This is a genomic window from Flavobacterium sp. (assembly GCF_040379285.1).
Classification (GTDB): Bacteria; Bacteroidota; Bacteroidia; order Flavobacteriales; family Flavobacteriaceae; genus Flavobacterium.
Genome location: NZ_JBEILJ010000009.1, coordinates 1 through 57,671, shown reverse-complemented (window position 1 = coordinate 57,671; position 57,671 = coordinate 1). Strand labels below are relative to the sequence as shown.

57 protein-coding genes (1 of these 57 running past the window's edge) are annotated in these 57,671 nt (G+C 38.1%); 49 read left to right on the top strand and 8 right to left on the bottom strand.

Annotated elements, in window-relative coordinates; translation table 11 throughout:
- The 5 genes from ABWO12_RS03550 to ABWO12_RS03530 all read left to right on the top strand — a co-directional run.
- Positions 1-1,219, top strand: the 3' portion of a protein-coding gene (locus ABWO12_RS03550; protein WP_353087279.1) for a peptidylprolyl isomerase. The gene continues 758 nt to the left of window position 1, outside the view; only the last 1,219 of its 1,977 coding nucleotides appear in the window; its start codon lies beyond the left edge, outside the window; it ends in the stop codon at positions 1,217-1,219.
- A gap of 6 nt (positions 1,220-1,225) precedes the next feature.
- Positions 1,226-2,629, top strand: coding sequence for a peptidylprolyl isomerase (locus ABWO12_RS03545; RefSeq protein WP_353087277.1), 1,404 nt, complete (start codon positions 1,226-1,228; stop codon positions 2,627-2,629).
- Positions 2,630-2,644: 15 nt separating this feature from the next.
- Positions 2,645-3,598, top strand: a complete 954-nt coding sequence (locus ABWO12_RS03540; protein ID WP_353087275.1) for an AAA family ATPase — start codon at positions 2,645-2,647, stop codon at positions 3,596-3,598.
- Positions 3,598-3,942 carry a hypothetical protein gene (locus tag ABWO12_RS03535; RefSeq protein ID WP_353087274.1) on the top strand — a complete coding sequence of 115 codons (345 nt, stop codon included), beginning with the start codon at positions 3,598-3,600 and terminating at the stop codon, positions 3,940-3,942. The genes ABWO12_RS03540 and ABWO12_RS03535 overlap by 1 nt, the downstream gene beginning before the upstream one ends.
- A gap of 215 nt (positions 3,943-4,157) precedes the next feature.
- Entirely contained in the window at positions 4,158-6,425 is a 2,268-nt protein-coding gene (locus ABWO12_RS03530; protein WP_353087272.1) for an aconitate hydratase, read from the top strand.
- An 87-nt stretch (positions 6,426-6,512) separates the two neighbouring features.
- Here the strand turns inward: ABWO12_RS03530 and ABWO12_RS03525 are convergent, their stop codons facing one another.
- The 4 genes from ABWO12_RS03525 to ABWO12_RS03510 form a co-directional block, all read right to left on the bottom strand.
- Positions 6,513-6,746: a hypothetical protein gene (locus ABWO12_RS03525; protein ID WP_353087270.1), complete on the bottom strand. Its 234-nt coding sequence runs from the start codon at positions 6,744-6,746 to the stop codon at positions 6,513-6,515.
- A gap of 562 nt (positions 6,747-7,308) precedes the next feature.
- A complete protein-coding gene (locus ABWO12_RS03520) occupies positions 7,309-7,527 on the bottom strand; it encodes a hypothetical protein (RefSeq protein ID WP_353087269.1) in 219 nt (72 codons plus the stop codon).
- 174 nt (positions 7,528-7,701) lie between these two features.
- Entirely contained in the window at positions 7,702-9,150 is a 1,449-nt protein-coding gene (locus tag ABWO12_RS03515) for a glyceraldehyde-3-phosphate dehydrogenase (RefSeq protein WP_073363347.1), read from the bottom strand.
- A gap of 148 nt (positions 9,151-9,298) precedes the next feature.
- Positions 9,299-10,687, bottom strand: a complete 1,389-nt coding sequence (locus ABWO12_RS03510) for a trypsin-like peptidase domain-containing protein (protein WP_353087267.1) — start codon at positions 10,685-10,687, stop codon at positions 9,299-9,301.
- A 134-nt stretch (positions 10,688-10,821) separates the two neighbouring features.
- Here ABWO12_RS03510 and dapF point away from each other — a divergent pair, with 134 nt between their 5' ends.
- From dapF to ABWO12_RS03485, 5 genes are all read left to right on the top strand, one after another.
- Positions 10,822-11,625 carry a diaminopimelate epimerase gene (dapF, locus tag ABWO12_RS03505; RefSeq protein WP_353087265.1) on the top strand — a complete coding sequence of 268 codons (804 nt, stop codon included), beginning with the start codon at positions 10,822-10,824 and terminating at the stop codon, positions 11,623-11,625.
- A complete protein-coding gene (locus tag ABWO12_RS03500; protein ID WP_353087264.1) occupies positions 11,622-12,176 on the top strand; it encodes a GNAT family N-acetyltransferase in 555 nt (184 codons plus the stop codon). The genes dapF and ABWO12_RS03500 overlap by 4 nt, the downstream gene beginning before the upstream one ends.
- Positions 12,163-13,197 (top strand): endolytic transglycosylase MltG, encoded by a 1,035-nt coding sequence (gene mltG / locus ABWO12_RS03495; RefSeq protein WP_353087263.1) that lies wholly within the window; start codon positions 12,163-12,165, stop codon positions 13,195-13,197. Before ABWO12_RS03500 ends, mltG begins: the two co-directional genes overlap by 14 nt.
- 2 nt (positions 13,198-13,199) lie before the next feature.
- Positions 13,200-14,108: a DUF2279 domain-containing protein gene (locus tag ABWO12_RS03490; protein ID WP_353087261.1), complete on the top strand. Its 909-nt coding sequence runs from the start codon at positions 13,200-13,202 to the stop codon at positions 14,106-14,108.
- A gap of 98 nt (positions 14,109-14,206) precedes the next feature.
- On the top strand, positions 14,207-14,842 hold the full coding sequence (locus ABWO12_RS03485) for a peptidoglycan-binding protein LysM (protein WP_353087259.1): 636 nt from the start codon (positions 14,207-14,209) through the stop codon (positions 14,840-14,842).
- 27 nt (positions 14,843-14,869) lie between these two features.
- Here the strand turns inward: ABWO12_RS03485 and ABWO12_RS03480 are convergent, their stop codons facing one another.
- From ABWO12_RS03480 to dnaA, 3 genes are read right to left on the bottom strand one after another with little or no spacing between them, the layout of a single operon-like run.
- The gene (locus ABWO12_RS03480) at positions 14,870-15,592 is read right to left on the bottom strand and encodes an SAM-dependent methyltransferase (RefSeq protein WP_353087258.1); all 723 of its coding nucleotides are present in this window, start codon (positions 15,590-15,592) and stop codon (positions 14,870-14,872) included.
- Entirely contained in the window at positions 15,592-16,059 is a 468-nt protein-coding gene (locus ABWO12_RS03475) for a low molecular weight protein-tyrosine-phosphatase (protein ID WP_353087256.1), read from the bottom strand. The genes ABWO12_RS03480 and ABWO12_RS03475 overlap by 1 nt, the downstream gene beginning before the upstream one ends.
- Positions 16,060-16,108: 49 nt before the next feature.
- On the bottom strand, positions 16,109-17,536 hold the full coding sequence (gene dnaA / locus ABWO12_RS03470) for a chromosomal replication initiator protein DnaA (RefSeq protein ID WP_353087254.1): 1,428 nt from the start codon (positions 17,534-17,536) through the stop codon (positions 16,109-16,111).
- Positions 17,537-17,724: 188 nt separating this feature from the next.
- On the opposite strand from dnaA, the gene ABWO12_RS03465 reads away from it, so the two are divergent.
- Entirely contained in the window at positions 17,725-18,129 is a 405-nt protein-coding gene (locus tag ABWO12_RS03465) for an acyl-CoA thioesterase (RefSeq protein ID WP_353087253.1), read from the top strand.
- Here the strand turns inward: ABWO12_RS03465 and ABWO12_RS03460 are convergent.
- Positions 18,126-18,731 (bottom strand): IMPACT family protein, encoded by a 606-nt coding sequence (locus tag ABWO12_RS03460; protein ID WP_353087251.1) that lies wholly within the window; start codon positions 18,729-18,731, stop codon positions 18,126-18,128. The genes ABWO12_RS03465 and ABWO12_RS03460 overlap by 4 nt on opposite strands.
- A 712-nt stretch (positions 18,732-19,443) precedes the next feature.
- Between ABWO12_RS03460 and ABWO12_RS03455 the strand changes: the two genes are divergently transcribed.
- From ABWO12_RS03455 to ABWO12_RS03270, 38 genes are all read left to right on the top strand, one after another.
- Positions 19,444-19,740: an EamA family transporter gene (locus ABWO12_RS03455; RefSeq protein ID WP_353087250.1), complete on the top strand. Its 297-nt coding sequence runs from the start codon at positions 19,444-19,446 to the stop codon at positions 19,738-19,740.
- Between the two features lie 2 nt (positions 19,741-19,742).
- Positions 19,743-20,678, top strand: coding sequence for a glycosyltransferase family 2 protein (locus ABWO12_RS03450; RefSeq protein WP_353087248.1), 936 nt, complete (start codon positions 19,743-19,745; stop codon positions 20,676-20,678).
- The gene (locus ABWO12_RS03445) at positions 20,659-21,354 is read left to right on the top strand and encodes a GNAT family N-acetyltransferase (RefSeq protein WP_353087246.1); all 696 of its coding nucleotides are present in this window, start codon (positions 20,659-20,661) and stop codon (positions 21,352-21,354) included. The genes ABWO12_RS03450 and ABWO12_RS03445 overlap by 20 nt, the downstream gene beginning before the upstream one ends.
- A gap of 95 nt (positions 21,355-21,449) precedes the next feature.
- A complete protein-coding gene (gene rffA / locus ABWO12_RS03440; RefSeq protein ID WP_353087245.1) occupies positions 21,450-22,583 on the top strand; it encodes a dTDP-4-amino-4,6-dideoxygalactose transaminase in 1,134 nt (377 codons plus the stop codon).
- 1,264 nt (positions 22,584-23,847) lie between these two features.
- A complete protein-coding gene (locus tag ABWO12_RS03435; RefSeq protein WP_353087243.1) occupies positions 23,848-24,318 on the top strand; it encodes an ArsR family transcriptional regulator in 471 nt (156 codons plus the stop codon).
- A 99-nt stretch (positions 24,319-24,417) separates the two neighbouring features.
- The gene (locus ABWO12_RS03430; protein ID WP_353087241.1) at positions 24,418-25,167 is read left to right on the top strand and encodes an ABC transporter permease; all 750 of its coding nucleotides are present in this window, start codon (positions 24,418-24,420) and stop codon (positions 25,165-25,167) included.
- A gap of 3 nt (positions 25,168-25,170) precedes the next feature.
- Complete coding sequence (locus ABWO12_RS03425; RefSeq protein ID WP_353087240.1) at positions 25,171-26,367, top strand: ABC transporter ATP-binding protein; 1,197 nt, start codon at positions 25,171-25,173, stop codon at positions 26,365-26,367.
- Positions 26,364-27,437, top strand: a complete 1,074-nt coding sequence (locus ABWO12_RS03420) for a DegT/DnrJ/EryC1/StrS family aminotransferase (protein ID WP_353087238.1) — start codon at positions 26,364-26,366, stop codon at positions 27,435-27,437. Before ABWO12_RS03425 ends, ABWO12_RS03420 begins: the two co-directional genes overlap by 4 nt.
- A gap of 7 nt (positions 27,438-27,444) precedes the next feature.
- Positions 27,445-28,293, top strand: a complete 849-nt coding sequence (locus ABWO12_RS03415; protein WP_353087237.1) for an HpcH/HpaI aldolase/citrate lyase family protein — start codon at positions 27,445-27,447, stop codon at positions 28,291-28,293.
- Positions 28,280-28,747: a MaoC family dehydratase gene (locus ABWO12_RS03410; protein ID WP_353087235.1), complete on the top strand. Its 468-nt coding sequence runs from the start codon at positions 28,280-28,282 to the stop codon at positions 28,745-28,747. Before ABWO12_RS03415 ends, ABWO12_RS03410 begins: the two co-directional genes overlap by 14 nt.
- Positions 28,737-29,645, top strand: coding sequence for an HpcH/HpaI aldolase/citrate lyase family protein (locus tag ABWO12_RS03405; RefSeq protein WP_353087233.1), 909 nt, complete (start codon positions 28,737-28,739; stop codon positions 29,643-29,645). Before ABWO12_RS03410 ends, ABWO12_RS03405 begins: the two co-directional genes overlap by 11 nt.
- A gap of 3 nt (positions 29,646-29,648) precedes the next feature.
- A complete protein-coding gene (locus tag ABWO12_RS03400; protein ID WP_353087232.1) occupies positions 29,649-30,317 on the top strand; it encodes an LbetaH domain-containing protein in 669 nt (222 codons plus the stop codon).
- Between the two features lie 14 nt (positions 30,318-30,331).
- Entirely contained in the window at positions 30,332-31,249 is a 918-nt protein-coding gene (locus ABWO12_RS03395) for a glycosyltransferase family 2 protein (RefSeq protein WP_353087231.1), read from the top strand.
- Positions 31,250-31,259: 10 nt separating this feature from the next.
- Positions 31,260-32,177 (top strand): glycosyltransferase family 2 protein, encoded by a 918-nt coding sequence (locus tag ABWO12_RS03390; protein WP_353087229.1) that lies wholly within the window; start codon positions 31,260-31,262, stop codon positions 32,175-32,177.
- On the top strand, positions 32,177-33,040 hold the full coding sequence (locus ABWO12_RS03385; protein ID WP_353087227.1) for a glycosyltransferase family 2 protein: 864 nt from the start codon (positions 32,177-32,179) through the stop codon (positions 33,038-33,040). Before ABWO12_RS03390 ends, ABWO12_RS03385 begins: the two co-directional genes overlap by 1 nt.
- A gap of 17 nt (positions 33,041-33,057) precedes the next feature.
- Positions 33,058-34,206: a glycosyltransferase WbsX family protein gene (locus tag ABWO12_RS03380; protein WP_353087225.1), complete on the top strand. Its 1,149-nt coding sequence runs from the start codon at positions 33,058-33,060 to the stop codon at positions 34,204-34,206.
- 12 nt (positions 34,207-34,218) lie between these two features.
- A complete protein-coding gene (locus tag ABWO12_RS03375; protein ID WP_353087223.1) occupies positions 34,219-35,352 on the top strand; it encodes a glycosyltransferase WbsX family protein in 1,134 nt (377 codons plus the stop codon).
- A gap of 314 nt (positions 35,353-35,666) precedes the next feature.
- Positions 35,667-35,900 (top strand): hypothetical protein, encoded by a 234-nt coding sequence (locus ABWO12_RS03370; protein ID WP_353087221.1) that lies wholly within the window; start codon positions 35,667-35,669, stop codon positions 35,898-35,900.
- Complete coding sequence (locus ABWO12_RS03365) at positions 35,897-36,904, top strand: glycosyltransferase (protein ID WP_353087219.1); 1,008 nt, start codon at positions 35,897-35,899, stop codon at positions 36,902-36,904. Before ABWO12_RS03370 ends, ABWO12_RS03365 begins: the two co-directional genes overlap by 4 nt.
- Positions 36,905-36,962: 58 nt before the next feature.
- Positions 36,963-37,475 (top strand): glycosyltransferase family 2 protein, encoded by a 513-nt coding sequence (locus tag ABWO12_RS03360; protein ID WP_353087217.1) that lies wholly within the window; start codon positions 36,963-36,965, stop codon positions 37,473-37,475.
- A gap of 235 nt (positions 37,476-37,710) precedes the next feature.
- Positions 37,711-38,766, top strand: a complete 1,056-nt coding sequence (locus ABWO12_RS03355) for a glycosyltransferase family 2 protein (protein ID WP_353087215.1) — start codon at positions 37,711-37,713, stop codon at positions 38,764-38,766.
- On the top strand, positions 38,766-39,929 hold the full coding sequence (locus tag ABWO12_RS03350; protein ID WP_353087213.1) for a polysaccharide pyruvyl transferase family protein: 1,164 nt from the start codon (positions 38,766-38,768) through the stop codon (positions 39,927-39,929). Before ABWO12_RS03355 ends, ABWO12_RS03350 begins: the two co-directional genes overlap by 1 nt.
- Positions 39,929-41,128, top strand: a complete 1,200-nt coding sequence (locus ABWO12_RS03345) for a glycosyltransferase (protein WP_353087211.1) — start codon at positions 39,929-39,931, stop codon at positions 41,126-41,128. The genes ABWO12_RS03350 and ABWO12_RS03345 overlap by 1 nt, the downstream gene beginning before the upstream one ends.
- Positions 41,121-42,323 carry a glycosyltransferase gene (locus ABWO12_RS03340; RefSeq protein ID WP_353087209.1) on the top strand — a complete coding sequence of 401 codons (1,203 nt, stop codon included), beginning with the start codon at positions 41,121-41,123 and terminating at the stop codon, positions 42,321-42,323. Before ABWO12_RS03345 ends, ABWO12_RS03340 begins: the two co-directional genes overlap by 8 nt.
- 139 nt (positions 42,324-42,462) lie before the next feature.
- Complete coding sequence (locus ABWO12_RS03335; protein ID WP_353087207.1) at positions 42,463-43,899, top strand: MBOAT family O-acyltransferase; 1,437 nt, start codon at positions 42,463-42,465, stop codon at positions 43,897-43,899.
- 5 nt (positions 43,900-43,904) lie between these two features.
- Positions 43,905-44,795 (top strand): LB_356 family protein, encoded by an 891-nt coding sequence (locus ABWO12_RS03330; protein ID WP_353087205.1) that lies wholly within the window; start codon positions 43,905-43,907, stop codon positions 44,793-44,795.
- A 36-nt stretch (positions 44,796-44,831) separates the two neighbouring features.
- Positions 44,832-45,983, top strand: coding sequence for a glycoside hydrolase family 88 protein (locus ABWO12_RS03325; RefSeq protein WP_353087203.1), 1,152 nt, complete (start codon positions 44,832-44,834; stop codon positions 45,981-45,983).
- A 5-nt stretch (positions 45,984-45,988) separates the two neighbouring features.
- Positions 45,989-47,110: a glycosyltransferase family 4 protein gene (locus ABWO12_RS03320; protein WP_353087202.1), complete on the top strand. Its 1,122-nt coding sequence runs from the start codon at positions 45,989-45,991 to the stop codon at positions 47,108-47,110.
- 1 nt (position 47,111) lies between these two features.
- Positions 47,112-48,227, top strand: a complete 1,116-nt coding sequence (locus ABWO12_RS03315) for a glycosyltransferase (RefSeq protein WP_353087200.1) — start codon at positions 47,112-47,114, stop codon at positions 48,225-48,227.
- A gap of 4 nt (positions 48,228-48,231) precedes the next feature.
- Entirely contained in the window at positions 48,232-49,329 is a 1,098-nt protein-coding gene (locus ABWO12_RS03310; RefSeq protein ID WP_353087198.1) for an EpsG family protein, read from the top strand.
- Positions 49,326-50,222 (top strand): glycosyltransferase family 2 protein, encoded by an 897-nt coding sequence (locus ABWO12_RS03305; RefSeq protein ID WP_353087196.1) that lies wholly within the window; start codon positions 49,326-49,328, stop codon positions 50,220-50,222. Before ABWO12_RS03310 ends, ABWO12_RS03305 begins: the two co-directional genes overlap by 4 nt.
- Positions 50,200-51,282 (top strand): glycosyltransferase, encoded by a 1,083-nt coding sequence (locus ABWO12_RS03300; RefSeq protein ID WP_353087194.1) that lies wholly within the window; start codon positions 50,200-50,202, stop codon positions 51,280-51,282. The genes ABWO12_RS03305 and ABWO12_RS03300 overlap by 23 nt, the downstream gene beginning before the upstream one ends.
- A 3-nt stretch (positions 51,283-51,285) precedes the next feature.
- Positions 51,286-53,181: an asparagine synthase (glutamine-hydrolyzing) gene (asnB, locus tag ABWO12_RS03295; RefSeq protein WP_353087192.1), complete on the top strand. Its 1,896-nt coding sequence runs from the start codon at positions 51,286-51,288 to the stop codon at positions 53,179-53,181.
- Positions 53,174-54,331, top strand: coding sequence for a glycosyltransferase family 4 protein (locus tag ABWO12_RS03290; protein WP_353087190.1), 1,158 nt, complete (start codon positions 53,174-53,176; stop codon positions 54,329-54,331). The genes asnB and ABWO12_RS03290 overlap by 8 nt, the downstream gene beginning before the upstream one ends.
- On the top strand, positions 54,324-54,935 hold the full coding sequence (locus ABWO12_RS03285; protein ID WP_353087188.1) for a sugar transferase: 612 nt from the start codon (positions 54,324-54,326) through the stop codon (positions 54,933-54,935). The genes ABWO12_RS03290 and ABWO12_RS03285 overlap by 8 nt, the downstream gene beginning before the upstream one ends.
- Entirely contained in the window at positions 54,925-55,545 is a 621-nt protein-coding gene (locus tag ABWO12_RS03280; RefSeq protein WP_353087187.1) for an acetyltransferase, read from the top strand. The genes ABWO12_RS03285 and ABWO12_RS03280 overlap by 11 nt, the downstream gene beginning before the upstream one ends.
- Positions 55,538-56,671 carry a DegT/DnrJ/EryC1/StrS family aminotransferase gene (locus ABWO12_RS03275; RefSeq protein ID WP_353087185.1) on the top strand — a complete coding sequence of 378 codons (1,134 nt, stop codon included), beginning with the start codon at positions 55,538-55,540 and terminating at the stop codon, positions 56,669-56,671. The genes ABWO12_RS03280 and ABWO12_RS03275 overlap by 8 nt, the downstream gene beginning before the upstream one ends.
- 51 nt (positions 56,672-56,722) lie before the next feature.
- On the top strand, positions 56,723-57,671 hold a 949-nt coding region (locus tag ABWO12_RS03270; protein ID WP_502902904.1), incomplete at its 3' end, for a nucleoside-diphosphate sugar epimerase/dehydratase.

The following is a 57,671-nucleotide window of genomic DNA, read 5'->3' as shown; positions in this document are numbered from 1 at the left end:
AAAAGCCAAAACCAAAATCGATGAGATTTACCAAAAAATACAACAAGGTGAAAGTTTTGAGGAGTTGGCCAAACAATTATCCGAAGACAAATCATCTTCTACCAAAGGCGGTCTGTTGAATAAATTTGCTTCGGGTCAGTTGAGTTCCGAAGTTTTTGAAAATGAAGCATTTGCTTTGAGTAAGGAAAAGCCGTTGTCCAAGCCATTTGAAACGGCATATGGTTGGCATATCGTTAAATTTAACGAAAAGTATCCGTTGCGCAGTAAGGATGAAATGAAAGCCGAGTTGGAAACAAAAATAGCGCGTGATGATCGCTCGCGTAAAATTAGCGACGCCTTGGCGGTAAAATTACGTCAAAAGTACCCGATGAAGCGGGATGATAAATTGTATAAAGAATTGGTCAAAACCCTTGATGATACTTTTTATAAAGGGGAGTGGAAAATGCCTGCCGATTTGACCAAATATCAAGGTGCGCTTTTTACTGTGGGGACAAAAGCAATTACTGGGGGCAACTTTTTGGACTACCTCTACACACAACAAAAAAATGCCGCTGGGTTGAAACCTGTGGCCAAGTTGGCGGACTTTTATTTCGATCGTTTTGCCGATGAACAAAGGGCTACATACAACAATGAGAATTTGGAAAACGACCATCCCGAATTTGCAGCTATCATGAACGAATACCGTGAAGGATTGCTTTTGTTTGATTTGATGGAAAAAGAAATTTGGCAACGGTCAAAAACAGATACGGTGGGACTAACCGCTTTTTATGAAAATAGTAAGCAGAAATACGTTTGGAAAATGCGTTACGATGCGGAAGTATTTTCTTCAACACAACCCGATTTAATGAAAAAAGTCATGGGAATGTTGAAAAAAGGAGCCACTGCACAAGCTATTAAGGATAAGTTTAATACGGCCGACAAGTTAAATGTAATGATGTATGATGGGATTTATGAAGAAGGAGTGGATGCGCTTCCTAAAAACGTGAGTCCCGACTTAAAAGTAACCGATGTCTCTCAAAAAGGGGAGTATTATTATGTGGTCCGCATACGAAAAGTCATTCCCGCAGGGATCAAGTCGTTGGAAGAATGTAAAGGCCGTGTGACCAATGAATATCAACAATACCTCGAACAAAATTGGATTAATGAACTGAAGAAAGAGTTTACCATCAAGGTGAATAATGACGTTTTTGAACGGATAAAACAACAAATTAAGAAATAAACATCCATGAATAGTACTTTTTCCTTCTTTCGAATCCTCAGTATTTACCTTTTTTCAGTAGTGGCTGTGTCTGCTCAGGAAATTATACCCGAAAAACAGCCTGAAAAACCCGTTGAAAATCAGTTTCGAAAAAAACGTATCGATGGTATTGTAGCCACAGTGGGTGATTATAATATTTTGGATTCTGAAATTGATAAAACGTATCTTGAAATTGAAAGCCAAGGGCAATCCACCAAAGACATTACCCGCTGTCAGATTCTCGGGAAATTGATGGAGGAAAAATTGTATGCCCATCAAGCAATTCAAGATTCTATTCAGGTCAAAGATGAGGATGTCAAAGAACGCATGAACCAACAGATAGATTACATGGTTGAACAGTTAAAATCCATGGATGCGGTGGTCAAATATTTTAAGAAAGATAACGAAGATGAATTCCGTACCGAGCTGTTTGACATTCTCAAGCAGCAACAGTTGGCTTCTGAAATGACCAAAAAAATTGTAAGTGCTGTTGAAATTACGCCAGAAGAAACCCGCACTTTTTTCAAAAGTCTTTCCAAAGATGATCTGCCTCTCATTGGTGCTGAAGTTGAAGTTGCTCGAATCGTTATCAATCCCAAAGTGAGTGATGAAGAAAAGAAAGTGGTTATTGATCGCTTGAAGGAAATTAAAAAAGAAGTCCTCAACGGAGCAAGTTTTACTACCAAAGCTGTTTTGTATACCGAAGACCCTGGCTCACGTTCGACAGGTGGCTATTACAAGATGAATAAAAAGACCCCTTTTGTCAAAGAGTTTAAAGATGTAGCCTTCTCGCTTCAGGAAGGAGAAATTTCAGAGCCTTTCGAAACCGAATTTGGATACCATATCATTTATTTGGAAAAAATTCGCGGTCAAGATTTAGAGATTCGTCATATTTTATTAAAACCCAAAGTAACGGGTGCTTCACTCAAAGAAGCGCGTGAAAAGGCGGAGTTAGTGCGCAAGCGTATCGCCGACAAAGAACTGACTTTTGAGGAAGCGGCCCGTAAGTTTTCGGATGAAAAAGAAACGCGCGCCAACGGAGGTGTTTTAATCAACCCGAAAACGCAGGATACCCATTTTGAATTGACCAAAATGGATCCCGAAATGTACGGACAAGTGTCCAATTTGAAGGGGGGCGAAATGACACAAGTATTATTTGACGATGACGGACGCAACGGAAAGCGTTACATCATCATGTCAGTTACTTCCAAAATGGAGGAGCATTTGGCTGATTTTAGTAAGGATTACACAAAAATTCGTGAGCTTGCGCTGAAAGAAAAGCAATTAAAAGCAATCGCCAAGTGGTTTGATGAAAAAATCAAAGAAACATATATCAAAATCAATGCGGAATACCGCGACTGTAAATTCACCAACAACTGGTTAAAACAATAATTTAAACGCATTCCTATGTCAGACGTAACGGCTATTCAAAATCTTGTCGAAAAACGGAATCAGTTAAAAACCGAAATTGGAAAAGCGATTGTCGGCCAAGATGCTGTGGTGGATCAAATTTTACTTAGTATCTTTTCAGGGGGACATGCATTACTCGTTGGGGTTCCAGGTTTGGCCAAAACATTAATGGTGAATACTATCGCTCAGGCTTTAGGCTTGCATTTCAAGCGGATACAGTTTACCCCCGATTTGATGCCTTCTGATATTTTGGGAAGTGAAATTTTGGATGAAAACCGACAATTTAAGTTTATCAAAGGCCCTGTTTTTTCCAATATTATTTTGGCGGATGAAATTAACCGAACGCCACCCAAAACACAAGCGGCACTTTTAGAAGCGATGCAAGAACGCGCAGTAACGATTGCGGGTCATAACTATAAATTGGATTTACCTTATTTTGTCTTGGCTACCCAAAATCCTATTGAGCAAGAAGGAACCTATCCTTTGCCAGAGGCGCAATTGGACCGATTTATGTTTGCGATTAAACTTGAATATCCCACTTTTGAGGAAGAAGTTCAAGTCGTAAAGTCCACCACCAACGACCAAAAGCCCGAAATCAATGCCTTATTTACCGCTCAAGAGATTATTGATTTTCAGCAATTAATTCGCCGTATTCCTGTGGCGGATAATGTGATTGAATATGCTGTGAGCTTGGTCAATAAAACCCGTCCCGGTGGCGCTATGGCCGACGCCTATGTGAAGAATTATTTGGATTGGGGGGCAGGTCCTCGGGCGTCACAAAATTTAATCTTAGCAGCCAAAGCCCATGCCGCGTTTCAAGGAAAATTTTCGCCCGATCGTGAAAATGTTCAAGCGGTAGCTGAAGGTATTTTACGTCACCGTATTATCAAGAATTATAAAGCCGATGCGGAGGGAATCACTGAAGAAATGATTATTCAAAAGCTTTTGTAATGGGACGTAAGTTCGTTGCATGGCTTCCAGAATTGCTCCTTTTTGGAGTGGCTCTTTTTTGGTTTCTAGAGCATTACTTGGGTTCTGGAACCATCCATTACCCCGCCTTGCTTTTCGGACTTTTTATATGCATCAGTATTTTTTGGAAACAACGTATTCTGCAATTGCTTCTAGCGGGTAGCGCTCTTATATTCTCGGGGTATTATGGGTATGTTTTCTTTCAAATTTGGACCCAACGTTCCGAGGGACAAGGCATGAATTCAATGCTTTATTTTATACTTATTCTTGTATTAACCACCTTATTTTCGGGTCTTTTCTTAGTGTTTAAAGCCCTAAAAAAGTAAATGGATTTCTAGGGTTTCTTCTATAGTTTGTTATTTTTAGTTAAAAAAATCAACTTATTTTAATTTTTCTTTCAATTATTTCCTTTTTAATAAAAATCATATAGCAATACTATGGTTTTTACAAATTATTTCTTCTGATAAAGATATTTGATTAAAAATTTTTTAAAGAATATCGATTTCGTAAATTTGCGTTGCAAACAAATAAACCTTTATCTATGGCTTTTGATATTGAAATGATTAAAAAGGTGTACGCCAATATGCCACAACGTGTCGATAAAGCACGTGAATTGGTGGGTCGTCCGCTGACACTTTCAGAAAAGATTTTATATGCTCACTTATGGGAAGGCACACCCTCACAATCTTTTTCAAGAGGAAAAGATTATGTTGATTTCGCACCAGACCGTGTCGCATGTCAAGATGCAACGGCACAAATGGCCTTGTTGCAATTCATGCACGCTGGGAAATCAAAAGTAGCCGTTCCTACAACCGTTCACTGTGACCACTTGATTCAAGCCAAAGTAGGTGCAAAAACCGATTTAGCGGTGGCCAATTCACAGTCGAAAGAAGTTTTTGATTTTTTATCCTCAGTTTCAAATAAATACGGTATCGGATTCTGGAAGCCCGGTTCGGGAATTATTCATCAAATCGTTTTAGAAAATTATGCTTTTCCAGGCGGTATGATGATTGGTACGGATTCGCATACGGTAAATGCTGGAGGTCTAGGCATGCTAGCTATTGGTGTTGGAGGTGCAGATGCCGTTGACGTAATGTCTGGTATGTCTTGGGAATTGAAGTTCCCCAAACTGATTGGGGTGAAACTAACCGGTAAATTAAACAGTTGGACAGCTCCGAAAGATGTAATTTTAAAGGTAGCTGATATTCTGACTGTAAAAGGAGGAACAGGCGCTATTGTGGAATACTTCGGGGAAGGAGCTATAGCCATGTCTTGTACAGGTAAAGGAACCATTTGTAACATGGGTGCCGAAATCGGAGCAACTACTTCAACGTTTGGGTATGATGATTCAATGCGTCGTTACTTAATTGCTACAGGGCGTCAAGATGTTGTTGATGCAGCCGATCAAGTGGCCTCGTATTTGACAGCCGATCCAGAAGTATATGCAAATCCTGAAACGTATTTCGACCAATTGATTGAAATCAATCTTTCAGAATTGGAGCCACATATCAACGGACCCTTTACACCCGATCGCGGAACACCTGTTTCTAAAATGAAAGATGAGGCGGCTAAAAATGGCTGGCCATTGAAAGTAGAGTGGGGGTTAATTGGATCTTGTACGAACTCTTCTTACGAAGATATGTCACGTGCCGTTTCTATTGTTGAACAAGCTGTGGCGAATAATATTACCCCAAAAGCCGAGTTTGGTATTAATCCAGGTTCTGAGCAGATTCGTTACACCATCGAGCGTGATGGTATTTTGGCTGCTTTTGAAAAAATGGGAACCAAAGTATTTACCAATGCCTGTGGACCTTGTATTGGTCAGTGGGATCGTGAAGGTGCTGATAAAGGCGAGAAAAATACAATTGTGCATTCGTTCAACCGTAACTTTTCGAAACGCGCCGATGGAAATCCCAACACCCATGCTTTCGTAACCTCTCCTGAGATGGTTGCGGCTTTGGCGATTTCAGGGCGTTTGGACTTTAATCCGATTACCGATACGCTATTGAATGATAATGGAGAAGCGATTAAATTAAATCCACCAGTTGGTGATGAATTACCCAATCGTGGTTTTGATGTAGGGGATGCAGGATACCAAGCGCCTGCTGCTGATGGGAGTGTTGTTGAAGTGGTGGTTTCGCCCACATCAGAGCGTTTACAATTGTTGGATCCCTTTAGTCCTTGGAACGGACAAAACATTACAGGCGCTAAGTTGTTGATCAAAGCCTTTGGAAAATGTACCACCGACCACATTTCGATGGCAGGTCCATGGTTGCGTTTCCGTGGTCACTTGGATAATATCTCCAATAATATGTTGATTGGTGCTGAAAATGCTTTCAATGGTAAAGCAAATTCAGTGAAAAATCAGTTGACAGGAGCCTTCGATGAAGTGCCAAAAGTACAACGTGCTTACAAAGCTGCGGGTGTTCCATCGATTGTAGTAGGAGACCAAAACTATGGAGAGGGATCATCGCGTGAACATGCAGCTATGGAACCAAGACACTTAGGCGTTTCTGCTGTTTTGGTAAAATCATTTGCGCGTATTCACGAAACCAATCTTAAAAAGCAAGGAATGTTGGCACTAACGTTTGCTAATGAAGCCGATTACGATAAAATCCAAGAAGACGATACGTTCAACTTTGTGGACTTGACAGCATTCGCGCCAGGGAAACCCTTAACAATTGAAGTGGTTCACACCGATGGCTCTAAAGAGACTATTTTGGCGAATCACAGTTACAATGAGGGTCAAATCGAATGGTTTAAAGCGGGCTCTGCCTTGAATCTTATTGCTGCCGCTGGGAGAGTCTAAAGGTTAGTAATATATTTGCAATAAAAAAACGCCCCTTGCACAAGGGGCGTTTTTCGTAATAACCTAAAACAAAATATAATATGAGCATTATTCTTCAATGGCAATAGCACTTTGTGCTGTACTCGTGGGGAGTTCGGGACGAACGGGTCTGTAAACCTCGGTGATTCCGTTGCTCCGCACTACGGTATCATAATAAAACTCTACAGCGGTCAACCGATCGATTTCTTTGATGATACAACTCCCCGATACTTTAGCACCCTCTACCTCTAGTGTAATCCAAGCGCCAGAAATGGGTTTGTTTTGGGTAAAGTATTGAAACATCGCTTTGGAAATGGATTACATCAAATCTGCTCAAGCATGAAATATACGTACAATTATAGTATGACAACTTTGGTAACAAACGATATATTCCATACCATTTTTGCCATAAGCATAAGGTTTAATTCTATTCCATTGTGCAAAACTTTGTCTCATACTCATCATCTCCATCAGAAGAATGATAATGTATCGCATAGATTCGTAGGTTAAGTTACAATTCGATTTGGGGCTGAATTGTTTGAACTTGTTTACTTTCTTGAAACAAGTGTACGAACAAAATCGATAAAATACAAATAAAATCGATAAAATGCAATTAATAAGCATTATTGTAATAAAAAACTTACTATATAATGTATGGTAATAAAAAAAACTTCTCACTTTGAGTTTAAAATTATACTTAGGCTATTTTTAAACTTTGATACAATCAGTACAATTCAATGATGTAATTTGGCCATTCGATTTTCTCAAAGTGAAACTCGACAGCTGTTAGTTTTCCTTTTTTGGTTACAATACATTTACCTGTAACTTTTGCAAAATCTCCATCGATAGTCACCGTTACGGGACCCTAATCATTATTTCGTAATTCATCCCAATAGTATTGGTATACTTTATTGGCGATATCTTCTTTAATACTTAGTTTGTAATTATACGTGCTTACAATTATGGTCTCTTTGGGAGAGGTGGCAATGAGTTCCATGCCATTGTAACCGAAGCGATACGTTTTGACACATTGTTCTGCAAAAGTGCTTTGTGCTGATACAAAGGAAGCAAACAATAACAGCATTAGAGTGGTGCATTGTTTGATAGTTAAGTAGTTTGGGATATAGCTTGGGGCGAATCTTAAAAATTATTTAAATAAAAAACAATAACACGATGAATAATTGCATTTTCGGATGATTTTATGAAAAAAGTCCGATACTTCTTAAGCACCGGACTTTTTTTCTTGAATTAATAACTATTAATAGTACGTATAGCGTCGTACCTTTGAAATGTATTTTGCCAAGCGTATCACCTGATGACTGTATCCATATTCGTTGTCATACCACACATACAATACTATATTTTTTCCGTCTCCAGAAACAATAGTAGCATTGCTGTCATAAATGGATGGCGCTGAAGTACCTACAATGTCTGAAGAAACCAATTCGTTATTGAGTGAGTATTTTATTTGCTCCACCAATTCACCTTCTAAGGCATATTTTCGCATTATGTTATTGACTTCTTCAACGGTAGTGGTTTTTCCTACTTCCAAATTCAAAACGACCAACGAACCGTTGGGCACGGGAACACGAATTGCATTAGAAGTTAATTTTCCAGCCAAACTTGGTAAGGCTTTAGCTACAGCACTTCCAGCTCCCGTTTCGGTAATTACCATATTGAGAGCCGCTGCTCTACCACGACGGTATTTTTTGTGCATGTTGTCAACCAAATTTTGGTCGTTGGTATAAGCGTGAATCGTTTCCAAATGTCCTTTTACTACACCAAGGGTATCTTCAATAGCTTTTAAAACTGGAGTAATCGCATTGGTAGTACACGAGGCGGCGGAGTAAATTTTAACTTCATCCGGATTGTAATCGTTGTGATTTACACCGTGAACAATATTGGGAACCCCTTTGCCGGGCGCTGTAAGCAATACTTTTTCAACCCCTTTGGAAGTCAAATGCCTTTTTAATGCTTCCTCGGTAGTAAACGCCCCAGTATTATCAATGACTAAAGCCTCTTCAATTCCGTATTGGGTATAGTCAATTTCTTCAGGACCTGCAGCGGTAATGATATGCACCGTTGTTCCATTGATGATAAGAGCATTATTATCGACATCGGCCGAAACAGATCCTTCAAAATCGCCATGTACCGAGTCATAACGCAATAAGGAAGCTCTTTTTTCCAAGGATTGTGCATCGTTGCGGTCACGGGTTACAATGGCGCGTAAACGCAATTGCTCGCCTTTTCCGATTTTACTCATCATTTCACGAGCGAGCAAACGACCAATACGTCCAAAACCATATAATACCACGTCTTTGGGTTTAATTTCCTGTGATTTTTTGGAATCCTTCAAACGATCAATCACAAAAGCACGCGGATCGTGCACCGCATTGGTGTCCATGTGGAATTCGTAAGTAAGTTTTCCAATATCAATGCGAGAGGGCGGTAAATCAAGATTCGACAAGGCTTTGGCTATTTCAACAGTATCAAAAACATTAATCGGCTTTTGAATGAATTCCCCCGCATACTCATGCAAGTTCATTACATCGCTAACATTTCGATTCAACAATGGATTGCGGAAAAAGATCAACTCTATGGATTTATCATACCATAAATCACTCACAATTTTGATGATGTCGATGGCTGCTTTTCTTCGGTCAACTTGAAAAGCAAGTTCCTTTTCGTACTGTTGGTTTGTTGTCATGATTAAAAATTAAGGTGGAGTTGTGTTTTTAAATTTGGTGCAAAAGTAATCAACTATAACGTTTTCGTAAAATTATTTGAAACATTTTTTTCAAAAAAAATAGCCACCCGTAAAGTCGAGTGGCTAGTATTCATTTGTATATTTTGTATTAGATAATGAAGCGCAAAATCTGACCGTTTTTGGTAAGTAAACGAACACTTGCAACCTCTCGGTCATCTTTGTTTCCAAGCATTTTGGAAACCGCTTCCACATCCGCCGCATTGGTGTTGTCAATGCTTAGTATGATGCTCCCCACTAATTCCTCTTTGTAGGGGAGTAATCGCTCATTGGTCACATTTTTAATCCGTACTCCCGATTCAATATTGTATCGTTTTTTGTCGGCTGCCGATAGATTTTCCAATTCTAAGCCTCTAAATTCTGTATTGATTACATCGTTCTTGACTAAGGTCACCGGAATTACTTTCGTTTGCCCTTCACGAATCACCGTCACATTAATTCGGTCGTTGGGACGTTTGGTATTCAAATACCCCGTTAACTCAGGATAGGTAGTTATCTTTTGGTTGTCCAATTTTACAATAACATCTCCTTTTTTGATGCCTGCTTTGGCCGCCCCCGAATTTTCAATCACATTCGTAATGTAATAACCCTCCGTTTGCTTGATGCCCAGTTCTTTAGCACGAACCCCGTTAAGTTCATTTCCTACAGCGCCCAAAACACCGCGTTGTACATTCCCAAATTCCATGATGTCTTCAATGATTTTTCGGGTAATATTGGAAGGTACGGCAAAGGAATATCCCGCATAACTTCCCGTAGGAGACGAAATCATGGTGTTAATGCCTATCAACTCGCCACGCGTATTAACCAACGCACCGCCACTATTTCCCGGATTGACCGCCGCATCCGTTTGGATAAAAGATTGAATGCCATTGGTATCCAAATTACGCGCCTTTGCCGATACAATACCCGCAGTTACCGTTGAGGTTAGATTGTACGGATTACCTACCGCCAACACCCATTCTCCAACACGAACTTGATCAGAATCGGCGAAGGTAGCATAGGGGAGTTTTTCATCGGCGTCAATTTTTAACAAAGCAATATCCATTTTGGAATCGGTTCCAATCAACTTTGCCTTATACACTTTTTTGTTGTTTAAGGTTACTTCAAGTTGATTGGCATCTTTTATCACGTGGTTATTGGTCACAATATAGCCGTCTTGCGAAATAATCACGCCCGAACCAGTTCCGATTTGCTCTTGTTGAATCCCACCGCGCGCGCCATAGAAAAATTCACGAATCGGGTCGTAAACCGAACGAACCGAAACATTTTTCACGTGAACTACAGTGTGTACGGCTTGATCGGCAGCCGCAGTGAAATCAATATTTTCTGCACCCAAGGCCACATTGCGTGCGCTATACTGGGGTGCCATGGTCACAATCGAATTCCCATTACGATTGGATTCAAAAAACAGTTTATACCCTACCAATGTGGTGGCTCCACTAATAAAGGCTATAAATAATAATGCACTATATCGTTTCATGTCTCTAATTTTTATCTACTATTTAACCTCAAAATTATAAAATTATTACCCGGTCGTTTTTCCTTTAACGCTCGTTTAACATTGTTTGGCGTGCCTTTAATATTTGTAACTTTGTACTTTAGGTTCGTTTAAAAATGACTATACCATTCTACAAATACCACGGCACAGGAAACGACTTTGTGATGATCGACAACCGTCAACTCACTTTTCCCAAAAATGATACCAAAACCATCCAGTTTTTATGCGACCGCCGCTTTGGCATTGGTGCTGATGGGTTGATTTTGTTAGAAAATGACAATTTGACCGACTTGTCTGCCGAAAAGGTCGATTTTAAAATGGTGTATTACAATGCCGACGGTCAAGAGAGCAGTATGTGTGGAAATGGTGGACGTTGTTTGACAGCTTTTGCCAAAAAGTTGGGCATTATACAAAATAAAGCTACTTTTTCGGCAGTTGACGGCTTGCATCATGCAACGATTTCCGATTCGGATTTGGTCTCGCTACAAATGATAGATGTAAACGAAATTTCTTTTCAACCGGATTATGTTTTCCTCAACACGGGTTCGCCGCATCATGTAACCTTGGTCGACAATTTGAATCAGCTCGATGTCAAAAAAGAAGGGGCAGCCATTCGGTATTCAAATTTGTACGGACACGCGGGCAGTAATGTCAATTTTGTGCAACCTTTGGGCGATAATCATTTTCGATTGCGAACCTATGAACGGGGAGTAGAAGATGAAACGCTGTCGTGCGGAACGGGCGCTACAGCCGTTGCCATTGCCATGCAGGCGCTAGGGAAAACCGATGCCACTATGATTGATTTAGAGGTAGAAGGAGGGAAGCTACACGTTTCCTTTTCAGTGGTGGATGGAAAATATACCCAGGTGCATTTAATCGGACCTGCAACATTTGTTTTTGAAGGAAAAATAGAACTATGAGGCAAACATTACGTGGTCATTCGGTTTATCTTCGTGCCTTAGAACCTGAGGACTTAGAATTTTTATATGCTATTGAAAATGACGAATCCATTTGGGAAGTAAGTCATACCCTCACGCCTTACAGTCGGTTTTTGATTCGGCAATACCTCGAAAACGCGCATCAAGATATATTTGAAGCCAAACAACTTCGCTTAGCCATTTGTTTACAGGAATCCACCACGGCAATTGGCTTGATTGATCTTTTCGATTTTGACCCAGTTCACCGGCGTGCAGGAATTGGCATCCTCATCAAAAATGAAAATGATCGCGGCAAGGGGATAGGAAAAGAAGCACTTGAGTTGCTTGTCAAGTATGCTTTTCATCACTTACAACTGCATCAAGTCTATGCAAATATTGGCCTAGAAAATGCGGCGAGCATAGCTCTTTTTACTACATTTGGCTTTCAAAAAATTGGCCTAAAAAAAGATTGGATTTATCGAAACGGGCAGTATTTTGACGAAGCACTTTTTCAATTGATTCAAAACAAAAACAACGAACATGTTCGCGAATAAGAAAAAACTACTTTATATCCTTGGGGGGTTGGCTTTGCTTTTTGGAATTGCGGGTTACCTGCGTTTTTTTGCGTCCAACACTACCTTTAATGAAAATGAAAAATGGGTTACTATTCCCACGGGGTCAACCTTTGAAGATGTCAAAAAAATAATGGCGCCCTACATCAACGGTGTGGGCGGTTTTGAAAATATGGCGGCGCTTCGTCGTTACGATAAAAATGTGAAACCAGGTCGTTTTTTATTGGAGAAAGGAATGGGGAACTTCGGGTTGGTAGCAGCCTTACGTCACAACAGACCTGTAAAGCTAACCTTCAACAACCAAGAGCGTTTAGAGGATTTGTGTGTGCGCTTTAGCCAACAGATTGAACCCGATACGACCCAACTCATGAAAGTGTTTCGGGATAGTCTATTTTTAAAAGAAAATGGTTTTACAAAAGAAAATGTGATTGCGATGTTCATTCCCAATTCGTATGAATTTTATTGGAATGTTTCAGCGGAGAAATTTCGCAATAAAATGCTCCAAGAATACAAGCGTTTTTGGAATGCTGATCGATTGGTTAAGGCTGAAAAACTGGGAATGTCACCCGTAGAAGTGATTACGTTGGCTTCTATTGTACATAAAGAAACCGTCAAAAAAGACGAACGCCCTCGCGTAGCTGGTGCTTATTTAAATCGTTTGGCCCAAGGAGTCTCCCTTCAAGCTGACCCCACGGTGATTTATGCCTTGAAGCTACAGTCGAATGATTTTAATCAAGTGATCAAAAGGGTATTGTATGCCGATTTATCCATAAACTCACCCTACAATACTTATGTTTATGCAGGGTTGCCTCCAGGACCCATTGCCATGCCCGATATCTCTGCCATTGATGCGGTCTTAAATCCAGAAAAACATAATTTTATATTTTTCTGTGCTAGCGTTGATCGTTTTGGGTACCATGAGTTTGCGTCTTCTTATGCCGAACATCAAGTCAATGCAAAACGCTACGCCGACTGGATTAATTCAACGGGTACAACGCGATAACCATGTTTCGGTGGTTGCTTTTATTAGTAGGTATCTTCTATGGGAGTCTGTTTGCACAACAGCAACCGTATTCGTTTCTAAAACCATCAGACACCTTACATATTCCCCGAAGAAATGCCGTTGTACTCTCCACCGCTGGATTGGCGACGACGGCATTGGGCGGTCTTCATCAATTATGGTATAAAGACTATCCCCAATCGCAATTTCATTTTATAAATGACAATAATGAATGGTTGCAAATGGACAAAGCGGGACATGTATTTTCCTGTTACCATTTAAGCAGGTTGGGAGCCGAATCGTTTCGCTGGGCAGGTATGTCGACCAAAAGTCAGTTGCTCTATGGTTCAGCCTCTGCTTTAGCCTTTATGACTGCCGTCGAAGTTTTTGATGGATTTTCGGCCGAATGGGGTGCCTCTTGGGGCGATATCATTGCCAATACTTCTGGGACAGCTTTGTATGTGGGACAAGAATTGCTGTGGAAAGAGCAACGAATTGTGCCCAAATTTTCCTTCCAACAAACCCGTTTTGCACCGCAACGCTCCAATCTTTTAGGGGCAAGTCTTCAAGAACAACTGCTCAAAGATTACAATGGACAAACGTATTGGTTATCGTTTACCTTAGCCGATTTTTTTAAATCCTTAAAAATCCCACCTTGGTTGTGCGTTGCCTTCGGATATGGTGCCGACGGTATGCTTGCAGGACGAAGTGAGTCAGCAGCACTCTTAGGAGGGGAAAATTACACGCGTCAACGACAGTTTTATCTTAGTTTGGATATAAACCTAACGAAAATACGTACAAATAACAGGCTTTTAAAAACCCTTTTTTCTGTTTTTAATGTGGTGAAAATTCCAGCGCCAACCCTTGAATATCAAGCCTCCGGAAAGTGGATTGGACATTGGATTTACTTTTAAGAATTAATTAACTGCCTGATATTCAAGTTTTATATTAAAAAAGGTCGTATATTTGCCCCCGCTAATCAAGTGGTGACAGGACTTGGAAAACACACTTTATGATCAAAAAATGGACGTATTACCTTACCATTTTACTTGTTATCGGATTTATTAGTTCCGCTTTCAAACCACTCGATGTCGAAGCACACGATTGGTTTCACATTAGTGAAGATGAGGAGTTGTTGTATCAATATCCCTCTTTAAACCCCTCAGATTACACCCACAATGCCATTCCTTTTACCGGAAAATATTTTATCGGTTTCCGCGAAGCACTTGCTTTTAAGGAATCGCAAGGCAATTACCGAAAAGTGAACACCAAAGGATTTATGGGGAAGTACCAATTTGGCACACAAACCTTAGCTTCTGTAGGCGTTCATAATCCTTCTGCTTTTATGCGTAGTCCTGAAATGCAGGAAAAAGCTTTTATGGCTTTGTTGAAAAAACACAAATGGATATTACAGTACGATATTAAGCGTTACCGTGGGAAAACTATTGATGGAGTGTATGTTACCGAGTCGGGTATTTTGGCAGCGGCGCATTTGGGAGGACCAGGATCGGTACGCCGTTTCCTAGAGTCGCAAGGAAAACGCAAATGCCATGATGGCTATGGTACTTCGGTGAAGACCTATATGAAACGGTTTGGGGGCTACGAAACCCACCAGATTAAAGCCGAGAAAAATCCGAAAGTAAACTAAAAAGTAAACCTCCTAAGTGAGGTTTTTTTATGCGTTTTTGTGAAGAATAAATAGGGTAGGGCGCTTGTCTAGGTCTACTTTATTCTGTTTCCAATCGGCAATACGGAAGGTTTTGATGTATTCAGTTGGAAGCGTAATATCGGTTGCTACACAGAGTAAGGTGTTGGGATGCAAGGTTTGCATCAAATCTTCCATGAGTTTGTTGTTTCGATACGGCGTTTCGATAAACAATTGCGACTGATTGCGTTCTAATGAAAGACGTTCCCAGTATTTTAGGGTGCCCTTCTTTTCACTTTTATCAATCGGCAAATATCCGTTGAAGGCAAAACTTTGGCCATTCATCCCGCTGGCCATTAACGCCAATAATATCGAGGAGGGCCCCACCAAAGGAATCACTTTAATGCCCAATTGGTGTGCTAATTTCACAATAACCGCTCCCGGATCAGCAACGCCAGGACAGCCGGCTTCACTCATTAAACCTACTGATATTCCCTCCAAACAAGGTTGAATCATACTGCGGTGTTCCTGCACTTCGGTATGTTTGTTTAACGTGCGAAGGTGTAAAGAGGGTTGCGGTTTTTCAGGGGCAATCTTTTTGATAAATCGACGGGCAGTTTTCTCATTTTCAACCACATAATGATCTAAGGTTTCAATAGCCCGTTGTACCGTGAAGGGTAAAACTTCCATGGGGTCGTTATCGCCCAGTGGAATAGGGATGAGGTAAAGCTTGCCTTTAGGATTTGATTCCATCAACTCGATTTTTCCAGTAAACGTTGTGCAATAATATCGGTGGCTTCATCGAGCATTTCATAAACCATATCGAAACCATTTTGCAAACCGTAGTAGGGATCGGGAACATCAACATTATCCCCGGGGAATATGGCGTTAAGAATTAAATCGACTTTTTGTTTGTGGGATTCGTTTTTTGCCAAAGCGATCACATCGTCATAATTGGAATTGTCCATGACGTAGATATAATCAAAGGTGTCGAAGTCACGAGGGGTAAATTGTCGGGCGCGTTGTTGCGCAATGGAAAGGCCGTTTTTCTCTGCTGTTGCGATAGAACGCGCATCCGGTTGACGACCCACATGGTAATTTCCAGTACCGGCCGAGTCTACGAGAAATTTGTCTTGCGGTAATTTAGATGCTAAAAGACCCTCTGCCAATGGAGAACGACAGATGTTTCCTAAGCAAACCATCAAAATTTTTACGGACATGATACTATGATACTAGGCTAAGATTCTCGCACAAAAGTACGAAACCCAACTACAATGACAACTTTTTGTTGATATCTTCCACAAATTTTTTAAACTGTTTATCAGTAGCTACAAGGTTGTCAACTGTTTTGCAGGCATGTAAAACTGTAGCGTGATCGCGATCTCCAATTTGAGCCCCAATATTGGCTAAAGAAGCCTTTGTGAATTTTTTAGCAAAAAACATAGCCAATTGACGCGCTTGTACCACATGACGTTTACGCGTTTTGGATTGTAAAGTGTCTATGTCAAGTTGGAAATAATCGGAAACCACTTTTTGGATGTAGTCGATAGAAATCTCACGTTTCACATTTTTCACGAACTTTTCTACAATGCTCTTCGTCAAATCGAGGGTAACCTCTTTTTTGTTGAAAGACGATTGAGCAATGAGTGAAATGATAGCTCCTTCCAATTCACGCACGTTGGATTTAATATTTTGGGCAACATATTCCACGATTTCATTAGGCATTTCTACGCCGTCTCGGAACAAAATGTTGCGTAAAATCGATACGCGTGTTTCATAATCGGGTTGGTGTAGCTCTGCGGAGAGTCCCCACTTGAAGCGCGACAACAAACGTTGCTCAATGTCTTGCATGTCTACAGGCGCTTTGTCCGAGGTCAAAATTACTTGCTTGCCATTTTGGTGCAAGTAGTTGAAAATATGGAAGAACACATCTTGCGTTCCTGATTTACCCGATAAAAACTGAACATCATCAATGATCAAAACATCAATCAATTGATAAAAATGGATAAAATCGTTGCGGTTGTTCTTTTTTACTGAATCAATATATTGTTGGGTGAACACTTCGGCAGAAATGTATAACACTGTTTTTTCAGGATATTTATCTTTAATTTCTACCCCAATCGCATGTGCCAAGTGGGTTTTTCCCAAACCAACACCTCCAAAAATCAATAAGGGATTAAACGAGGTTCCCCCGGGTTTGTTAGCAACTGCCAAACCAGCCGAGCGCGCCAAACGGTTGGAATCGCCCTCCAAAAAGTTGTCAAAACTGTAATTCGGATTTAATTGCGACTCGATTTTGACGTTGCGAATTCCTGGAATGATAAATGGATTTTTGAGTTCGGGATTCAAGTTCTTATAGGGAGCGTCCACATTCTGCGATTTGATCGGGCTGCGGTGAGCGCTGGGCAACTGTTCCGTAAATGGCTGTTTGTTGCCGTACGTGTTTTCCATCTTAATTTTATACAGTAACTTTGCGTTTTTCCCAAGCTCGCGAGTAAGGGCAACTTTTAACAGTTTTACATAGTGTTCCTCAAGCCATTCGTAAAAGAATTTACTGGGAACTTGAATGTACAACGCATTATCAGTAAGTTCAACGGATTTAATCGGTTCAAACCAAGTTTTGTAAGCTTGATCTTGAATATTGTCCTTGATAAAAGAAAGACAATTTTCCCATACTGTTTGCGCAGTTTTACTCATAAATCTGTTAAAATTAATACTTTAATGTAAGGGTTCTATTGCTGAGGAAAAGTAGGGGAATACCCCCTGATTTTGGGTTAACAAATATGTGAACAATTTTGGTTAAAAAAAAATTAAAGACTATTGATTTTTTGAAAAAATTGTTGTAATGAAAACGAAAATCATAGATTAACAGCACAAATGTATAGATGAAATTAAACGAAATACAAATTCGCGTTCGCTACAGCGAAACCGATCAAATGGGCGTGGTATATCATGGGAGTTATGTCCCTTATTTTGAAATTGGACGCGTGGAATGGCTTAGAAATCAAGGGATTTCTTATAAAGCACTGGAAGAGAGCGGTGTGGCGCTGCCCATTGTTTCCATGCATATCAATTATAAAAAACCTGCCCGCTACGACGATCTTCTCACAGTCAGTACGCGATTACGGCAATATAAAGGGGTAAAGATTGAATTTGACTGCGAAATCCGCAGTGAATCTGATGAGTTATTAACAACTGCTCACTTTATCCTTGTTTTCGTTGATGTAAAAACAGGGCGTCCCATCGTTCCACCCGCCGAGGTCTTAGCCATTATTGATACCGATTCTTAATCAATCGATTCCCATGTAATTTCGTGCCAAGCGGCAAGAGCTCCCTGCAACTTTTCAGCATTCTTTTTGCGGACAGCCAAGATCATCTCACATCGCATTGTTTGCGACTGATGGAGAACAATTAAATGGTGTTCTTTTACCAAACGCATCACTTTGTTGAGCATGGGGTAATCGAAGCATATTTTATACGAAACATCTATTGTTCGCTCTTCAATTTTTGCCGTTTCCAAGGTGAGTTGCGCTGTCGTGCGATACGCCGCAATGAGTCCCCCAACCCCCAATTTAATACCCCCGTAATATCGAACCACCACTACTAATACGTTGGTGAGATTAAACGACAACAATTGTCCATAAATAGGCATTCCGGCGGAGTTAGAAGGCTCCCCATCGTCGTTGGTGCGATACTGCTTTTTCTCCGCGCCCAATTGATATGCGTAACAAAAATGAACCGCCCCTACATGTTCCTTTCGCAACTGTTCCAAATGTGTTTTAACGACCGCTTCCATAGCCACAGGAAAGGCAAAGCCCAAAAACTTACTCTGTTTTTCTTTAAAAAGAACTGGTGCCGTCGGTGCAGCAATAGTACGATACGTATCCTTCAAGGCACAACTAGTTTAGACTGTAAAAATAAAAAGTTTATTTAAAATATGGGCGTTACCTTCGGCCCGGGCTTTCGGGAGTCGCTGCCCTCGTTCCTCGGGCGAGCTCCAACAATCCCTCAATCCCTAACGCAGGCGATGTGCTAATGTGTCAAGATGTGTCAATGATTGTGTGTAAAAAGTGTAAATTGGGTAAAAAGGCGAATGTAAGTAAAGAGGAAAAGGTGTAGAGGATTAAATATATTTCTCGAGTAAGCACTCGCAGTGTGCATTGGCTCAGAATCTTAGAAGCTCATGAACTTCCCTGATTAGAGTTGACCGTTTTTAAACATTAATTTCATTATTAAAAATAGTAATAGATTTTTAAGTTATCCGATTATAATGTTAAAATTAAAAAAGACAATCATGTTAGCATAAATTAGAAATTTGAGTTCTGTAATACTAATTAAAGATCAGAAGGGTTTACATACACTTTAAGATTTATAGTTTATTTGCTAGAGAAACGACTTTCTTTGTTAAAGAAATGAGGATCTATGGATTAATTTTACAAATCTGGTTTTATAGAGTTTTAATTCTTTATTTTTCATTTCTTTTGGTATTGAAATCTCTCTTTTTATTGAAATTGCTTTAGATTTTTACAGCTATGAATCCTTACTGGTATATTGCAGGAACCCTTTTTTTTACCGTTTATGGGCAAGTTATTTTGAAATGGCGTTTGCAGTCCCAAGCGCTTGAATTACCTCAGTCATTCCAAGAAAAGTTTCTTTTTCTGATCCGTTTATTGTTCGATCCCTTTGTTTTTTCGGGTTTTTTATCGGCGTTTATTGCCTCTCTATTTTGGATGGCAGCTATGACTAAGTTTGAAATCACCAAAGCGTATCCCTTTATGAGTTTGGCTCCGGCAATGGTTTTTATCATGGGCGTTTTATTTTTGGGAGAAACATTTACGATGGGTAAAGTTGTGGGTCTGATTTTAATTATAATTGGTATTTTTGTTACTGTAAAATTTTGATTATGACTAATAACAATCCTCAAATTTCAATAGTTAGTCCTGTTTATAAAGCTGAAAAAATTCTCGAAAAGTTAGTAGAGGAAATCCAGAAAGTGATGGCTCAGATGAATTTAACTTACGAAATCATATTAGTTGATGACAGGAGCCCAGATAATTCTTGGGAAGTAATGATGAAACTTTCTACTCAATTTTCTGAAGTTAAAAGTATTCGATTGAGTCGTAACTTTGGACAGCATCCAGCAATAATGGCTGGACTTTCGTTGGTTAGAGGAGAGTGGGTTGTAGTCATGGATTGTGATTTACAAGACCAGCCTGTAGAAATCAAAAATCTATATTCAAAGGCAATGGAAGGATATGATATTGTTTTGGCTAGAAGAGAAATTAGACGGGATAATTTTTTTAAAAGATTATCTTCAAAGTGTTTTTATATAGTATTCAACTATCTTTCTGGTATAGAGGTAAATAATGAAGTTGCAAATTTTGGGATTTACAATTATAAAGTGATAAAATCGGCGGAAAAGATTAATGACTATATCAAATTTTTCCCTTTGTTTATTAGCTGGGTAGGCTTTAAATCAACTTCAATTGTTGTTTTACATAGTGAAAGGGATAATGGTAAATCTTCATATAGTTTACTTAAGTTAATTTCTTTAGCATTCAACACAATTATCTCTTTTTCTGACAAGCCTTTGAAAATTTTCACAATTTTAGGGTTGTCTATTTCTTCAATTTCTTTTCTATTTGGATGTTATTATTTGGTAAAGGCTATAACGGGACAAATTAGTGCTCCTGGATTTAGTTCTATAATTATTTCTATTTGGCTATTATCGGGAATAATCATTTCAACCATTGGAATTGTAGGAATCTATTTAGGGAAAACTTTCAATCAGGTAAAAAATAGACCAATTTACATTATAGATGAACAAATTGAAAATTAAAAGATTAGATTGGGATAGTGCTTTTTTTGGTTTTGAAGTTGGGGAAGGAGATCATTATTCTGATTATTCTGAAGCCTCAAAATTTGATTTGTTGGTGATCAAACAAAAAAAGGACGAAGACATTTGTCTATTCGATTTTGAAAAAAAATTTCAAGAAACAAAGGTTATTTATGACAAGAAATTAATCTCTCTTGACTTAGATTCTTTTAATGATTCAATCAAAGATTTTGATGAAGAAGTTATTGATAAATCGGAATTCTATTCTTTAGCTTTTGAAAGTGGTCGTTACAGTCGATTTAAGTTAGATCCCAAAATTCCTGATAACAAGTTTAAGCTGTTATACACTAAATGGGTTGATAATAGTGTAGATAAAAAAATTGCAGATAAACTATTTTATACAAGAAACTCTCAAGAAGTTACTGGATTTGTAACTCTAAAAAACAATGATTTTTTTTCTACAATTGGTTTAATTGCTGTGTCTAAAAACTATCAAGGGAAAGGATTGGGAAAGAGACTTTTGTTAAAAGCAGAGCACTATTGCATGACCCAAAATGTATTTAATTTAAAAATCCCTACTCAAAAAGAGAATGTTTTAGCATGTCACTTTTATAAAAAAATGGGATATGAAATTAATCAAGAGGTTATCATTAAACACTATTGGAAAAAGAATTTGTAAGTTTACAAATTGTTATAAATTAAATAAAGTGTATCTATAATGTATACTTTTTTAAACTTTTTTTTACAAAATTTGAAAAGCAATAGTTTTTAATTATGATTCCATTTAACAAACCCTATTTAACGGGAAAAGAAACCCAATATATTCAGGATGCTGTTCAATCTGGAAAAATTTCAGGAAATGGGATTTTTACTCAAAAATGCCATGAATTTTTTGAGCGTACGTATGGGTTTAAAAAGGTATTATTGACAACTTCTTGTACCGATGCCTTGGAAATGTGCGCGCTCTTGGCCGACATTCAACCCGGGGATGAAGTTATTGTACCTAGTTTTACCTTTGTTTCAACGGCTATCGCTTTCGTACGACAAGGAGCGACTATCGTTTTTGCCGATTCGTATTTGGACAATCCCAACATGGATGCGTCGCAATTGGAAGCTTTAATTACGCCAAAAACAAAGGCAATTGTCCCTGTCCATTATACGGGATTAGCATGTGATATGGACGCTATCATGGAATTAGCGAATCGTTATAATTTACTTGTTATTGAGGATGCTGCGCAAGCAATCGACAGTTTTTATACAGGAAAATCGGGTGTAAAACGCGCATTGGGAAGTATAGGGCATTTGGCTGCTTTTTCTTTTCATGAAACCAAAAATATCATCTCGGGAGAAGGCGGAATGCTCACCATTAACGATGAGCGTTTTATCCATCGAGCAGAGATTATTTGGGAAAAAGGAACGAATCGCGCTGAGTTTTTTCGTGGTGAAGTTAACAAATACGGTTGGGTAGATACGGGTTCGTCTTTTTTACCTTCTGAAGTTATTGCCGCTTTTTTGTGGGCGCAAATTGAGAATTTAGCTTTGATTCAACAAAAACGAAAAACATTGTGGGATGCCTATTACCGTGGATTACAATCGGTGCCTTCTGTTACTCTACCCCAATTGCCCGACTACGCAACCAATAATGGCCATATGTTTTATATCGTATTGCCTTCCTTGTCGGCTCGGACACAACTGATTCGTTACCTTCATGAAGCAGGTTATCATGCTGTTTTTCACTATATCTCCCTTCATTCCAGTCCTTTTTACCAGTCCAAACACGACGGGCGTTCCTTGCCGCATTCCGATCATTTTACGGATTGTCTTTTACGCCTCCCCTTGTTTTTTGAGCTTGAAATAGCACAAGTAGAAACTATCGTTCAATTGATTAAAGAATTTGATTCTCTATAAGTTATGAAAAAAAAAGATTGGCTTTGGACTAGTGTGGGTTGGTATTGCAGTTTATTTTGCCAATGCTTTTGTTTTTCCTTTGCTTGGCCCCGATTCGGGCTATTACTTGGCCATGATGCGGGATTTCTATTCAGGAAAATCCTATTTTACAGAAATTGCCACCATTTATAATCCTTTGTCTCAGCTATGGTTTGGCCTTCCATTTACAGTGTCTACTCATCCCGATCTACGCCTTCCCTTTCTTATTTTTTTTTACATCTCTATAAGCATGGTACTTCTATCACGCAAGGGGTTTACTATATGTTGGGAAAGGGGTTCCCATTGATGTAGGGAATGGAAAAGGGAATTCGTATGATTTTTTTAGTTACTCTATTGGGATTGTTATTTTCCTGTTTGTCTCCAATTACGGGTTGACGATATTGCGTTATTCTCGATTTACATTGAGTGTGATTCGTGCCAAGCCGTTCTTTGCATTGCTTTTTATTTTCTCGGTGAGTGTTTTAATCAACGCCAGTTATTTACATTATTTACAATATATTATTCCATTTTAGCTTCTTTTTTATGCGCAGGTACAAAATGAAGTAGAAAAGCAACAGCTTCCCCATACAAAAAGCTATTCTTTTCTTATTTCCCTTGTATTTCTCACGGGTTCTGGTATTTATTCTTTGACCAAAAAACCTCTTAATTTTCAAAATCAAGAAGCTGAACGGCAAGCTATTCTTACCGACATTCCAAAAGTTTCTACGGTTTTCCTAGAAGGCGTTTCGCCCGCTCATTACTACTTATGCGATTTTAATTCGATCAATCTTTCTACTATTGGATATACCTTTTCGGGTTACTTTTTACCAACCTCTATCTTGAAATATGCAAAAGGTGGTAGTTTTATCCTAGCCAGCCAAGAGCAATTCCAAAAGTATAAGCTGATCCTTGACTCGAGATACTCCTGTAAAACTATTGTGTTACAAAATCAAACCTATTATGTAATTCGCAAGTCGTTATAGGATTGTTACAAGTTATAAAACATTATTTTTGGGAAACAATAATTTAGATAACTCAACAATTTAATATTTTCCCTTTTTTCCAGGTTATTTCTCTTTACAGATAGCAACCCGTTTAATTTTTTTCAGTTGCTAATTCAAAACAATGTTTTTAACATTTTTTTGGCAAAAGCTTGTATGTTAAAAATATAACGAGTACTTTTGTTACTCGATTTGAAGCACCGATGTTAGAAACACTTATTACATCTAAAACACGGTTGCGGATTTTGGTAAAGTTATTTATCAATGCCGCCAATAACGGATACCTTCGCGGGTTGGCTGATGAGCTCAACGAGTCGACCAATGCCATTCGCAAAGAACTCAATAATCTTACCGAAGCCGGGTATCTGGAAAAAGAAGCGGTACGCAATACCATTTTGTACAAAGCCAACACCCGACACCCCTTATTTAGTACCTTACAAAAAATTGTCCGCCAACATTTAGGGCTGGATGCCATCATTGAGATGATTTTATCGCGAATGGGCACCGTTTACCAGATTGCTTTGGTGGGGGATTATGCCAATGGGATCGATTCGGGATATATTCAGGTACACGTATATGGGGCCGATTTGAATGCAGCGTATATTGAACAATTGCAACCCAAAATCGAAGCACAAATCAAACGGAAAGTCTTTTTTGAACTGCGGGATGAGCCGCTCAAAGAGGGCTTGATTATTTATGAAATAGATGATAATTAAAATAAAATGTTAGAGACAAGAATTTATTCAAATAGCAATACGTATAGTATCCTCCACATTTTACTTTCTAGTATTAAAGGGTATAAAAGTTCTTTCTATTTGGCTAAGCAATTGGCTAAGCGGGATATAAAAGCACAATATCGCCAATCATTGTTGGGCATTTTATGGGCGCTTATTCCAGTATTTATAAATGCTTTGGTTTGGATACTATTACAACGTTCTGGAGCTGTAAAACTCACCGATACACTTATTCCATATCCTGTTTATGTATTAATAGGAACAACGATTTGGTCAATTTTTGGGGAATGTTTGGCTATGCCGATAACGACTGTAAATGCCAATATCGGTATTATTACAAAAATTAATTTTGAAAAAGAAGCCCTAATCTCACTAGGATTTATAAAGTTGCTTTTCAATCTTTTGATTAAGCTGGGGCTAATTATACTTGTACTATCGGTGTATCAAATATTACCTTCGAGTTCTATTTTCTTCTTTATGCCGCTGCTTTTATTAACGATGTTGTTTTTTGTGGCAATTGGAACTTTATTAGCGCCTATAGGGGTTTTATATGCCGACATAAGTCGTATGATCCCTATTGCGATGCAACTTCTAATGTATACATGTCCCGTATTGTATGTTCTTCCTAAAGAAGGTTTTTTACGACAGATTATGATGTATAACCCGCTTAGTTATTTTATTATTGATGTTAGAAATACATTAACTGGTTTTTATGTCGAACATTGGTTTTATTGGTTGGGAGCTTTTGTTTTTACGGGGATAATTGCCTTGTTAGCAATGTTAGTTTATCGAGTTTCCATGCCAATTATTACTGAACGAATGAGTGCTTAAATTATGGGAGAAGTATTGATTAAAGCGGAAGGAGTTTCAAAAAAGTTTGCCAAGGACTTAAAACGTAGTTTGTATTACGGACTTGTTGATATGGCCAATGGTGTAATGGGGAAGTCAAAAACTCGAAATTTACGAAAAGATGAGTTTTGGGCAGTGAGAGATTTAAATTTTGAAGTACGTCGTGGTGAATGTTTAGGATTGATAGGGCACAATGGTGCGGGTAAAAGTACGTTGCTTAAAATGTTGAACGGTCTTATTTCTCCCGATGAAGGAACAATCACCATGAAAGGACGTATTGGTGCATTGATTGAATTAGGTGCAGGGTTCAATACGGTATTGACAGGACGTGAAAATATCTATAACAATGCAGCTGTCATTGGGTTTAGTAGAGAAGAAATTGATGCCAATTTGAAAGATATCATTACGTTTTCAGAATTAGAAGAATTCATTGATATGCCTGTCAAAAACTATAGTTCTGGGATGAAAGTTCGTTTAGGATTTGCTATTGCGGCTCAATTGAAGCCAGATATATTATTGATTGATGAAGTTCTTGCTGTTGGTGATTTAGGTTTTGTACTCAAATGTTTTAAAAAAATTGACCAGCTATTACCCCAAACGGCTTTAATATTTGTTTCCCATTCTATGCCTATGGTAGCGCGTATTTGTAACCAGATTGTTTTGATGGATCATGGAAAAACAGAGTACCAAGGTTTTGATATTCCCACAGGTATTGGATTGTATTACAATAAATTTTCAACGAGTGAGAATAGTGTTTTGTTTGATGATGGTTCATTAGAAGTCGCTTCGTTTACCTTAAATGTTGATGAAAACAATACATTGAAAAGAGGTGAAGATTTGATGGTCGTATTAGATTTTACTATTAAAAACTCTAATTTACAACACGTACCTTCGGTTTATTTGGAATTTAGAGATAAAGAGCAACGCCCTATCGCTGGAGCCATTGTAAAAGATAAAAAAGTCGAAATTATTAACAATGCTTTGCGTTACACCATTACAATCAAAAATATACCTTTTTCGTTGGGCTTATATTCAATTGACTTAACGGTGGGTAATTTTGAAACTAAAGAACCAATACTGAGAATCAATAATTTCTGTTCATTTCAAGTCGCAAGTACTACACAGATGTGGGTGCCTATTGAGTTGGATGCCAATTTCACTATAGAAAATCATACGGTATGATAAATGTAACCAAGACTTTCTTTCCTCCCCTAGCTGATTATCAACAGCAAGTGCAACGCATTTGGGATAACCAATGGCTTACTAATCGCGGTGCTTTGGTTAAAGAATTAGAAGAGAAACTAAAAGAGTATCTTTCTGTTTCTAACATCTTGGTAATGAATAACGGAACTATTCCGATACAAATTGCCTTGAAAATTTTGGGTAATGGAGGAGAAATCATAACAACACCTTTTAGTTATGTAGCTACAACTGCGGCAATTGTTTGGGAACATTGTACTCCGGTTTTTGTTGATATTGACCCTGAACATTTGACAATAGATGAGACAAAAATCGAAGCCGCAATTACACCTCGAACTACCTGTATTTTAGCCACTCATGTTTTTGGCAATCCTTGTCATGTGGAAGCTATTGAAGCAATCGCTCAAAAGCATAATCTCCATGTTATTTACGATGCAGCCCATGCCTTTGGAGTTACATATAAAGGAAAATCAATTTTTACTTACGGTAATGTAAGTACCTGTAGCTTTCATGCTACTAAGTTATTTCATACAGGTGAAGGTGGCGCATTGTTTTGTGAGGATGACACATTGCGACATACCCTAACCTACAGTCATAATTTCGGGCATAATGGTCCTCTTGATTTTCATGGATTAGGGATTAATGGAAAAATATCGGAGTTGCAAGGTGCCATGGGATTATCCGTTTTACCCTATATGCGAACCATACTTGAAGGACGAAAACGAGTAGTAGAGGGTTATGAAAAGTATTTGGATTTTTCAAATTTACAAACGTTAAAGGTGCGAGAAAATACTAATTGGAATTACAGTTATTATCCTGTGATTTTTGAAACAGAGGCACAACTTCTCAATGTACAAGCGGCTCTAAATGCAGTACAAATTTATCCGAGAAGGTATTTTTACCCCTCTCTAAATACAATCGAATATACCAAAGGCACCTCAATGCCTATTTCGGAAAGCATAGCAAGTCGGATTTTGTGTTTGCCATTATATGCTGAATTGAGTGATGATGTAGTTTATCGTATTTCAAATCTAATTTCAACCTCTAAATAATCTGGATATGTTAGATAGCTATTTTTTTATTCCTGGCGATAAGACCAAATATCTAGAAAAAATAGATTCGCTTACTGCAGATTATATTGTCATTGATTTGGAGGATTCAGTTGCCCAAAACAATAAACAAGTAGGTTTTGAAATGGTACGTTCTCTTACTTTTAAAAAGAATTTTTTTCTAAGAATTCCCTTTTTTGACTCTTGCTACTCAAAGGTTCAAATTCAGGAGCTCATCACTCAATTTGAAGGGCAAATAGTATTGCCTAAAATAAATTCCTCGAAAGACGTTCGTAAAGTGGTTGAATGGGCAGAAGGAAAACCTCTACATATGATTGTTTTGATTGAAAATCCTAGAAGTTTTATTGCAACCAAAAAGATTCTCAAAAAATACAGTACACAAATTCATGCGATTGGTTTTGGAACTCATGATTTTTGTTCACTAACAGGGATAAAACATTCTTTGGATTATTTGGCACATTATAAACGTGAATTAATTGTTTTATGCAAAGCATACCAAGTGGACTATTTGGATGGAGTGGATTTAAATTTACAGGATTTGAGTACATTCAAAACGGAATGTCTATTTGCTTTTGAAGCCGGGGCGACAGGGAAATTTTTAATTCATCCCAAACAGCTGGAGGCTTTTCATCAAATTGATTATTTAACACCTGCTGAAATTCAGCAATTGCAAAAAGTTTACACTCAGGTTAAGGACATACCGAAAGATGCAATAGAAGTGTATACTATCGACGGGACGGTTTACGAAAAACCACATATCCTTCGTATTAAAAAACTCATGGAAAAAATTCAACACAGCAATACTAACCTAAATACAAACGCTTATGGAAGCCAATAAAATGGGCCATTATTTTGAAGACTTCGTAATTGGCGAGGTCATTCAACATTGCCAATCCAAGACAATATTTGAATCTGATAATAATTTATTTTCTATGCTTACAATGAATCATCACCCTGTGCATACGAATTTAGATTATTGTCAAAGTAATCAACATGGACAAATTTTAGTACCAGGGACCTTAGTGTTTTGCCTAGCGGTTCATTTAACAGTAATGGATGTAAGCGGAAAAGCTATAGCCAATTTAGCCTACGAAAATATAGACCATTTACATCCAACATTTATCAATGATACCCTATATAGTCGTACTACCGTTTTGGATAAAACCGAATCAAAGTCAAAAAATGATCGGGGAGTTATTTATGTTGAAACAGTCGGCTCAAATCAAAATGGAGTAGATGTGATTCGTTTTCGTCGTAAAATTTTAATCAAAAAGAGAAATCATGGAGCATAAATTACTTTTGTTACGGAGCATGATGTTCGTGCCCGGACATAATGATAAACTAATTGAATCGGCCGCAAAAAGTACTGCGGATGCTTTAATTTTTGATCTTGAAGATAGCGTGCAGCCAGAAAATAACAAATTGTTGGCACGTCAAAATATTGTTAAACATACTAAAAACCCCCAATTTGATCGGTTTCAAAAATTTGTTCGATTAAATGAAATTGAAACTTCCTTCTTTCTTCAAGATGTAATTCAAGTTACTGAAGCCAATATTGATGGATTTCTTTTGTCTAAAACGAATACAAAAGAAGATATTCTATATCTCGATAATTTATTAACTTCAATTGAGCGCGAACGAAATCTTGAAAAAGGAAAATTTTCTATCATACCTATACTTGAAAGTGCAATGTCAATTGTAAATATCAATGAAATTGCAACCGCTTCGTCAAGGATTATTGCGTTAGGATTTGGTTCTGAAGATTATGTGTCCGATATTCAAGGTGTTCGTGATTTTGACACCAATACAAGTATTGCTTTTCCAAGAAGTTTAGTGCCTATTGTAGCTCGTGCTCATAAAATGGAAGCAATTGACGCAGCATATATCAAAGTACATGATTTAGAGGGTTTAGCTAAGCATCTTGAAACGGGTAAGATACTGGGATATAGCGGAATGTGGGTTTTGCATCCGAAACAAAATGACTTGGTAAATGAAGTATTTTCACCTACTGCACAAGAATACGAAGACTCCAAAAACTTTTTGCGACTTTATGCTGAAGCTCAGAAAATAAATAAAGGGGTAGCTATTATTGAAGGGAAATTCGTAGGACCTCCTTTGATTACCAAATCTAAAGATATTATCGCTCGTGTGGAGCTAATCGAAAAAAGACGTCAAATGTTTAACGACTAGATTATGGAAAAAGTTATAATTATTGGAGGTAAAAGTTCAGCTACACTCATTGCAGATTATATTTACGATGCACAACACAAATATGGTATGCCAATAGAATGTATTGGTTTTGCTTATAATGATTTACCTGTGGGTACAGATATTAATGGATTTCCAGTCCTTTCGAGAGTAGAAGATGTTTACGATAAATACAAAGATGATCCTCAAGTTAAATTTATCTTTCAATCCTATAACATTCAATCCATGCAAGAAACGATAGACTATAAGGATAGTTTAGGAATACCTCTAGATCGTTACTGTACATTTATTCATCCAAGTTGTATGATTGCTCGAAGTGCAACGATAGGAGTTGGAACAATAATCTTAGCTCATTCAGTCGTAAATCCAAAAGCTAAAGTAGGTCAATTTAATTCCTTTATGAGTGGAGTAACGATTGGTCACGATGCAGTTGTAGGTAATTATAATCTAGTAGCAACTCAAGCTATTGTAGCAAATGTAATTATGGGCGATCGAAATTTCATTGGTATAAATGCAACTACCAATAATAAAATTACCATTGGGGATGATTGTATGATCGGTATGGCTTCCAATGTTGTAAAAGATGTCCCCTCAGGTACAAAGTGTTTTGGTAATCCTGCAAAACCAGTGGACACTCCTAAACGATTACGTTAGTTAAATAAAAAATAATGGATTGCAAAGTTTCTATATGTTGCTTAACCTTTAATCATGCTGCTTATCTTGAAAAATGTTTGCAGGGATTTTTAATGCAACAATGTAATTTTACCTTTGAAGTACTTATTCATGAGGATGCTTCAACCGATGAAACAGCTTCAATACTTAAAAAATATGAAGCGCAATATCCTAATATAATTAAGCCCATTTATCAAACAAAAAATCAATTTAAAAAGGGAATTTCACCAACTATTCGATTCAATTTCCCAAGATGTAAAGGCGAATATATTGCATTTTGTGAAGGCGATGATTATTGGACCGACCCATATAAATTGCAAAAACAGGTTGATTTTTTAGAGAGTCACCCTGAGTATAGTATATGTTGGACGCATTATATGGAAGAAAAAGAAAATTCATCAGCTCCACTTATCTATCCTGATTGGAGGCATCAAATTGACCCCAATCAACCCATTAGCTTTGATTTAAATACAATTTTTACACCATATTGTACATACACGGTTACGGCTCTTTTTCGTACAAAATGTTTAGATTTTTCATTTATTGAAAAACTCAAATACTTTAAGGACAATACTTTATATGCATTATGCCTTTCCTCAGGAAAAGGGATGTTACTTCCCATTGCCACAGCAGTATATCGAATACATGGGGGTGGCATATATTCAAGCGCTTCACAATATAAACAGCGCCATTCTAGTTATTTAAACTTAAAAGAAATTGTAGAAAAAATTCCAGGATGTAATACGCCTAATTTAATAAACGTTAGAAATGGTTTATTGCGATTATCTTTTAGAACCCATCCTAGTCAGAAATCTAAAGACTATTTAATGTTGATAATAGAAGGTTTCAAAACACTAGGTATTAGAGAAACCTTAGTTTTAATTAAAAAGAAGTTTAAAGGTGAGCCAATATAAATCCGATTTATTGATTAGCATTATTATGCCTGCCTTCAATGTTGAAAAATACATTGGAGCCAGTATTACAAGTGTTATAAATCAAACATACTCCAATTGGGAACTCATTGTTATTGATGATGGCTCAACAGATGACACGGCAGCTATAGTTAAATCATTTATCGAAAAAGACGATAGAATAAAGTATTTATATCAAGAAAACGCACGTCAAGCAAGAGCAAGAAATAATGGAATTTCACATGCAAAAGGGAGTCTTTTAGCTTTTCTTGATTCCGATGATATGTGGTTGCCTCAAAAACTCGAAATATCTTTAGCCTCTTTTGATTTAGAACAATATGACTTGTTATTAACAAATAGTTATTTGACAAATAATGAATTAATTGATGTTGTTCATCCAAATTATCAAGTAATGGATGTTAAAGATTGTGTATTTACCGGAGAAGAAGCTTTAAAAAAATTTATAGAAATAAATAGAGTGCCTATCTTAACTGTATTAGTTAAAAAAGCAATAGTATTAAAGGCTAACTGTTTTGACGAAAATTGCGTTCCAGCAGAAGATTTTGATTTGTGGATTCGATTATTAAAAAACAATGCAGTTTTTAAGTCAATTTCTTGGCCGCAGTCAATTTATAGAATACAAGAAAGTTCTTCAACTGCTTCAGATAGATTTGCAACTAAACCAGTTGTAAAAGTAATTGTAAAAAATTTTACATCGATAGAATTACAAAATTTAAAGGTGGATTGGTTTCTTAGAAAATGGATACATCGATGGATTGATAATTGTTTGAATCCAAAAAATGTCAATGAATTTAAGAAGTATGTTTACCATTTTAATTTCAAAAACAAATGGATTGTTCTACTATTTTTAAGTCACAAAATAATTGGTTATAAACGTTTTAAAAAGTTAATAACAAAAGCTTTGCAGTAATGAGTTTTTTAGTATCAATTATTGTTCCTTGTTACAATCAAGCACAGTTTCTACCTGAAACATTGCAATCGGTGTTGGATCAAACCTACACTAATTGGGAATGTATTATTGTGAATGATGGATCACCTGATCATACAGAAACAGTTGCTCAAGAATGGTGTGATAAGGACGAAAGGTTTATTTATTTAAAAAAAGACAACGGAGGATTAAGTAGTGCTAGAAATGCGGGTTTAAAAGTTGCCAAAGGAGATTATATTCAGTTTTTAGATTCTGACGATTTGTTGTATAACGATAAATTACAAAAGCAAATATCATTTTTTAATGAAACTACTGATATCATTATTTGTGATTTTTTCCCATTTGATCAAGATTCTGGTGACTTTTTGAAAATACGTTACATGAATCCGTTCCCAAGCGAGCAGAATTATAAAAATGATATAATAATAAAATGGGAAACAGAGTTGTCTATTCCTTGTCATTGTGTTTTATTTAAAAAAGAACTAATAAATCAAGATACAGAGATACAGTTTGACGAAAGTTTACCCAATCACGAAGACTGGGTTTTTTGGGTAAAATTGTTTTATCATTCCAAAGGAATTCATAATATAAATGAAGTTTTGGTTAGTTATAGAATCCATAATAAATCTATGTGTTCCGATACAATTTTAATGAAAAAGGGTTTTATAGATGCATGTATTTCTAATAAAACTTATTTTATTTCTAGAAAAGATAAAAAAGGTATTAAACTTTGTAAAGAAAAATGGAATAGGATACAAGGAATAACTAAAATAACATTAAAAGTTAAATTATATTCTGTTCTAGAAAATATTAAAAACAAGATTATCAGTAAAAAAATTATTTAGTTCAAATAAAAAAAAATATGGTTCATAAAATCAAGCCCATAGCAATTCATCTTCCACAATTTCACCCTACGCCAGAAAATGACGAATGGTGGGGAAAAGGATTTACAGAATGGACTAATGTTACTAAGGCAACTCCCTTGTTTAAAGATCATTATCAACCTCAATTACCATCCGATTTAGGGTTTTATGATTTGCGACTTGAAGAAGCTCGTTTAGCTCAAGAAGCTCTTGCAAAAGAATTTGGTATTCATGGTTTTTGTTACTATCATTATTGGTTTAATGGCAAACGAATTCTAAACGAACCAGTAGATAGAAAATTAAAGAATCCAAAAGAAGATTTGCCTTTCATGTTATGCTGGGCCAATGAAAACTGGACTAGACGTTGGGACGGACAAGACCAAGAAGTTTTAATGCAACAAAATTATTCAGCACAAGATGATGTAGCACACCTGCAACATTTAATTCCTTACTTTAAAGACCAACGCTATATAAAAGTTAATGGCAAACCTGTTTTTGTAGTTTACAAACCCTATCTGTTTCCTAACCCGAGTGAAACAGCTAAAAGATGGCGTGAAGTTGCTGCACAACACGGTTTAGAATTGTATTTGTGTCATACCGTTTTTTCCTATACAAAAAACTGGGACAAACTAATTGATGGTTTTGATGCTGCCATAGATTTTGAACCCTTTGGAATAAGAAGAGAGAGTGTTTTTAAAGAAATTAATCGAATTAAAAGAGAAAGTTTTAACACAAATTTTTCTAATCGAGTTATTAGAAATATAAAACGAGCAATAGGATTACCAACACAAAGCTATGATAACCTATTAAACAAATTGGAATACGATTTTATGACCAAAAACATTAAGTCACTTAAGGAATTTAACTTTAAAATGTATCCTAATTTAGTGCCAGGGTGGGATAATTCCTCCCGTAGAAAAAATAATCCTTCCTTGTTATTAAACAATTCAAGTCCAGAACTATTTGAAAAATGGTTAAAATTAATTGTCTCTGATTTCGAACCCTATTCTGAAGAAGAAAATTTTTTGTTTATTAATGCTTGGAACGAATGGGCAGAAGGAAATCATCTAGAACCATGTCAAAAATGGGGTAGATCATATCTTGAAAAAGTAAAAAAAGTAATAGATGAAAAAGATTATTTAAATTAAAAAAGATTAGTAATGAGTAAAAATTTGAAATTTTTAGCCTACTATTTGCCTCAGTATCACCCCATTAAAGAAAATGACGAATGGTGGGGAAAAGGGTTTACCGAATGGACGAATGTAAAAAAAGCAAAACCCTTGTTTAAAGGTCATCATCAACCTATTGTACCCGGGGAGTTGGGGTATTATGACCTGCTTAAACAACCCGAAATACAAGAGCGTCAAGCTCAATTAGCCAAAGAATACGGAGTTGATGGTTTTATTTATTACCAATATTGGTTTGGTAATGGTAAGATGTTATTAGAGAAACCTGCTGAGCAAATGTTGCAAAATAAAAACGTTGATATTCCATTTTGTTTTTGTTGGGCTAATGAAACATGGAAAGGGATTTGGCATGGTTTAGATAATCCAAATGTGTTAATTGAGCAAACGTATAATGGAGAACATGACTATATTAAATATTTTAATTATTTACTTCCCTTTTTTAAAGATGAACGCTATGTTAAAGTAGATAATAAACCTATGTTTCATATTTATAAACTTGATGATATTCCTGATTTAGATTTGTTTACTTCAGTTTTTAATACTTTAGCTATTGAGAATGGTTTTTCTGGAGTTTATTTTATAGCTACTATAAACGTAAATTCTGTTAATGTCACTGAAAATCATAATATTCAAGGCGTAGTTGGTGTGGATAAATTCAGATTTTTAAGATATAATAGAAAGTATTTTTTCAAAAACAATACCTTTCTAAACAAAATTGAAAAATATATATTATACCGATTAGGTCATTTTGATGATATTGGAAGCCGAACTAAACCTGTAATTTTAGATTACTCAAAAGCTATTGCAACATTAAATATTACAATACCTCATAAAAAATTTATTCCTTGTATAATCCCGAATTGGGATAATTCCCCAAGAAGTGGAATGAAATCTTTGATTTTTAAAAACGCTACTCCAAAATTATTTTATGAATATTTGAATTTAACTTTTTCAAAGTTTAAGGAATATCCAGACAACCCCCCATTTATAATCTTAAAATCTTGGAATGAGTGGGCAGAAGGAAATTATTTGGAACCAGATCAAAAATTTGGAGTCGGATGGCTTTTAGCCGTTAAAGAAGCAAAACATAAATTAAATAAAATTTAATTTTTTTAAACATTAAATACTGAAAACTTTATAAGTCACAATTTAGATTGTATGAATTTTAAAATATTTATCTAAATACTGATGAATTTAAATAGTATTGATTAGTTTACTTTAAATATTTTGAAACCATCAAGAAAGCTAAAAACAACAGTTTTTTTAATTAATACTAAATCATGTCTTTTTAATTTTTAAAAATCTTTTTCAGAATCTTAGAAGTATGATAGTTCGTCACAATTATTTATATTTAGTGTAATTAAAAAATTATATTAAATGCTTTATCTCAAACTATAGTGGATGATTTTTTTAAAATCTACGTGAGACAAAAATGCGAAGCCTATGAACGTAATCTTTTCGGTTTGTTGGAAAAGTATTTAAAAACATCCGATACCCCAGAACGACAGTTGGCTTTAGTGCAAGAAATCAAGGCAGTACTCCCTAAGCGCAAGCTGACAAGGGATACCTTTCGCCATTCCAAATGGAAATGGTTGTTGAAACTAATGTATAATTATTCCCCCAAAGGATATGTAACCCTGGTGTCTTGGCGATGAGTGTGCGATTGAGTATTATTGTCCCTGTTTATAATGTGGAGCCCTATTTGGAGTCCTGCCTTCAATCGATAGTGACGCAATCGCTTTCTCCTTCAGCTTATGAAGTGCTGGTCATTAACGACGGTTCCCCCGACGGCTGTGCGACCATCCTAGATCGCTATGCCCAAAGGTATCCACAAATCATTGCCCTACATCAAGAAAATCAAGGAGTGTCAGCCGCTCGGAATGCCGGGTTGGATCGGGCCCGCGGTCGTGTGATTACCTTTGTCGATTCGGATGATGCTCTTGAACCCAACAGTTTGCATGCTGTTTTGGAACGCTTTGAAGCAGCCGATTTGGATATTTTGTATGCCCATATTCAAGCCATTGATGAACGTAATAACCCTGTTAAACAAGATTATACAGTAGGTGCTGATGAGGTAATTGCTTCTGGTTTTCGTCATTCTCGTCGGACGTTCCCTGCCACTTTTTATCGCGCTACTTGTATCGGAAGTCACCGTTTTCCTCTGGGAATTCCCATTGGAGAGGATACGGTTTTTAACTTAAAAGTGCAAGCGTTTGCGCAACGGGTCAGTTACTGTTCACTCCCGTATTATCGGTATTTGCTTCGGGGCAATTCGGCCACCAAAGCGGTTAAAACCGATAAAGCCTATCGCGGTTTTCGGAAGGCGTTGGATGAAATTGTATACTTTCAAAAAGCGCATTTTCTGGAGCATAAAGAGTCCTCACGTTATTTTGACGCCCAACTTTTATTGTTCCTCGATCGAATCGCAATGCATCATTTGGTGTATTCGCTAAAGGCTAGTTATTTTAACGATATTACCCGTTGGGTTCGGGAACATCAAAGGGAATCCCTTTTGGTACAATTGTCGGCTACCTATCCAGCGATTGACCGTCCGTATGTCATTTTTTGGCTCATTCAACACGGTTTACGATGGAAGCAACGCCTGCGTACGTTGTTGTGGCGCCTAAAGCAATACCTTTTGCCTCGAAATAAAAAATGAAGTTGAATCTGACCCACGGTAATTTGTATCTTTACCCGACGGTCAAAAAATAGTATACGTGCTTGTTAGTATCCTCATACCGGTGTATAATGCGGCTTCCCACTTGGCCTCTTGTTGGGCTACGTTGGAGGCGCAAACCCATACCGATTTTGAAGCCGTATTTGTGAATGAGGGTTCGATCGATGCTACCGAACAAATGCTCCAGGAAAAGGCAACACGCGAGCCCCGTTTTCGTGTGATTTCGCAGTCGAATCAAGGCGTGAGTGCCGCCCGAAATTCCGGGATTGCGCTGGCTCAAGGCGACTACATTGCTTTTATGGATGTCGACGATACCTTGGCCCCCGATTTTTTGGAACAATTGCTATCGGCCGCAAAAAATTACGATTGTGAAGTGGTTTTTTCGGGTTTTCAAGAGGAGTTACAGGGCAAATGGTATACTCAAATACCGCCATTACCGTTGCATACCAAGTTGGAGGCCCATCAAATTTGCCAAGACGTTTGGCCAGCGTGTTTAAGAAGCAATCAGTTGAATTCGGTGTGCAACATTTTTTTTGCCCGATCTCTGGTGTAATCTATTCGTTTTCCAGAGTGGTTCTGACATTGGGGGAAATGGCATTTTATTAAAGATATTTGCAACGAAAGTCAACAGTGTATCGTTGGTTTTTCTGTAATAAATTTAAACGATAAATCCATTATCAAATTAGTTGTATGGTTGTCCCAAATTTGTTATTTTTACTCCTGTTGAAATCTGCTTCATCCCAAGTCATTATAGGGTTTTTGTGGTAGGATGTGTAAACAAACCTCAGATGAATAACACGATCAGGGTTTCTGTAATTATTCCGGTTTATAACGTTACATCGTATTTGACCGAATGTTTGACTTCGTTGGCGCACCAAACGCTCACAGCCGTTGAGTTCATTACGGTCAACGACGGTTCGACCGATGGAAGTGATCTTATTTTGGAATCCTTTGCTCAAAAAGATTCTCGTTTTCGGGTCGTTCACCAATCGAATCAAGGCGTTTCGGTTGCTCGAAATCAGGGGTTACTTTTGGCACAAGGCGAATGTGTTGCTTTTGTGGATGCCGATGATTTTGTAGCGAATGATTACTTAGAGCAATTGTATGAAGCTTATATTTGTCATAGTGTCCAGATTGTAGTTTCAAATTATACTTCACAAGTAGACGGAAAATGGGTTGAATTTAGGAAGCAGTTCATTAATAATGAAATTTATTCTAACCTTCAAATTCATCATGAAATTATTGCTGATTTTTTAAAAAATGATTCTCTCAACACTTCTTGGGGAAAACTATTTTCTAGAGGTTTAATTAATTCTCATGAAATTTTTTTTCCTTCTGGTGTAACTAATGGTGAAGATGCCTTTTTTTGTATGAAAGCTTTTGCAGTTGCTGAAAGTTTAGTGTTTATTAATAATTCAGGGTACCATTATCGAGAAGTTTATGGAAGTGCATCACGGAATATTCTTGCTAAAAATTATCTCCAAATAGCCGTAGATACTTATTCCTTTGATCATCAGTCATATGCTCAGCTAATTTTGCCTCCTGATTTAATTTATCGATATAAATCGCAACGATTTATTGAAAACCTTTACAGTTTAATCCACATTTATATGTGTACAAAAGAGTATGTTCCATGGGTAAAACGAGTCAAGGCAGTCTATCAAATTATTCAACACCCAAAACTGAACGAGGCATTACAGTCTTTTGGTAATAGTTTAGAAAAGACCTCTTTTGGTTATCGTAAAATGATGCTTAGATTTATGCGAAGAAAGTTCCTGCTTGGTATTATTTCCTTGACAACTTACAGTAATTTTAGAAATAATTATTTTAAAAGTAAAAATTAATGAAAATATTAATGTTTAATCATACAGGAAGTGATAATCGTGGCTGCGAAGCGATTGTACGTTCCTCATGCCAATTGCTATCGGAAAGATTTCAAGCAGGAGAAATTGGTTTGGCTTCATTCAAACCTGAAACTGATGTTTTATTTGAAAACATGGTACGTATTCATGATGTGCGTCGCAACAAAGTCTCGAAATATTCACTTCCATGGATTAAAAGTGCTTTATCAGTAAAGCTTTTTAAAGATGAAACACCTATGCTTCGGTATCAAAATGCACCATTATTAAATTTAATTCCTCAATATGATGTGTTTCTTTCAATCGGTGGAGATAATTATTGTTATGGCGAGCAGCCATGGTTATATTTAATTAATCATGAAATAAAAAAAGTGGGAAAAAAATTAATTCTTTGGGGCGCATCGATAGGTCAGGAGGATTTGTCTCTAGCGAAGGTGTCCGACCTAAAGCAATTCGATTTGTTATTGGTTCGCGAAACCTTGACCTATGATGTTTTAAAACGCAATGGAATTACCCGTGTACAATTGTGTGCCGATGGCGCTTTTACCATGGAACAAGAACAATTGCCTTTGCCCGAGGGTTGGCAAGAAGGCAATACAATAGGCTTCAATACGAGTCCGCTGGTGATTCGTAAAAATCCAGCCTCGAAACAAGCCGCTTTAGATTTGGTTCAGCATATTTTGGACACCACCGATATGACGATTGCCTTTACCCCGCATGTCATCGAACCTGGAAATGATGATTATGAATGTTTGGCTGAATTTTATGAAATCTTCAAAGGCTCAGGCAGGGTTTTGTTGTTGCCTAATCATTTAAATGCTATTCAGTACAAAGGCTATATCGCCCGAATGCGTTTCTTTATTGGGGCACGCACCCATGCGACCATTGCAGCCTATTCTACTTTAGTACCTACGATGGTTTTGGGATATAGCGTTAAATCCAAAGGAATCGCGAAAGACATTTTTGGCGAAGAGCGCTTGGTTTTGAATTTAGCCGAGATTTCCGATAGCGCGAAATTGATCGATAAATTTGAAGAAATGAAGCGGGATGAAAGTGACCTGCGAACGTTATTGGCCACTCGAATTCCAGAAATAAAAAAAATGTCCCAAAAAGCAGTCGATTATTTGTTTGAACTTTTAAAGAAATAATGAAAAAAAATCTCGTATTCATTATTCCTTCTTTGGAGGCGGGTGGCGCTGAAAAGAGCCTCGTCAATCTATTGAATACGTTAGATTATCAACGCTATGCAGTTGATTTGGTGCTGTTAAAACCGGGAGGGGTGTTTTCAGACTTGGTTCCTAAAGCCGTGAATCGTCTTGAATTGAATGTAGATTTTCAGTATTTTAGTCGGGGACTCCTACCGTCTTGCCTACATTTTTTATGTCGCCTGCAATTTCGTTTGTTGTATCATCGCTTGGCCTTTTTTGTTATCAGTCGTTGGGCCAAAAATGCAGCGGTGGGCGAGCAACAGAATTGGAAACACATGCGCCCTTTTATCCAAACGTTACCCAAGCGGTATGATGTGGCCATTGGATTTCTGGAAAAAACGTCCAATTATTTTGCCGTAGATTGTGTTAACGCTAAGGTAAAAATCGGTTGGATTCATACCACCTATTCCAATTCGGGAATGGAGTCCAAACGCGATGTTCCGTATTTTGAATCAATGAAAGCAGTGATTGGGGTTTCCCCTGAATGTGTTGCTGATTTACAGCAAAATTTTCCAGCGTTAAAAGGGAAGTTTCAGCTGATTTACAATATTGTTTCACCAACTTTAATTCGTCAATTGGCCGATCAGGAATGTCCCGATTTGCATTATTTTGAAAAGCCCGTTACGCTCTTGACCATCGCACGATTGAGTCCCGAAAAAGGGATTGATATTGCCATTGTGGCAGCGCGTATTTTGGCGGATAAAGGAATCGAATTTATGTGGCTTATTTTGGGAGAAGGAAATGAGCGCGCTGCGTTAACCCAACAAATCGCCGATCATCAGTTGCAAAATCATGTTTTTTTAGCAGGTGTTCGGGTCAATCCGTACCCGTATGTTCAACGTGCTACGCTGTATGTGCAGCCTTCTCGGTATGAGGGAAAATCGATGGCTATTGAAGAAGCTAAGATTTTGCATAAACCAGTTGTCGTTACGCATTTCTCTTCGGCGTTGGATCAAATCGAACCCGATGTTACCGGTTTTATTGCCAACCAAGATGCGGTTCATTTAGCAGCAACAATTGAGCGCCTGATTGCTAATGATTTCCTTCAAAAACAGGTGGTTGATCATTTGCAAAACTTAGCTTTGGGTACCGAAGCCGAAATTCAAAAACTTTACCAATTAATCGATTCGCATGAATAAGCAGCGCCTTCTTTTTGTCATGAATAATTTGCACTGTGGTGGGGCTGAAAAAGCCTTAGTCTCCTTATTGCAAACGATCGATTATACCCGATTTGAAGTTGATTTGCTGTTGTTTCGCAAAGAGGGATTGTTTTTAAATCAAGTACCTGCAACGGTTACTATTTTGGAAACTCCTCAATCGTATGCTTATTTTGATGGTTCGTTTATTCGATCCCTAGGAACGGCTTTTTTGAAGTTACGTTGGGATATCATTTGGAATCGTATTGGGTTTACTAGACAATATAAAAAGGAGCGACATGCAGCTATTCGTGAGCAAAAAGTTTGGCGATATATAAGCGCAACAATGCCCCCATTGAAGTCCTCCTATGATTTAGCGATAGGTTTTTTGGAAAAAATGCCTACATATTATATTGTTGAAAAAGTGAACGCAACTTGTAAAGTTGGTTTTGTTCATAATGATTATGAAAAATTAGGTATGGATTCTCAGTTCGACTTACCCTATTTTCAAAAATTGGATGCTATTGCTACTATTTCTGAGTCGTGTTTGGCCAGTTTGCAACGGCAATTTCCAACGCTTTCTAGTCGGTTGCTCATAATTCAAAATATTTCATCTCCTTCGGTGATACAACAATTAGCTGAAGCCACGATTCCTCCCATGGGTAACGGACTAAAATTAGTAACCATTGGACGTTTAGATCCGCAAAAAGGGTATGATTTATTGATAGAGGCTGCTCTTTATTTGAAACAACAGCAATTGGCATTTACCTGGAGTATTTTGGGGGATGGTGGATTGAAAGCAAACTTATTGGAACAAATAAAAACACACGATTTACAAGAACATATTGTTTTTTTAGGCATACAAGAAAATCCGTATCCGTATTTAAAACAGTGCGATATTTATGTCCAGACATCCCGATTTGAGGGGAAATCGGTCGCCATTGATGAAGCTAAAATTTTGCAAAAGCCCATCATAGTAACCAATTTTTCTACCGCCAAAGATCAAATAACGGATGGGTATAATGGTTCTATAGTAGATATGGCGGGTATTGCTATTGCGAAAGGCATTCTTGATTTGAGTGCCAATCCTTCCCTTCAAGCGCAATTTCGGTTACAATTGGCAAAAGAGAAAATGGGTAATGAAGAGGAAGTTGAAAAAATTTATCAATTTGCCCAATCTGAAAGGTTTAATAAATGAGATTTTAGGGTATTCTGTAAGAGTTAATGAAAAATTATTTTCAACTATCTAAACATTTTTAAGTATAGCATTTGTCAATAACATTTACTGTACTTTTACAAAATTCAAAAACAATAAAAAGATTTTAAATACAACCTTTATGCTCTTTAATTCTCTTAATTTTTGTTTGTTTTTACCCCTTGTATTTTTTTTGTATTGGTTTGTTACCCATAAAAGTTACAAGCATCAAAATATTCTTTTACTCGTAGCAAGTTATTTTTTTTATGCTTGTTGGGATTATCGTTTTATGTTTTTGTTGTTTTTTTCAACTTTTTTGGATTATTTCACGGGACTCAAAATGCAAGAAGTTTCCACGAAAAATCAAAAAAAGTTCTGGTTTTGGTTGAGTATAGCCATTAATCTTGGATTTCTTGGATTCTTTAAATATTATAATTTTTTTGTCACCTCATTTGCTGAATCACTTGCTTATTTAGGTTTTCATGTGGAGGTATGGACATTACAAATTATTTTACCCGTGGGGATTTCTTTTTACACCTTTCATGGGCTATCCTATGTGATTGATATCTACAATGAGAAGATTACACCGGAACGCAATTTCATTGACTATGCGGTTTTTGTGAGCTTTTTTCCCCTTTTGGTCGCAGGTCCTATTGAACGGGCTACTCATTTGTTGCCACAAATACAGCGTTCGCGAAAATTTAATTACTACCAAGCCGTTGATGGTTTGCGTCAGATACTATGGGGCATGTTTAAAAAAGTAGTTATCGCAGATAATTGTGCGGAGTATGCCAACATTATTTTCAATGATGCAGCACATCAATCGGGTAGTAATTTAGTAGTAGGTGCCCTATTTTTTACCTTTCAAATTTATGGGGACTTTTCGGGATACTCAGATATTGCATTGGGTACTGCACGTTTGTTTGGGATTGAGTTGTTACAGAACTTTTCGTTCCCCTATTTCTCACGCGATATCGCCGAATTTTGGCGTCGTTGGCATATATCGCTATCCTCTTGGTTTCGCGATTATCTCTACATTCCCTTGGGTGGGAGTAAAGGCGGGACTTGGATGAAAGTGCGTAATACTTTTATCATTTTTTTAGTGAGTGGTTTTTGGCATGGAGCCAACTGGACCTTTGTGGTGTGGGGATTCTTAAACGCACTTTATTTCTTACCCTTATTGTTGACGAAATCCAATAGAAATCACTTAGGAATTGTCGCTGCTGGAAGCGTTTTACCCTCTATGCGCGATGTATTTCGCATTGGACTAACCTTTTCTTTAACCGTTTTTGCATGGATTTTTTTCCGTGCCAATTCATTAACGGATGCTTTAGAGTATGTGAGCGGCATATGTAAACCTTCACTATTATCTTTACCAACCATTTTACCTTATAGTATTTTTGGCTTGTTATTCTTTTTCATTCTTGTGGAATGGTTAGGTCGAGAAAATCAATATGCGCTTCAACGTTTTGGGTTTAAATGGCCTAAACCCGTTCGTTTGTCTTTTTATTATGGACTTCTTTTTTTAATCTTTATATTTATGGGGAAAGAACAAGTTTTTATTTACTTTCAATTTTAATGTAGATGAAAAAATTTTTATATAAAATTGGTATTTTCTTAATCCCTATCGTAATTATAATCATTATTTTACGGTATTATATACACGTAGAAAAAAGTAGTGCGCAACATCATAAGCTTCCTAAAAATATAGAAACTTTGATTTTGGGACATTCGCAGCCTGAAACTGCTATCAACGATTCATTACTTCTCAACTGTAAAAATTTTTCGCAAGGGGGAGAATCTTATTTATTTACCTATGCCAAGTTGCGGTATTTGGTGGAAATCAATTCACAGCTAAAGAAAGTCTATTTGTCATTTACAAATAATCAAATTTCCCCTTTAATGGAGGATTGGACATTTGGTGATCGATACATACAATCAAAATATACCACTTATTTTTACGCATTGTCATCCAGTGAACAATATCTTCTTTGGCGTACTAGTTTTAAAAGTTTAGTCCAAGCAGAATATACACTAATGAAGTCAAACACTATTCATCTTATAAAGAATAAGGGGGCAATAAAAACTCCACTTTATTGGGGTGGCTACTTGCATTTAAAACGGTTTAAGACGGATTCGTTATTAAAATCAAATTATTTAAATACACTCAAGGAAAATCAAAAACTTGGAATTTCTAAAACAAATCTTCATTATTTGGATAAAATTGTTCGTTTTTGTGCCCAAAAAAACATAAAATTGATTTTTTTTAGAACTCCGATTCACCCAAAATTATTTGATATTCTGAATGAAAAGCAATTCCAAAGGTTACGACAAAAAAAATATGCATCGATTCCTTTTGTTGATGCAGTTCATTTTCCCATATCTAATGGAGCATTCGGGGATTTAGAGCACTTGAATTACAAAGGGGCAGAAAAGTTTACGATCCATTTCAAAACTTTAATGCAGAATCAATAAAAGCATTTTTAAAATTTCACATCTTGAAGAAAAATTATGATTTGGATTTTTTGTTTTCTAGGAGGAGTTTCAATAACGTTTATTTTAGTTGATTTTGCCAATCATTTTTTTATTTGGCAAAGTCGCATCAAAATTGGACGCTTACAGGACGAACCCTGGCAAGAAGCCGTTCAAAAACGCGCCTTGCGGTGGTTGTATCATACGCCTACCGCCAAGTTGACCGATCAGAGTCGTTTGATTTTGTGGGATATGCTTCGCGGGAATTATTCGCGTTCGACCATACAAGTTTGGCAAAAAGCGTCCTTGTTAATCGGGTTGACCGATGTGGCGGTACGCAACCAAGACAAGGCCTTGCAAGCCGAGCTTAGCCGTTTTGTAGCCGGATTGTTTACCCCTCAAGGGACTTGGAAGACTCCTCCGAAAGAATCGGATTGGATTATGCTCTCGCATGCGGTGATTCGTATCCCGTGGATTGACGTGACGCGCTATCAACCTGCCTTTGAGGAGTCGTTGGCGTTATTGCATTCGCTACAAGGAGAAGATGGTACTGTCGCCTACAAAGCACACATGCGTGGGTATCGTTTTGTGGATACGATAGGATTTATATGTCCGTTTTTGGCGGTATATGCACAAAAGTTTAACGATGAAGCTGCTCTGACTTTGGCACTCGATCAATGGGGGTTGTTTTACCAAAATGGTATGATGACCGGCGGAGGTATTCCTTGCCATACCTATCATGTGGCGACCAAAATTCCAGTGGGATTGTTTGGTTGGGGTCGTGGATTGGGCTGGTATAGCTACGGATTGTTGGAATTGTACCATGCCCTTCCGGAGGGACATGCCCGTCAACAGGAATTGGAAAAGGCGTTGCGAGCTTTTGTTGAAGCGGCGTTACCTTTTCAGCATGCCGATGGGAGTTGGAGTTGGTTGCTATTTGACGCGAAAGCGCGAAAGGATTCGTCTATCACCGCAGTTATGGGGTGGACGCTCTCGCATTTGCCTCCTTCCTTACAAACGGAAGCCACCGCGAAAGCTGCGCTATCGGCACGCCGCTATTTACAAAAAGTGACCCGTCGCGATGGGGCAATCGATTTTTCACAAGGGGATACCAAAGGGATAGGCGTCTATGCCCAAACGTTTGAGGTATTGCCTTTCACTCAAGGTTTTGCGTTGCGCATTGCATTTTAGATAGTATGATGCGGATTCTCTATATCACCAACGGCATCGATGGTTCGGGAGGACTCGAGCGGGTACTTTCATTGAAAGCCTCTTGGCTCGCCGATACCCAAGGGTATGAGGTGCATATTTTGGTGCTGAATGAAGCCTACCAACACCCTTTTTTTTCCTTTAGTTCCAAGATTATTTTTCATTCCATTCGAGTGGGTGGAAATCCTATAGCTTATTGGCGTACCTATTCCAAAGGTTTGATTGCCCAAGTGGAGGCGATTCAACCCCAATTGATTTTGGTGTGCGATGATGGATTTAAAGCATTTTTGACCCCTCTTTTTTTAAAAAAACGAGCGCCGTTGCTTTATGAACGTCATGTTTCACGTGCGGTATTTACAGGAACACAAAAGGGGTTGTTATCACGCCTTTTTAAGCGCATTCAAGCACAACTTATCACGTTTTTGGCGGCGCGGTTTGACCGTTTTGTGGTGTTGACGGATAGTAATCGCGAGGAATGGCCGATTTCGAATTTGACCGTTATTCCCAATCCCTTGCCTTTTTATCCTGATTCCGTATCGCGTCAACGGGAGAAGGTTGTGCTGGCGGTGGGGAAGCAATCGTATCAAAAAGGCTACGATATGTTACTTCACGCTTGGGCCAAAATTGAAGCGGATTATCCCGATTGGCGTTTGGAAGTGTATGGCAAATTGGATGCAAATCAAGGATTGGAAGGCCTTGCCGATACCTTGCAAATAAGTTCATCGGTACATTTTTATCCGCCTCAAAAAGCTATCACTGCGCAATACGAAAAGGCGTCGCTTTATGTGATGTCTTCCCGTTACGAAGGTTTTGGTATGGTACTGATTGAGGCCATGGCGCATGGGTTGCCCTGTGTTACTTTTGATTGTCCGTATGGGCCTGGCGATTTGGTGCAACACGAAGCAACGGGTTTGGTCATTCCTCCTGGGGATGTTGAAGCTTTAACGAAAGGAATGGCCCGTTTGATGGGCGATGCATCTTTGCGAGAGGCGTGGGGAACAACCGCACGAGCTTACGTTACAAAATATGCTATGGATACCGTGGGGCATCAATGGGTTGCCTTATTTGAATCAGTAGTTGGCGCTAGAAATTTCGACAAAAATGGATAAAATGAAAGTGCTTTTTACCACAGATCAAATTTATAAACACGGAGGCATTGAAAAAGTGATGGCCCTAAAGGCCAATTATTTTGCCCGTACATTAGGGTACTCGGTTACTATTTTAACCACCGAGCAAATGGGTAAAGCGCCCTGTTATCCCTTAGATCCATCGATTTCTCTTATTGATTTGGAGATCAATTATGTGCGCCATAAATCGTATTTCCATCCCGTCAATTTTTTTCGGGTGTTTACACATTATCGGCGGTGGCACAAAGCCATGCAAACTTGTACTCCCGATGTGGTGGTGGTTTGTAACTATGCTTTTGATTTTTTTTGGATCCCGTTTCGCGTTGGTTCTCAGGTAAAAACCTTTAAAGAATATCACTCTTCCCGCTTTTACTACCATCAAAGTCGCCAAAAGGCTTCAATTTTTCGTCGCTTATGGGATCGATTTTATGGTTATTTTGAATCGAAATACACGAAAGTTGTGGTGTTGAATCCCGATGAAGTGGCGTTTTATCCCCAAGCACAAACCGTAGTGATTCCGAATCCCATGGCTCGTTTCCCTCAACAGGCGTCTCTCAAGGCTACAAAGGTTATAGCCGCGGGACGTTTAGCCCCGGTAAAAGGTTTTGAACGTATGATTGCCCTATGGCGTGACGTTGTGGTGCAGCATCCGGAGTGGCAATTGGATATTTATGGCGAAGGAGAACCCGAGTATATCGCCCAGTTGCAGCAGTTGATTCAACACTATCAGCTGGATCAACATGTTTTTTTTAAAACCCCTGTTCCCAGTTTACAGCCGGTTTTATTGGACTATTCCTTTTATTTGATGACTTCTTGGACCGAGTGTTTTCCGATGGTTTTGCTGGAAGCGTTAAGTGTAGGGTTGCCCATTTTGGCCTACGATAGTCCCACAGGTCCTCGGCATATTGTCACTCACGAGGAAGATGGATTTTTGGCTCCAGAGGGTGATAGTGCTATTATGCTTAAAAATATTACTTTTGTGATTCTTAATGCCCAAGAACGACAAGCTATGGGTGCCCGCGCATACAACCATAGTAGTCGTTTTGAATTGCCCATTGTCATGGCTTCTTGGCAAGCTTTAATCGAAAAAAAAGGATAATTTCTTGAATACACTCGTCCCGTTACCGATATACACCGACCTGTTTTACCATTTTACTTTGGTGATTTGTATTCTTTTGATATTCAACTGTTTTACCCGTGATTTAACCTTAACTTCCAACCGAAAATTTATTTCAGGGATTGCTTTTCTGGTCTTTGGATTGGTGTTGTTGCACATGGGCTTACGTCCAGTCAACTACCGGTTTGGTGATATGATTCTTTACTATGCCGAGTTTGTAAATATCATGAACGGTAATCCTCCTAAGGGGAAAGTGGAGTATTTGTTTGAATCCATGATGGTTTTTTTCGCCGGATTTAGAGCACCCAATCTTTTCTTTTTTACCTGTGCTGCCCTGTATATTATCCCTTTATACATCGCGTGTAAACGTTTTTTTAAAGATTATTGGGGCTATGCCTTTTTGATGATGGTGTTTTCTTTTACGTTTTGGCCCTATGGGGTGAATGGGATTCGAAATGGCATCGCAGCTTCTCTTTTTTTGTTGGGGTTGTCAGAACCCAAAACCTATCGAAAATACATCTGGTTTATCATTGCCTTATTTTTCCATAAGTCCTTGATTTTACCTCTTGTCGCTTTTGTTGCAACGTCCTATTACCGAAATATAAAAATGTATTATGCCTTTTGGGTGCTTTCGATTCCCGTATCCTTGGCATTGGGAAGTGTTTTAGAGGGATTTTTCTTGGGATTGGGATTGAGTGAGGACCAACGTTTGGATGTGTATATGGGGGAATTTGATCAAGACAATGAAGGGGTTGAGTTGAAAATAGGTTTTCGTTGGGATTTTATTCTATTTAGTGCAATGGCGGTACTTTCGAGTGCTTATTTTATTTTTAAAGAAAAAATGAAAGACGCTATATTTCAGCAACTCACGTCGGTTTATTTGTTGGCGAACGGATTCTGGATTTTGATTATTCGTGCCAACTATTCCAATCGATTTGCGTATTTGTCGTGGTTTATGATGGGGCTGTTGTTGGTATATCCGTTGTTGAAATATCAATTTTATAAAAATCAAAATAGCGTTTTAGGCGCCATTATCCTTTTTTATTTTCTATTTGGGTATTTCTTAAATGTCGTTCTGGTATGAGAAAAGCAATTACGGTATTTACACCAACCTTCAATCGGGCCTATTGTTTGGGGCAGCTTTATGAAAGTTTGTTAAGGCAAACAGCCTCCGATTTTTGTTGGCTCATCGTGGATGATGGTTCGTCGGATACTACGAAGGATTTAGTAGCGGGATGGATTGCCGAGCAAAAAATTCCGATTACCTATCTTTATCAAACCAACCAAGGGATGCATGGAGCGCATAATACCGCTTATGCTCACATCGAAACACCCTATAATGTTTGTATTGATTCGGATGATTATATGCCCGATGATGCGATTGCTCAAATTTTAGCCCATCTTCCCCAACTCGAAGCGTCGGATTGTGCCGGGATGATTGGTTTGGATTGTGATCCTCAAGGGAAGCTCATCGGAACGGCTATTCCGGAGCATTGGCAGCGTGGAACCTTAAATGATTTGTACCGAAAAGGGGTTACCGGCGATAAAAAAGTGGTCTTAAAAACACAGGTGGTGCGTCAGTTTCCCCCGTATCCCATCTATCCGGGTGAAAAGTTGGTCCCACTCGGAACGCTTTACCTACAAATCGATCAACAGTATACTTGGTTGTATACTAATGCTCTTTTATGTGTGGTCGAATATTTAGCCGATGGATCTTCAAGAAATATTTTTAAGCAATATGAGCGAAGTCCCAATGGATTTTTTTATTCGCGATTGATAGAGTTGCGTTTTGGTCACTCTTTTATATATAAATTTACCCGTGCAATGCATTTGGTTTCTTCCGCTATTTTTGGTCGCTTATCCTTGTTTAAAAATAATCCAGAAAAAGTGATTACCTTGTTGGCAATTCCATTTGGGATACTATTTCACGGATATGTATTATTTAAAATAGCCAATGAGAATCCTGCAAGTAATTAATAGTTTAGAAACGGGTGGTGCTGAAAAATTAATCGTTGATACAGTGCCCGTTTATGTTCAATCCGTGATAATGGATGTCGCGGTGCTTAATGGTAAAGAGGCTCCTTTTAAATCAATTCTTACGAATAAAAAATGTTGTACCATCATTTCCATCGGGAAGTATAGTGTCTATAACCCTATATATATTTTAAAACTTATTCCGATAATACGAAAATATGATGTCATACATGTACATCTTTTTCCAGCATTTTATTGGGTAGCCTTTGCCCATTGGATCTCTTTCAACAGAGCCAAATTGGTTTACACAGAACACAGTGTAGTTAATCGAAGACGCGAACATTTTTTGTTGAAATGGATTGATCGTTGGATATATCGAAAATACAAGTCTGTAATTTCCATCACTGAAGCTGTACAATTCGGTTTAAAGGAAAGTCTTGGGAATCAAAAAAACTTAGAATACATTATCCCAAATGGAGTTGATTTGAACCAAATCAATTCGGCTATGGGTTATTCTAAGGAAGTTTTTTTCTCAAATTCGTCATGTTTAATTCTACAAGTGGCTCGTTTTGGATTCCCGAAAGATCAAAAAACAGTTATAGAAAGTTTAGTTTATTTGCCCGAAAAGTTCAAGCTGCTATTAGTGGGAGATGGCGAAGAATTATCAGCTTGTAAAGCGCTTGTTCAAGAACTTAAATTGAACGACAGGATACTATTTTTAGGAATGCGAAATGATGTACCTGAGTTATTAAAAACGGCCGATATTCTTGTTTTATCTTCGCTGTATGAGGGATTATCACTTTCATGTATTGAAGGGATGGCTAGTGGAAAACCATTTGTTGCCTCAGATGTGCCAGGTTTAAAAGAAATAGTTACGGGATCAGGCCTTGTCTTTGAAAGTGGTAACCCAAAAGAATTAGCTTTAATTTTTCAAGAATTAGATGTAAATCCGGAATATTATAACCAAATTGCAGAACGTTGTAAAAAGCGAGTGGAAGATTATAGTATCGATGCAATGATACAAACCCATCTACAACTATATCAAACACTAATCAATTCATAATCCATGTGTGGCATCAACGGATTTATTTCTAAAAAAAATCTTGGAGTTGAAAAACTCGAGAGCATGAATGCGTTAATTCATCATCGTGGCCCTGATGAAGGAGGCATTTTTCATGAAGTTAATCAGGGAATGACTTTTGGTATGGGCATGCGTCGATTGTCCATTATCGATTTAGGAAGTGGTAAGCAACCAATGTATTCCGACGATTTACAAAAAATTATTGTATTTAATGGCGAAATTTATAATTATCAAAATATAAAAGCTTCGCTGCAAAATGAAGGAGTGCAATTTAAAACTACTTCAGACACAGAAGTCCTTTTAAAGTTATATGAAAAAAAAGGAACGGCTGCCTTTGCCGATTTGGACGGAATGTTTGCTTTTTCCATTTATGATAAAACACTCAATAAAGTGTTTATCGCTCGAGATTTTTTTGGAGAAAAACCATTGTATTATCTTGCAAACGCCTCAGAAATAATTTGGTGCTCTGAATTAAAATCAATAATTGATTGCCTCGATTTTCAGCCTACAATTGATAAGAAAGCATTGGAGTTGTATTTTCAATTAACGTATATACCTGCACCTTTCACAATTTATAATGGGATTCATAAGTTAGAACCCAATCATTTTATTGCGATTGACCGTGCAACACTCGAATATACGCTAAACGAAATTCCGCAACATAAAGAAACGATAGCTCAAAATTCAAAATCCCATCACGTTAAAGAGGTCCGAGATTTGGTCACAGAGAGTGTATTATCACGGTCTATTGCTGATGTTCCCTTAGGTACATTTTTATCAGGAGGTGTTGATTCCTCGATTGTTTCAACGGTTTTAGCACAACATTCGTCCCAAAAAATTGATACTTTTTCTATTGCCTTTGAAAACAAAAGTTTTGACGAATCTGAAAAGTCAAGATGGGTTGCACAAGCCATTGGGAGTAAGCATCATGAGTTTCGTGTTGCTGAAAAAGATCTTGAAAAAGACATCGATGCGATTCTTTTAAATTTTGACGAACCCTTTGCGGATTCTTCTGCATTGGTTACCTATTTGGTTTCAAAAATGACCCGTGAATATGTTAAAGTAGCATTGACTGGGGATGGCGGGGATGAAGTTTTTGGGGGATATAATAAATACTATATGGGGTTGATCAACTCAAAATACACCCAAATCGTCCATAGAAAATTCCATGAAAAGGGGATTGTTAAGATTATTGAAAATTTATTGCGCTCGGGTGTTGATGATCGTGGAATACGATTTAAGATTAAGCGATTGTTGAAAGCCATAGATTATGAAGGTGATTTTTATTATCAAATCATTTCCTTAGCTTTTCAATCTCAAGAATTAGCAAATTTGTTTGCAAAGGATTGGGAAGTTCAACATGCACTTGCCTATTATAAAACGCAATGTAAGTCGAAGCGTTTTACATTAACGGATTTTAGAAATATTGACCAACAAATTAGTTTAGAAGGCGATATGTTGGTAAAAGTGGATCGTTCCAGTATGCTTGCATCTATCGAATGTAGAGCTCCATTCTTAAACAAAAAACTTTGGAATTATACCCAACAATTACCAGAACACTACCTTTTAAATCAATGGGATAAAAAACATATATTAAAAGAGGCCTTTAAAAATGAATTTCCTAAAGGGTTTTTAAACAAGACCAAAAAAGGGTTTGGAGTTCCCGTTGGTGATTGGTTGCGTACCATTTTAAAACAGGAATTAGAGTCATATATAACAGATACCTTTATCCAATCACAAGGATTATTTCAAAAGGATACCATCCAAAAATTAGTAGGAGATCATTTGACAGGAAAAAGTGACAATACCTTTCGAGTATGGACTTTTTTTTGTTTTCAAAAGTGGTATACTACAACGTATAAAAAAAAGTTATATGGCTAAACCTAAGTTAGTACGTATTACTACTGTTCCACTCTCCTTAGACAAGCTTTTGGAAGGTCAACTCAGTTATATGGCTTCGCATTATGAGATTGTGGCAGTGTCTTCGGAGGCTTCCTATTTGGAGCGAGTTGCCAAACGCGAAGGGGTACGCTACCATCCCGTTTCGATGACGCGAAAAATAACCCCTTTTCAAGATTTGAAGGCAGTGTATCAATTATATCGTTTTTTTCGAAAAGAAAAACCCTTTATCGTTCATACCCATACACCCAAAGCGGGATTGGTAGGCATGTTGGCCGCTCGCCTGGCCGGTGTTCCTCATCGGTTGCATACGGTGGCAGGATTGCCTTTGTTGGAGGCTAATGGGATAAAGCGACTGATTTTGAATGCGGTAGAACGATTGACGGCATTTTGCGCTACCAAAGTATATCCCAATTCCAAGGCTTTGTGTCAAATTATGATCCAAGAGCGTTTGGCCCCTGCCCAAAAATTGAGTGTGATTGGGGCTGGGAGTTCCAATGGGATTGCCACAGCCTATTTTTCAAGAGCTCATTTTTCAGCAGAAACATTAACTGAATTACGAGAAACCATTAGGTTATCCTCGGCTTTTGTGTTTGTTTTTGTGGGTCGCCTTGTGGCCGACAAAGGGATTCATGAGTTGGTTGCTGCGTTTCAAGCCTTACATGAAAAAGGAGTTGCTTGCCAATTGTTGTTGGTTGGACCCTTAGAATCTGAATTGGATCCGTTGCAAGCAACCACTTTGGAAGTGATTGCAGAACATCCCCATATTTTTACTACCGGGTATCAAAACGATGTCCGTCCTTATTTTGCTTTGGCCGATGCTTTAGTATTTCCCAGTTATCGCGAGGGTTTTCCGAATGTGGTATTACAAGCGGGAGCGATGGAGTTGCCATCGATTGTGAGTGATATCAACGGTTGTAACGAGATTATTGAACACGGTGTCAACGGTTTGATTGTCCCTTTAAAATCGGTACAACCGCTGTTTGAGGCCATGTATACCTTGGTAACGGATATGGATTTACGAAATCAAATGCAAGCGAATGCCCGCAGCTCGATCACTCAACGCTATGAACAGCAAGTAATTTGGGAAGCCATTTTGGAAGAATATCGTACCTTTGACCGTAATGAATAAGGCGTACCAACATCTCATAAAACCTTTTTTCGATCGACTGTTTGCTACATTTGGACTGTTGATAGCCCTTCCTATTTTGCTTTTGGTGACCTTTAGTTTGGCCTGGGTAAATCAGGGTAAACCTTTTTTTATTCAAGCGCGTCCTGGGAAAAACGGAAAGATTTTTCGCATTTACAAATTCAAAACCATGAACGACCGAAAAGATGCAGAGGGGAAGTTGTTGCCCGATGCCGATCGATTGACTCGTGTGGGCGCTTTGGTTCGAAAAACTTCCTTGGATGAGTTACCCCAATTGTGGAATGTGTTGAAAGGCGACATGAGTTTTGTAGGGCCACGGCCTTTGCTTACCCACTACCTCCATTTGTATGATGCTTTTCAAAATCGTCGGCATGAAGTAAAGCCGGGGATCACAGGGTGGGCGCAAGTCAACGGACGAAACGCAATCTCATGGGACCAGAAGTTTGCTTACGATGTTTGGTATGTTGATCATATTTCCTTTTTTTTGGATCTAAAAATTTTAATGAAAACCGTCAAAAAAGTCCTCATTCGTGAGGGAATCAATGCGGCAGATTCCGCTTCAATAGAACCGTTTCATGGAAACTAAAGTACTTTTATATGGGGCCAGCGGGCATGGCAAAGTGGTGTTGGATATTCTCCAAGCCCTAGGCATCGTGGTCAATTGTATTTGTGATGATCATCCTAAATTTCCTCACATTCATGGTGTTCCCGTCGTGTCTAATAAGGAAGTTGATTGGAAACAAAACTATGTGATGCTTTTTTCGATCGGGAACAATGCCATCCGGGCTGCTTTGGCCCAACGGTTTGCGGGACCCTACATAACGGCTGTTCATCCCCAAGCGGTTATTTCCCCACGTGCTACTTTAGGAGAGGGGACGGTGGTCATGGCAGGTGTGGTGATCAATACTGATGCGCGAGTGGGAGTGCATAGCATTATCAATACAGGGGCGACCTTAGACCATGATTGTGTGGTGGGCGACTTTGTGCATATTTCGCCAGGGGTAGCTTTGGCGGGTAATGTGACTATTGGTTCGGGCACACATGTCGGAATAGGGGCCTGTGTGATTCAAGGGGTGACTATTGGTAAAGGGTGTACCATTGGTGCCGGTGCGGTCATCATTCGCGATGTACCCGATGGTGCTGTGGTCGTAGGGAATCCAGGTAAAATAATAAAATACACTAAGGCACATGAATAATACTAAAATATGGTTGTCTTCGCCCCACATGGGTGGCAACGAGCAAAAATATGTCCAAGAAGCTTTTGATTCCAATTGGGTCGCCCCCTTAGGTCCGAATGTAAGCGGATTTGAATCGGATTTAGAGCAGTATTTGGGAGGTCACTATCCCGTGGCGGCACTGAGTTCGGGAACAGCGGCTTTACACTTGGCGTTGATTATGGCTGGGGTAACCGCAGGTGATGAGGTAATTTGCCAATCAATGACGTTTTCCGCTTCGGCCAATCCTATCGTGTATTTAGGCGCTATTCCGATTTTTGTGGATTCAGAACCTGTAACGTGGAATATTTGTCCCCAAGCCTTGGAAGAAGCCATTAAAGATCGAATGGCGAAAGGGAAAAAACCCAAAGCTATTATAGCGGTACACTTATATGGAATGCCTTTTCAAGTGGACGCGGTTGTGGCATTGGCGCGCGCCTACGACATCCCATTGATTGAGGATAGTGCTGAGGCGTTGGGCAGTCACTACAAGGGGCAGTTTTGTGGAACGTTTGGCGATTTTGGCGTATTATCCTTTAATGGCAACAAAATCATCACTACTTCTGGTGGAGGGGCATTGGTTTGCCGCACGACAGCACAAAAAGACCATGCCGTTTTTTTAGCGACACAGGCCCGTGATGCAGCGCCGCATTATCAGCACAGTCATATTGGGTATAATTACCGTTTGAGTAACATTTGTGCGGGAATTGGTCGGGGACAAATGGAGGTTTTGGATAGCCATATTGCTTTGCGCCGTAAGATGAATGAATTTTATACGAATTTATTTGAGTCCAAAGCAGGCGTTCGTGTTTTTCAAGAGCCGAGTGCGGACTATTTTTGTAACTTCTGGTTAACGGCTATAGTGGTCGATCCCTTGCAATGCCATGGAAAAAATCGCGAAGATTTGCGTTTGAGCTTGGAGGTAGCGAATATTGAAAGTCGCCCTTTGTGGAAGCCTATGCATTTGCAACCTATATTTGCTTCGGCTCCGTATTATGGGGGTTCGGTTGCGGAACAATTGTTTGACGATGGTTTGTGCTTGCCTTCTGGGTCCAATCTCAACGATAACGATTGCGAACGAATAGCTCGTATAATAAATTCTTTTTAGTTTTTTTTAAGAATTAAAATTCCCTAACTTTACCTCAATAATTAGGTTGTATTGGAGGATAAGGATAGACATAATTATTTTGCCCTATTTCGAAGAACGTTTGCGGATGTGAATACTTCGTTTTCTTTTCGGAACCTCGGGTATTTGCCACGTTGGCTCATTTTATTGTTGGATGTGTGTATTGTTTCACTCTCCAGTATTATTACCTATTTTTTATTTAAAGGGCTTCGTTTGTCGTATGTTCCCGACAATTCCCTTTCTTTTGCCTTAGTATTTTATTTGCTTATCAATGTATTTTTCTTTTGGTTATACCGCACCTATTCTGGTATTATTCGCCATTCTTCGTTAATTGATGCGTTAAAATTATTCTTTTCACAGTTGTCAACCTTCGTTGCGATTTTGGTTTTTAATTTTATTGTAATTGTATTTACTAACGCAAAAGTATATCTAACGACGGGCGCCTTTATCAATGCCGTATTATCGTTCAGCTTTTTATTTTTTTATCGCTTGGTAGTGAAGCAAATTTTTGATCGAATGTATACATCTACTACCGATGAGCATCGCATTTCTGCCATCATTTACGGGTCGGATGCCAATGCTATTGCTGTAGCCAATGCCTTGCTTTCCGAACGTCCGGGTCGATTTAAGTTGTATGGTTTTATCGATAAAGACAATCAGAATTTTACGAAACGAATTTTAAATCTTCCTATTTTTCAAATCCGCAAAAGTATTCCTGTATTGCTGCGTTCCAAAGGGGTAGAAGCGCTGATCATTGCCGATCGATCGCTGACCAAAGAGGAGCGTTCGATTATCGTGGACGAATGTATTGAGTACGGATTTAAAGTGTATACGTTGCCAGTTGTTGCCGATTGGGACGATCAAAAAGAAATTTCTAAAAAGATTAAGAATTTTGAAATTCACGATTTATTGGAGCGCAAGCCGATTACGTTGGATACCCAACTGATTTCGGAGTATTTGCAGGAAAAAACGATATTGGTGA

What these genes read in the sequence shown, in the direction of transcription:
- ABWO12_RS03545 (WP_353087277.1), top strand. Translation starts at nt 1,226, where the DNA reads ATGAATAGTACTTTTTCCTTCTTTCGAATCCTCAGTATTTACCTTTTT.
- ABWO12_RS03540 (WP_353087275.1), top strand. Translation starts at nt 2,645, where the DNA reads ATGTCAGACGTAACGGCTATTCAAAATCTTGTCGAAAAACGGAATCAG.
- ABWO12_RS03535 (WP_353087274.1), top strand. Translation starts at nt 3,598, where the DNA reads ATGGGACGTAAGTTCGTTGCATGGCTTCCAGAATTGCTCCTTTTTGGA.
- ABWO12_RS03530 (WP_353087272.1), top strand. Translation starts at nt 4,158, where the DNA reads ATGGCTTTTGATATTGAAATGATTAAAAAGGTGTACGCCAATATGCCA.
- ABWO12_RS03525 (WP_353087270.1), bottom strand. Translation starts at nt 6,746, where the DNA reads ATGTTTCAATACTTTACCCAAAACAAACCCATTTCTGGCGCTTGGATT.
- ABWO12_RS03520 (WP_353087269.1), bottom strand. Translation starts at nt 7,527, where the DNA reads ATGCTGTTATTGTTTGCTTCCTTTGTATCAGCACAAAGCACTTTTGCA.
- ABWO12_RS03515 (WP_073363347.1), bottom strand. Translation starts at nt 9,150, where the DNA reads ATGACAACAAACCAACAGTACGAAAAGGAACTTGCTTTTCAAGTTGAC.
- ABWO12_RS03510 (WP_353087267.1), bottom strand. Translation starts at nt 10,687, where the DNA reads ATGAAACGATATAGTGCATTATTATTTATAGCCTTTATTAGTGGAGCC.
- dapF (WP_353087265.1), top strand. Translation starts at nt 10,822, where the DNA reads ATGACTATACCATTCTACAAATACCACGGCACAGGAAACGACTTTGTG.
- ABWO12_RS03500 (WP_353087264.1), top strand. Translation starts at nt 11,622, where the DNA reads ATGAGGCAAACATTACGTGGTCATTCGGTTTATCTTCGTGCCTTAGAA.
- mltG (WP_353087263.1), top strand. Translation starts at nt 12,163, where the DNA reads ATGTTCGCGAATAAGAAAAAACTACTTTATATCCTTGGGGGGTTGGCT.
- ABWO12_RS03490 (WP_353087261.1), top strand. Translation starts at nt 13,200, where the DNA reads ATGTTTCGGTGGTTGCTTTTATTAGTAGGTATCTTCTATGGGAGTCTG.
- ABWO12_RS03485 (WP_353087259.1), top strand. Translation starts at nt 14,207, where the DNA reads ATGATCAAAAAATGGACGTATTACCTTACCATTTTACTTGTTATCGGA.
- ABWO12_RS03480 (WP_353087258.1), bottom strand. Translation starts at nt 15,592, where the DNA reads ATGGAATCAAATCCTAAAGGCAAGCTTTACCTCATCCCTATTCCACTG.
- ABWO12_RS03475 (WP_353087256.1), bottom strand. Translation starts at nt 16,059, where the DNA reads ATGTCCGTAAAAATTTTGATGGTTTGCTTAGGAAACATCTGTCGTTCT.
- dnaA (WP_353087254.1), bottom strand. Translation starts at nt 17,536, where the DNA reads ATGAGTAAAACTGCGCAAACAGTATGGGAAAATTGTCTTTCTTTTATC.
- ABWO12_RS03465 (WP_353087253.1), top strand. Translation starts at nt 17,725, where the DNA reads ATGAAATTAAACGAAATACAAATTCGCGTTCGCTACAGCGAAACCGAT.
- ABWO12_RS03450 (WP_353087248.1), top strand. Translation starts at nt 19,743, where the DNA reads ATGACTAATAACAATCCTCAAATTTCAATAGTTAGTCCTGTTTATAAA.
- ABWO12_RS03445 (WP_353087246.1), top strand. Translation starts at nt 20,659, where the DNA reads ATGAACAAATTGAAAATTAAAAGATTAGATTGGGATAGTGCTTTTTTT.
- rffA (WP_353087245.1), top strand. Translation starts at nt 21,450, where the DNA reads ATGATTCCATTTAACAAACCCTATTTAACGGGAAAAGAAACCCAATAT.
- ABWO12_RS03425 (WP_353087240.1), top strand. Translation starts at nt 25,171, where the DNA reads ATGGGAGAAGTATTGATTAAAGCGGAAGGAGTTTCAAAAAAGTTTGCC.
- ABWO12_RS03420 (WP_353087238.1), top strand. Translation starts at nt 26,364, where the DNA reads ATGATAAATGTAACCAAGACTTTCTTTCCTCCCCTAGCTGATTATCAA.
- ABWO12_RS03415 (WP_353087237.1), top strand. Translation starts at nt 27,445, where the DNA reads ATGTTAGATAGCTATTTTTTTATTCCTGGCGATAAGACCAAATATCTA.
- ABWO12_RS03410 (WP_353087235.1), top strand. Translation starts at nt 28,280, where the DNA reads ATGGAAGCCAATAAAATGGGCCATTATTTTGAAGACTTCGTAATTGGC.
- ABWO12_RS03405 (WP_353087233.1), top strand. Translation starts at nt 28,737, where the DNA reads ATGGAGCATAAATTACTTTTGTTACGGAGCATGATGTTCGTGCCCGGA.
- ABWO12_RS03400 (WP_353087232.1), top strand. Translation starts at nt 29,649, where the DNA reads ATGGAAAAAGTTATAATTATTGGAGGTAAAAGTTCAGCTACACTCATT.
- ABWO12_RS03395 (WP_353087231.1), top strand. Translation starts at nt 30,332, where the DNA reads ATGGATTGCAAAGTTTCTATATGTTGCTTAACCTTTAATCATGCTGCT.
- ABWO12_RS03385 (WP_353087227.1), top strand. Translation starts at nt 32,177, where the DNA reads ATGAGTTTTTTAGTATCAATTATTGTTCCTTGTTACAATCAAGCACAG.
- ABWO12_RS03380 (WP_353087225.1), top strand. Translation starts at nt 33,058, where the DNA reads ATGGTTCATAAAATCAAGCCCATAGCAATTCATCTTCCACAATTTCAC.
- ABWO12_RS03375 (WP_353087223.1), top strand. Translation starts at nt 34,219, where the DNA reads ATGAGTAAAAATTTGAAATTTTTAGCCTACTATTTGCCTCAGTATCAC.
- ABWO12_RS03365 (WP_353087219.1), top strand. Translation starts at nt 35,897, where the DNA reads ATGAGTGTGCGATTGAGTATTATTGTCCCTGTTTATAATGTGGAGCCC.
- ABWO12_RS03355 (WP_353087215.1), top strand. Translation starts at nt 37,711, where the DNA reads ATGAATAACACGATCAGGGTTTCTGTAATTATTCCGGTTTATAACGTT.
- ABWO12_RS03350 (WP_353087213.1), top strand. Translation starts at nt 38,766, where the DNA reads ATGAAAATATTAATGTTTAATCATACAGGAAGTGATAATCGTGGCTGC.
- ABWO12_RS03345 (WP_353087211.1), top strand. Translation starts at nt 39,929, where the DNA reads ATGAAAAAAAATCTCGTATTCATTATTCCTTCTTTGGAGGCGGGTGGC.
- ABWO12_RS03340 (WP_353087209.1), top strand. Translation starts at nt 41,121, where the DNA reads ATGAATAAGCAGCGCCTTCTTTTTGTCATGAATAATTTGCACTGTGGT.
- ABWO12_RS03335 (WP_353087207.1), top strand. Translation starts at nt 42,463, where the DNA reads ATGCTCTTTAATTCTCTTAATTTTTGTTTGTTTTTACCCCTTGTATTT.
- ABWO12_RS03330 (WP_353087205.1), top strand. Translation starts at nt 43,905, where the DNA reads ATGAAAAAATTTTTATATAAAATTGGTATTTTCTTAATCCCTATCGTA.
- ABWO12_RS03325 (WP_353087203.1), top strand. Translation starts at nt 44,832, where the DNA reads ATGATTTGGATTTTTTGTTTTCTAGGAGGAGTTTCAATAACGTTTATT.
- ABWO12_RS03320 (WP_353087202.1), top strand. Translation starts at nt 45,989, where the DNA reads ATGATGCGGATTCTCTATATCACCAACGGCATCGATGGTTCGGGAGGA.
- ABWO12_RS03315 (WP_353087200.1), top strand. Translation starts at nt 47,112, where the DNA reads ATGAAAGTGCTTTTTACCACAGATCAAATTTATAAACACGGAGGCATT.
- ABWO12_RS03305 (WP_353087196.1), top strand. Translation starts at nt 49,326, where the DNA reads ATGAGAAAAGCAATTACGGTATTTACACCAACCTTCAATCGGGCCTAT.
- ABWO12_RS03300 (WP_353087194.1), top strand. Translation starts at nt 50,200, where the DNA reads ATGAGAATCCTGCAAGTAATTAATAGTTTAGAAACGGGTGGTGCTGAA.
- asnB (WP_353087192.1), top strand. Translation starts at nt 51,286, where the DNA reads ATGTGTGGCATCAACGGATTTATTTCTAAAAAAAATCTTGGAGTTGAA.
- ABWO12_RS03290 (WP_353087190.1), top strand. Translation starts at nt 53,174, where the DNA reads ATGGCTAAACCTAAGTTAGTACGTATTACTACTGTTCCACTCTCCTTA.
- ABWO12_RS03285 (WP_353087188.1), top strand. Translation starts at nt 54,324, where the DNA reads ATGAATAAGGCGTACCAACATCTCATAAAACCTTTTTTCGATCGACTG.
- ABWO12_RS03280 (WP_353087187.1), top strand. Translation starts at nt 54,925, where the DNA reads ATGGAAACTAAAGTACTTTTATATGGGGCCAGCGGGCATGGCAAAGTG.
- ABWO12_RS03275 (WP_353087185.1), top strand. Translation starts at nt 55,538, where the DNA reads ATGAATAATACTAAAATATGGTTGTCTTCGCCCCACATGGGTGGCAAC.